Genomic DNA, 57671 nt, shown 5'->3' with positions numbered 1-57671 from the left:
ACGGGCTCCGGCTCGATGCCGTACCGCGTGTGCGTCGACCTGGCCGCGGGCTCGGCCAAGTGCACGTGCCCGTCCCGCAAGTTCCCCTGCAAGCACGCCGTGAGCCTGCAGGAGCTCGACATCCCGGACGCCCTGCCGCCCGACTGGGTGCAGGAGTGGACCGCCCGCCGCGCCACCCGCGAGCTCGACTCCTCGCCCGAGGCCGTCGCCCGCAGGGTGCGCTCCCGCGAGAAGACGGCGGCGAACCGGGCCGCCGCCATGTCCGCGGGCATCGACGGCCTGCGCGACTGGCTCCTGGACGTGGCGTCCGCCGGTATCGCCTCCCTGCCGGGCCGCCCCGCCTCGTGGTGGCAGGCGTTCACCGCCCGCATGATCGACGCGCAGGTCCCCGGCGTGGCCTCCGCGGTGGCCGAGATCCAGGAGATCGTGTCGCGCTCGGGCCCCCGCTGGACCGCCGACGTGGCCGACCGCCTCGGCGGCCTGCACCTGCTCTGCTTCGTGCAGCCGCGCACCCGCCTGGGCGTCACGGTCCCCGAGGAGACGGTGAAGGCCTCGCCGGGCATCTCCGACCGCTGGGTGGCCCTGCTGCGCCTGGAGACCGACGACGGCCGGGTCCGCACCGTCCGCCAGTGGTGCTGGGGCCGCCAGACGTCCCGCTGGGTGGTGGCGATCCGCCACTCCGCCGTAGGAGCCCCCGTTCCGCTGCTGCCACACGGCCTGGAGTCCTCGGCCCTGGTCCACCCCTACCCGGCCTCGGACAGGGTGGCCCTGGGCGAACTGGAGGGCTCCCGCACCCCGGACCCGGTCCCCGCCCCGCCGTCGTGGCGAGCGTCCCTCGCCGCCCTGGAGCCGATGCTGACCGCCGACCCGTGGCAACGCCTCTTCCCGCTCGGCTGCACCTCGGTCCGGCTGCACGGCGCCACGCTGGTCGACACCTCCGGCCACGGCCTGCCCGTCCGCGACGACACGGGCCTCGACATGGCCCTGGCGCTGACCGGCGGCCTGCCGTTCGACGCCTGGGGCCTGTGGGACGGCCACGCACTCCGGCTGGGAGCGGTGTCGTTGAACGGCACCCTGGAGGTGGTCGCATGACCACCCCGCCCGCCACAGCCGCGCGCCGTCCGACAGCCCGCATCTGCTTCGAGGCCGTGCCACCGACCCGCTTCCGCCGCATCGCGGTTGCGCCGCCGGTCGGCGCCCGCGTGAAGCGGGCCGAGCCGGGCCTTTCGCGCCGGCGTTCGGCCGAGTCGGTCCGCCCGCAGCGCCGCACGGCCGCGCTACCGAACCGCTTCCCGGCTCGCATCCTCGTCACCCCGGGCGAGTCGGCTCGCCCCGACCGCATCCCGGCCGCACCGGCGGCCTGCTTCCTCCCCGCGTCCGCCCGCCCCTGCCTCGCCGCCGGTCAGCCCGCCACACCGGTCTGCTCCTGTCGGGAGCCAGCCGGGTCGGTCCGCCTGCGGAACCTCACGGCTGTGCTACCGGCCCGCCCGCACCGCTTCCCGGCTCGCACCCTCGTCACCCCGGGCGAGTCGGCTCGCCGCGGCCGCGCCCCGATCGCACCGCCTGCCCGTTTCCTCCCCGCGTCAGCCCACGCTGGCCGCGCCCCGATCGCACCACCGGCCCGTTTCCTCCCCACGTCAGCCCACGCTGACCGCGCCCCGACCGCACCACCGGCCCGTTTCCTCCCCACGTCAGCCCGCCCCCGCTTCACCGCGGCCGGCCACCCCACCGCCACGCCACCCACCCCCTCCCTCGACACCAGGGAGGCGGCGTGAAGGACGAGTGGTCCAAGACCGTCCAAGACCTCCTCATCGGCACCACGAGAGGCGGCGGCGACCCGACGGCCCTGCTGTCCGACTGCGCCGCCCTCGGCGTGGCCGCGTTCGGCGCCACCCTCCCGCAGGAGGCCACCGCCGAGCCGCTGCCGCTCGCCCCGCCCGAGTCCGCCGCCCTCCCCAGGCCGGCCGCCAGAGCGGTCCTGGAAGCGATCATGAGCCTCGACGACGAGGTCCTGCTCACCGAGTGGTGCGCTCTGGCCAAGGCCAACGGCGTCGTGGCCGAGCACCGCATGCTCCCGGCTCTGCTCGCCCACGGCACGGCCCGTCCGGGGCTGCGGTCCGCGGTGGTCGAGGTCCTCGGCACGAGGGGCCGCTGGCTCGCGAACACCCGTCCCGGCTGGTCCTGGGCGAGTGGTGCCGCCCCGCTGGTGGACGAGGTCCCGCTGGAGGAGGTCCTCGACCTGCCCAGCGCGCAACGAGTTCGTGCGCTGCGGCGCAAGCGCAAGACGGATCCGGCCCAGGTCGGCGCGTTCATCGCGCGGGAGTTCGTGGGGTCCCGCCGCTCGGCCGACCGCCAGGTGCTGATCAGCGCCCTCGAGACGGGTCTGGGCCCGCAGGACGAGCGGTTGCTGGAGGCCGCGCTCGACGACAAGGCGGCGGGCGTCCACGACGAGGCCCTCCGCCTCCTGCGCAACCTGGGGCGCACGCGCCTCGCCGCTCGTGCGGCCCACCGCCTGCGTCACGGCCTGCGCCTCACCGCGGACGGGCTCGACGTGCGGCCCGACGAGCTCTGGACCGGGCAGCCCGACGCGGCCGAGTTGCGCGACCTCATGCGTGACGGTTCCGAGAAGGGTGTGGCCGGCCGCATCCGGGCCGCGGCCGCGAGTGTTCCGCCGTCGTACTGGACCTCGACGCTCAAGGCAGACGACGACAAGGCCGCCGGCATCCTCCGGCGGGGGCCGTGGGCCGGCGCGCTGCTCAGAGGTGTCGCCGACCAGCTCGCCGCAGCGAAGGACCCGCGTCCGTGGGCCGTTGCCGCCGCCGAGACGCTGACCGGCATGGAGCAGCTGGAGATGCTGGCCGCGTTGCCCGCCGAGGTCGCCGAGCAGGCGGTCGTGGCGGTGTCGAAGGGCTGGCACTACGACCTGCTCGACCACGCCTGCGCCCAGCTGCCCGCTCCGTGGTCGCCGGAGACGACCCGAGCGCTCCTGCACCGCTACGCCGCCCTGCCCGACCCGCGCTGGCGGTCCGGGCGTCCGCCGGCCGTGCTGCTCGCGCGGGGTGACGCCGACCTGCTCGGTGCCAGCTGGGAGGCTCTGACCCGTCGCTGGCCGGAGAACTCCCTGGAACTGGAGGTCCTCCGGCTCCGCATCCGCCTGCGCGAATCGTTCGTTCCAGCACCGCCCCAGGAGGCCCAGTGACCGCCGTGCTCAGGCCGACGGCCGAACAGCAGTACGCCGCCGAGCTCGAGGCCGTCGCTGCCCAGGACGACCGGCAGCGGCCGCCCAACTGGCGGCTGTCCCCGCGGGCCGTGGTCACCTACGTCCTGGGCGGCACGCTCGCCGACGGCACCGTGATCTCGCCGAAGTACGTGGGTTCGCGCAGGCTCGTCGAGGTCGCGGTGGGCACGCTCGTCACGGACCGGGCGCTGCTGCTCGTCGGCGTGCCGGGCACGGCCAAGTCGTGGCTGTCCGAGCACCTCGCGGCGGCGGTCAGCGGCGACTCGACGCTGGTGGTCCAGGGGACGGCCGGCACGAGCGAGGACCAGGTCCGCTACGGCTGGAACTACGCCCGCCTCATCGCCGAGGGTCCCAGCGAGAACGCCCTCGTGCCGAGCCCGGTCATGAAGGGCATGCAGCAGGGGTCGGTCGTCCGGGTCGAAGAGCTCACCCGCATGCCGTCCGAGGTGCAGGACTCGTTCATCACCGTCCTCAGCGAGAAGTCACTGCCGGTGCCGGAGCTGAACTCCCAGATCCAGGCCGTTCCCGGCTTCACGGTCATCGCGACGGCCAACGACCGCGACCGCGGCGTCAACCAGATGTCGTCGGCGCTCGCCCGCCGCTTCAACACCGTGGTGCTGCCGCCGCCCGCGACCGAGGACGCCGAGGTCGAGATCGTCATCACCCGCGCCCAGCAACTCGGCAAGGCGCTCCAGCTGCCCGCCGAACCGCCCGCACTGGATGAGGTGCGCCGCGTCGTGCGGATCTTCCGCGAGCTGCGCAACGGCTCCACGGTGGACGGTCGCACGCAGCTGAAGAAGCCCAGCGGCAGCCTGTCCACCGCCGAGGCGATCTCGGTCATCGCGAACGGCATGGCGCTCGCCGGTCACTTCGGCGACGGCACGCTGGGCGCGGACGAGCTCGCGAGCGGCCTCATCGGGTCCGTGATCAAGGACCGGGTGTCGGACGCGACGGTCTGGCAGGAGTACCTCGAGACGGTGCTGAAGGAGCGAGCCGAGTGGCGTGACCTCTACCGGGCCTGCCTGGACGCCAGCGGTGACTGAGCCGGTCCTCCTCGGCATCCGGCACCACGGCCCAGGCTCGGCCCGGATGGTCAAGCGGGCGCTGGAGCAGACGAGCCCGGCGCTCATCCTGATCGAGGGGCCACCGGAGGCGGACGCGCTCCTCGAGCACGTCCACGCCCTCACGCCGCCGGTCGCGATCCTGCTGCACGACGAGACCGAACCCGAGAGCGCGGCGTTCTGGCCGTTCGCGGAGTTCTCGCCTGAGTGGCAGGCGCTGAAGTACGCGAGCGAGAACGGCACCACAGCACGCTTCTTCGACCTGCCGGCCGCGGCGTCCATCGGCGACGACGGCCCGAGCGGCACCGTCGACCCGATCGGCCTGCTCGCCGAGGCCGCGGGCTTCGACGACCCGGAACGCTGGTGGGAGGACGTGGTCGAGCACAGCGCGTCGGACCCGCTCGACCTCGCGGACGCCATCGCCGAGGCCATGGTCGCCGTGCGCGCGGAGTTCGAAGGCGAAGTGGGCGAACGCACGCTGCGCCGAGAAGCGTTCATGCGCCAGACGATCCGCAAGGCGCGCAAGGAGACCGACGGCCCGATAGTCGTGGTCTGCGGCGCCTGGCACGTCCCCGCGCTGCTCGCCACACCGACCGTCGCCGCCGACACCGCGTTGCTCAAAGGCCTGCGCCGCCGCAAGATCTCCGGCACCTGGGTCCCGTGGAGCCACGGTCAGCTGGCCGCCGAATCGGGCTACGGCGCCGGCATCGACTCCCCGGGCTGGTACGCGCACCTCTGGCAGCACCAGGCCGACGTCGTCCCGCGCTGGTTCGCCAAAGCCGCCGCGGTGCTCCGGGAAGAAGACCTGCCGGCGTCGACGGCGAGCGCGGTGGAAGCCGTCCGGCTCGCGGAAACCCTTGCCGCACTGCGGGAACGCCCCAGCGCGGGCCTGAGCGAGGTCAACGAGGCAGCACTCGCCGTGCTCTGCGGCGGCGAGGAGATCCACCTGCGGCTGGTCCACCGCAAACTCGTCGTCGGCGAACGCCTGGGCGAGGTGGGCGAGGCCGTCCCGCGTTCACCGCTGGCCGCGGATCTCCAGCGCCTGCAACGCAAACTCCGCCTTCCCGCGGACGTCCAGCCCAAGCAGCTCAAGCTGGACCTGCGCAAGGACACCGATCGCGAACGCTCGAAACTCCTGCAGCGCCTGGACGTCCTGGGCGTGCCGTGGGGCAAGCCGGACCGCTCCAACTCCCTCGGCACCTTCGCCGAGGTGTGGCAGCTCCGCTGGGACCCGATCTTCGCGGTGTCCGTGGCCGTCGCCGCGCGCCACGGCACCACCGTCCACACGGCAGCCGAGACCGTCCTCGTCCAGGCCGCCAAGGACGCCACGAGGGTGGCCGACGCCGCCGCGGCCCTCACGAAGTCCGTGGGCTGCGAAGTCCCCGCGGCCGTCGCCGAGGCCCGCCACGCCCTGGACCGGTGCGCCGCGATGGCCACCGACGCCCTCGAACTGCTGGCCGCCCTCCCGGACCTGGCCAGGACGGTCCGCTACGGCTCGGTCCGGGGCACCGACCCGGAACTGCTGCGCGTGGCCCTGCACGGCCTGCTCACCCGAGGAGCCGTGGGCCTCCCGATCGCCTGCCGCAACGTCGACGACGAAACGGCGGAACACGCCCTGCAGGTGGTGGACGGCGCCCACGAGGCCACCCGCCTGGCAGCCGACGAGGACCACCAGAAGACCTGGTGGCGCGCTCTGCACGCCCTGGTCAAGGCGGAAGCCCACGGCCTGCCGACGGGCAGGGCCACCCGCCTGCTCTGGGAGGCAGGCGAACTGACCAGCGACGACGTGGCCGCCCGCCTGCACCGCTCGGTCGCCACCGCGTTCGTCGCAGGCTTCCTGCGCGGGTCGGCCACCCTCCTGGCGGCGGACCCGCGCCTCTTCGGCCTCATCGACGAGTGGCTCAGCGGCCTGCGCGGCGAGGCGTTCGACGACGCCCTGCCCCTGCTCCGGCGAGCCGTCACCGACTTCACGCCGGCCGAGCGCCGCCTGCTCGGCGAACGCGTCGTCGCGGGCGAGACCCCGCAGCCGGCGGCCGACGACGAGTGGGACCTGGAGATCGCCGAACGCCTCGCCGCCCACGTCCGCGGCCTGATGGCCGGAGTTTCACGACCGCAGGATCCGCCGATCCCAGAGGCGTGACCGCACAGGAAGAAGACCGCCTCGCAGCCTCGGACGAGGACCGCCTCATCGCACCCGACGAGGAGCGCCTCGCCGCGCCGGACGAAGACCGCCTCGCCGTTCCGGACGGGGACCGTCTCGCCGCGCCGGGTGAAGAGGGCCCCGCCGCCCCCGACGAGGACCGCCTTGCCGCGCCTGACGAGGACCGTCTCGCCGCGCCGGACGAAGACGGCCTGGCCGCGCCTGACGAGGAGCATCTCACCGCGTCGGACGGCGACGGCCTTGCGGCTTCGGACGGGGACCGCCCCGTCGCCTCGGGCGAAGACCGCCCTGCCGCGTCGGGCGAAAGTCTCCTCACCTCCACGCCGGACGAAAGCCGCCTCGACGAGACGCAACACCTCATCGACGAGGCCAAGAAGATCGCCCACGACCTGCGCGAAGCGGTCCCGGACACCACTCCCGAACCTCCGCGCGAAGACGGCTCCCCGGCGAACTAGCGCGAGCTAGACGGACCAGGGCGGCGTGATCGTCCGCCCGTCCGCCAGCGTGCCCTGGATGCCCACCGACGTGGCCACCAGCACCCGCGCCGGCCCGCCGGTCAGCGACAGCTCGGTGTTCGGCGGCACCACGACGGCGTCGCCGACACCGGCGGTCTGGCCCTGGATCGTGACCGACCCGGACAGCACGTAGAACACCTCCTCCTTCGACGCGCGGTGAGGCGTGCCATCACCGCCTTCCGGCACGTCGACGGTCCACAGCGCGATCTCCGCACTGCCGCGCGACGGCACGGCCAGCGGTCTGAACTCGAACCCGCCGAACTCGAACAGCTCCGCGGAATCCCCGGTCACCAGCAAGACAACCTCCAAAGTAGTCAACCAAGTTGTCTAACCTTAGAATAAGGTCAACCAAGTTGTCTACCCAAAATCGGGGAAGCATGGAACCGGTGCCGATGCTGCTGGCGATGACGTACCGCGCCATGGGCGACCAGTTCCACGACCGGCTCCGCCAGATCGGCCTCGAACCGCTCAGGCCCGCGCACGGCTACGTCTTCCGGTTCCTCAAGGAGAAGCGCGCCACCACCGTCGACATCGGACAGCACCTCGGCGTCACGAAGCAGGCCGCCGCGAAGATCGTCAACGAGCTCGACGACTGGGGTTACGTCCTGCGGGAGCCGCACCCGACGGACAAGCGCGCCCAGTACGTCACGCTGACCACGAAGGGCCGCGACTACCTGAAGTTCGCGGACAACCTGTGGTCCGACCTCGAAGGCGAGATGGCCGAGGCGATCGGCGAGGACACGCTCGCCTCCATCCGGCAGGGCCTCGCCGCGTACCTGAGGCACGTCCACGGCGAGGACCAGCCGGGCCTCCGACCGGTCTGGTAACTGCTAGTGGCGCGTCTCGGAACGTGGCGAGGTGATCCACGCTCAGCAGGGCACCTCGCGGCGCCGCCCCCGCGCCCCGTGCAACCAGTACGAGGACGTGGGGGCGACACCACGACGCACCCGTCTGACCGCGAATTCCCCCGGCAACCTTCCGGGCCACACCACTAGAACACCTGCGTCAAAGCGACCACGCCGAACACCGCGAAGACCACTCCGGCCACCCGCTGGATCCAGTGCGTCGGCAACCGCCCGGCGAGCTTGCGCCCCACCAGGACAGCCAGCCCGGCCACGGCGACCAGTGCGAACCAGGCACCGAGACCGACGGCCAGCGGTGCGCCGTACCTGGCGGTGATGCCGGCGGTCGCGAGCTGCGAGGCGTCGCCCCACTCGGCCGCGAACAGCACGCCGAACGACGTCAATGCCGCACGCCAGAACGGCACGACGGTGCTGGTCCCGGCTTCGTCGGCAGAGTCCTCGTCACGCGAGAAGCCCTCCTTGAGCAGCATGAACGCGCCCACGCCGAACAGCAGAGCGACCACTGCGGCGACCACGCGGTCGGGGAGCAGGGTGATGGCGGAACCGAACGCGACGGCCACCACGCTCTGCACGGCGAACGCGGCGACCACGCCGACGAACACCGGCCAGGCGCGGTAGCGCGTGGTCAGCACCAGGGTGGCGACCATCGTCTTGTCGGGGAGCTCGACGAGGAACACCACCGCGAAGGCGGTGATGAACGCGAGCAATGATGTGGCCACGAGGTCCTCCACGTCCGAATACGTTCCCGGACGGAGGCGCGACAGACCCCGACCAGGCATGCTGCAACCTGGCCGGAGGTCTCGTTCGCCCGACGAAATCATCGGGTGTGGGACCGGATCCACTCGAAGGCGGATCAGTATGTCGATCTCCACGCCACCGGCTGCGAACTCCGGTGGGAACTACTCCCCTCTGGCACACACATCGTATCCGACGCATGTCACCCACAAGGCGTGACCTCGCGCACGGGACCTTGGTCCCGAGTGTGGACGGGACCGTCGTACCTGATGGCGGCCATGATCCGCACCTACGCTCGAAGACGTGGAAGTACTCGAACTCGCGCGGTGGCAGTTCGGCATCACCACCGTCTACCACTTTCTGATGGTGCCGCTGACGATCGGCCTTTCCCTGCTGGTGGCAGGGATGCAGACCGCGTGGGTGCGCACGGGCAACGAGCGCTACTACAAGATGACGAAGTTCTGGGGGAAGCTCCTCCTGATCAACTTCGCCATGGGTGTCGTGACGGGCATCGTGCAGGAGTTCCAGTTCGGCATGGCCTGGAGCGCCTACTCGCGGTTCGTCGGTGACGTGTTCGGCGCGCCGCTCGCGATGGAGGCGCTCGTCGCCTTCTTCGTCGAGTCGACGTTCCTCGGACTGTGGATCTTCGGCTGGGACAAGTTGCCGAAGAAGGTCCACCTGGCGTGCGCCTGGGCGTTCAGCCTCGCGACCATGGCCAGCGCGTACTTCATCCTCGCCGCCAACTCGTGGATGCAGCACCCGGTCGGCATCGAGATGCACGAGGGCCGTCCGCGCCTCACCTCGATCTGGGCCGTGCTGACGAACAACACGACGCTCGCCGCCTTCCCGCACACCATCGCGGGCGCGTTCGCGGTGTCGGCCGCCTTCCTCGTGGGCATCGCCGCCTGGCACCTGCACCGCAAGTCGGAGGAGGAACGGGTCTGGCGCAGCTCGCTCAAGCTCGGCACCTGGGTCGGCGTGGTCGCGTTCAGCGTCCTGGCGATCACCGGTGACCTGCAGGGCAAGCTGATGTTCGAACAGCAGCCGATGAAGATGGCCGCCGCGGAAGCGTTGTGCCACACCGAACAGCCCGCGAGCTTCAGCATCTTCGCGATCGGCGACGTCACCAGGCCCGACTGCGAGAACGTCAAGAGCATCACGGTGCCCGCACTGCTGAGCTTCTTGGCGCACAACGACTTCAGCAGCGAGGTCAAGGGAATCCAGGACCTCGTCCCGATGTACCAGGAGAAGTACGGCGAGTTCTACCCCGTCGACGAACGGCTCGGCGAGCTCAGCGGCAAGCCGATCGACTACGTGCCCGCGCTTCCCGTGACGTACTGGGGTTTCCGGTTGATGATCGGGTTCGGTGGCATCTCGGCCGGGCTGGGCGTCCTCATGCTCTGGTTGACCCGGAAGAACCGGACGCCCACCGGCTGGTGGTTCCCGGCACTCGGTCTCGCCGGCATCGCGACTCCCTTCCTGGCCAACAGCGCGGGCTGGATCTTCACCGAGATGGGGCGGCAGCCGTTCGTCGTGGTGCCGAACCCGAGCGGGGTCGACGGGGTGTGGATGTTCACCGCGCAGGCGGTCAGCCAGTCCACGCCCGGCGAGGTCCTGACCTCGCTCATCGCGCTGACCGCGGTCTACACCGTGCTGGCGGTCGTGGAGTTCTACCTGATCCGCAAGTACGTCAGAGGCGGGATTCCCGGTGTGCTGCCGCAGAAGACCGACGACGGCGCCCTGGCGTTCGCGTACTAGGGGAGAGGCGACGTGGAAACGCTCTGGTTCGTGCTGATCGCCGTGCTGTGGCTCGGCTACCTGTTCCTCGAAGGATTCGACTTCGGCGTCGGCATGCTGCTGCCGGTTCTCGGGCGCAGCAACCGCGAACGCCGAGTCATGATCAACACCATCGGGCCGGTCTGGGACGGCAACGAGGTGTGGCTCATCACCGCGATCGGTGCCACGTTCGCGGCCTTCCCCGGCTGGTATGCGGCGCTTCTGAGCGCCGCGTACCTGCCGCTCACGTTGTTCCTCATCGCGTTGATCGGCCGCGGTGTCGCGTTCGACTACCGCGGCAAGGTCGACAACCCGCGCTGGCGAAAGGCCTGGGACGCAACGATCGTGGTGGGCTCGTGGGTCGCCACGCTCAGCGTCGGCCTGCTGATCTCGACGACGGTGCTGGGCCTGCCGATCGACGCGAACGGTGACCGCGTCGGCGGTCCGTTCGCGGCGGTCAGGCTCGACACAGTGGTGGGGGCGCTCGCTTTCGCGGGATACGCGTTGGTGCACGGCGCGGTGTTCACGGCGCTGAAGACCGAGGGCGAGATCCGCGAACGGGCCCGCCGGATCGCGTTGCTCCTCGCGCCCGTCGCACTTCTGCCGCTAGTGGCACTGCTCGTGATCACCGCCGGCCTCTGGGCCACCGTGGTCGTGGCGATCCTCGGCCTCGCGATGTGGAGGCTGGCCGTGGACCGCGACGGACAGTCGTTCGCGTTGATGGGACTGGCGATCGCGGCGAGCGTCGTGGTGCTGTTCGGCACGCTGTACCCGAACGTCCTGCCGTCGACGCTGAACGACGCCTGGTCGCTCACGGTCGCCAACACGGCGTCGAGCCCGTACACGCTGAAGGTCATGACGTGGGTCGCCGCCTTCGGCACACCCGCGGTGCTGGTCTACCAGGGCTGGACGTACTGGGTGTTCCGCAAGCGGATCGGCGTCCAGCACATCCCGGCAGCGCACTGATGAAGCGAGGACCGCTGGGAGCACTGCCCCAGCTCTCCAGGAACGCCCGGCGCGCCCTCGTCGGGGTGGGCGCGCTGGCGTTCCTCAACGCCCTGGCGCTCGTCGCCCAGGCCGTCGCGCTGGCGTCGGTGATCACGACCCGTGAAGGTCTTCCGCTGCTGGCCGTGGCGATCCTGGCGCGGGCCGGCCTGTCGTGGGCGACGGAGTCCGCTGCCGCCCGTGCCGCCGCCGGCGCGAAGGAGGAGCTGCGGACCCAGCTGCTCGCCAAGTCGTTCGAACGCGGTCCCGGCTGGATCGCCGACCGCGGCACGGCCGAGCTGTCGGTGCTCGCGACCAAGGGCCTCGACGCGCTCGACGCCTACTTCACCCGCTACCTCCCCGCGCTGGTCACGGCCGTGATCGTGCCGCCGCTGGCCGGTGCGTGGATCCTCTTCACCGACTGGCCGTCGGCCGTGCTGATCGCCGTCACCGTGCCGCTGATCCCGGTCTTCGCCGCGTTGATCGGCTGGTACACCGAAAAGCGCGTCCGCAAGGCCGCCGACGTCACCGAACTGCTGTCGGCCCAGCTCATGGAGCTCCTGCGCGCCCTGCCGGTGCTCACCGTCTTCGGTCGAGCCAAGCAGCAGGCCGGTGCGGTCGAGCAGATCGGTGAGCAGCACCGCAAGGCCACGATGGGCACGCTGCGGATCGCGTTCCTCAGCGCGTTGGTGCTGGAGATCGCGGCGTCCTTGAGCGTCGCGCTGATCGCGGTCGGCGTCGGCATCCGGCTCGTGCACGGCGACATGACGCTGATGACCGCACTGGTCGTGCTGATCCTGGCGCCCGAGTGCTACCTGCCGCTGCGCGCGGCCGGTGCCGCCCACCACGCCAGCGAGGACGGCCTGGAGGCGGTCCGGCGCGTCGCCGAGGTCGTCGAGCACGAGGACAAGGCGAGGCCGCGGCTGCCCGGCGGTTCGGTGCACGTCGACAACCTGCGCGTGCTGCGGCGAGGCGGGTTCGCGCCCGACGGCATCAGCTTCGACGTCCGGCCGGGGGAGATCCATCGACTCGAGGGCGCGAGCGGTGCCGGCAAGTCGACGACGTTCCAGGTGCTGCTGGGCTTCGTGGAGCCGACGGACGGCACCGCGTTCGTGGCCGGCGACATCGCGTACGTGCCGCAGAAGCCCGCGTTCGCCGCCGCCACGCCCCGCGCCGAACTGGAGCTCACGGTTCCAGGGGCCGACGACGTCGAGCAGATCGCGGACGAGGTCGCGGCCCTGCATCTGCTCGACCGCCAGATCACCGACCTCTCGACCGGTGAACGCCAACGCGTCGCAGTCGCGCGCGCCCTGCTGAGGGTTCGTCACGGCGCGACGGTGCTGCTCCTCGACGAACCGACCGCGCACCTCGACCCGGTGACAAGTCGCAAAGTCGACAAAGCGATCAAGAGAGCCAGCGACACGGCGGCGGTCGTCCTCGCCTCGCACCGCGAGAAGGAGGCGACCGAGGACGAGACGGCCGCCAGGGTCGTCACCGAGGAGACGCAGGCGGAACGCCCGAAGCGCCTGCCGATCCCGTGGAAGGGCGCCGGGCTGGGCATCCTCGCGGCCGTCGCGGGCATCGCGCTGACCGCCCTGGCCGCCCACCTGATCGCCCGCGCCGCCGAGATGCCGCCGATCCTGACGCTGTCGGTGCTGGTCGTGGGCGTGCGGACGTTCGCGCTGAGCAAGGGCGTGCTGCGGTACGTCGAGCGGCTGGTCACCCACGACGAGACGTTCCGCCTCGCCAACGGCCTGCGCGCCGAGCTGTGGTTGCGGCTCGTGCGAACCCAACGGCGTGATGGCCTGCAACGGCTCGTTGAGGACACCGACACCGTGAGAGACCTCGTGCCGCGCGTGCTGGTGCCGCCGATCGTGGCCATCGGCGCGGGTGTCGCGACCACGGTCCTGTTCGCGTTCATCGACCCGGCCGCCGCGCTGACGCTGGGAGGTCTGCTGCTCGCCGCAGGCCTGGCCGCACCGGCCGTCGCCGTGTGGATGGAACGCCGAGCCAGCACGAAGCTCGCCAGGGGCCGCCGCAAGGTCGCCCGCGACACGATCAACGCCCTCGTCGCCGCACCGGACCTCATCGCGCACGACGCCCACCACCGCCTGCTGACCCAGCTGCACGCCGAGGACGTCGAGCTCGCGGGCCAGACCCGCCGGCAGGCGTTCGGCACGGGCGCGGCCACGGCGATCGTCCTGCTCGCGACCGGCGCGGCGGCCCTGATCTGCGCCACGACCGGCAACCCGGTGCTCGGTCTGGTGCCGCTCGCGCTCGCCGAACCGCTGGCCGCGTTGCCACTCGCCGCCCAGCAGCGCAGGGCGTTGCGGGAAGCGAGCGCGCGGCTGCAGTTCGACGCTCCGGAACGGCCCGAGCAGCCGCGCGGCAAGCGGATCCGGCTGGAGAACGTCGACGTCCGCTGGCCCGGCGCGACCGAGCCGACGCTGCGGGACCTCCACCTCGACGTCGAACCCGGCACGCACGTCGCGATCGTGGGCCCGTCGGGCAGCGGCAAGTCGACGCTGTTCGCGCTGCTCCTGGGCTTCCTGCAGCCGGAGCGGGGGATCGTCGAACTGCCGCGCGCCACCTGGTGCCCGCAGGAACCGATGCTGGTCAGCACGACCGTGAGGGAGAACCTGCGGATGTCGGGTCAGCACGACGACGAGGCGCTGCGGGAGGCCCTGCGCAAGGCGTGCCTGCCGGAGTGGACCGACCGGCTCGACACGGTGATCAGGCCGGACCAGGTGTCGGGCGGTGAGGCGCAACGGCTGGCGCTGGCACGGGCGTTGCTGCACGACGCCGACGTGGTGCTGCTCGACGAGCCCACCGCGCACCTGGACGAGCCGACCGCGCGCAGGCTCCTGGATCAGCTCAGGCAGGACGGCAGGACGGTTCTGCACATCACGCACCGCCCGGACGAGGCGGCGAGGGCGGACCTGGTGCTGGACCTCGGCACACCCGCATACCGTTGAGGACCATGGACCCCTCTCTGGCGCGGCGCGTGCTCGTCGCGTCCACCGAGATCACGTCGGCGGCGCTGGAAGACCCGGAGAACGTGCTGCGGCTCGTGGTGGAGGCGGCCGCGGAGATCGCGGACGCCGACCTCGGCCTGGCCATGCTCGCCACCGAGGACGACGACGGCACGCTGACGGTGGAGGCGTCCAGCGGCGAGCCGATCGTCGCGACGCTGAGCCCGCGCAGTGCCGCCGCCAAGGCCGCGCGCACGGGCGTTCCCGTGATGGCCGACGACGTCACGAACGACCCGCGCACAGCCCCGTACGTGCCACAGCCGTTGCGCGTCTACGGGCCGTTCGCGGTGGCGCCGTTCGGCACCTCGGACCGCAAGATCGGCGCTCTGGCGGTCTACCGCCGCAGGGACAAACCGCCGTTCACGCAGGAGACGGTGGACGTGCTGACGGCGTTCGCGGCCCAGGCGGGCCTCGCGGTCGTGCTCTCCGAGGGCTTCACGGCACGGCAGCGCGTCGCGGTCTACGAGGAGCGCGAACGCATCGCCCGCGACCTGCACGACGTGATCATCCAACGGCTCTACGGCGCCGGCGTGCAGATCAGCCTGCTGCAACGCCGTCTCGGCAAGAAGCTCGACGCGGGTCAGCGCGCCCGCATCGAGGAGGCCGTCGACCTGGTCGACGAGACGATCGCCGAGGTCCGCGCGACCGTCCGCAAGCTGCGCAACACCGACCCGGCCGACTCCGCCGACCTGCACGACTCGATCAAGGCCGAGGTCCGCACGGCCGGCGAGCTGCTCGGCTTCGCGCCGCGCCTGCACGTGGCCGGCGACCTGGCGAACGTGCCGCGCAAGCACGCCGACGACGCGCGGGCGGCGTTGCGTGAGGCGTTGTCGAACGTCGTGCGGCACTCAGGCGCGACGAACGTCCAGATCGACGTACGGCGCGATGAGAAGCATCTGCTGCTGCGCGTCGCGGACAACGGGTGCGGCATCCCGTCCGGCGTGACTCAGCGCGGGCTGCGACACCTCGCCGAACGGGCGAAGTCCGCGAGCGGGGACTTCCGCGTGGTGAGTTCGCCGAACGGGACGACGCTCACCTGGTCCGTCCCCGTTTAGCCACCCACGCGGCGGCCTGCGTCCGCCGTTCCATGCCGAGTTTGGAGAGAACGGACGTCACGTAGTTCTTGACGGTCTTCTCCGCGAGGAAGAGCCGTTCACCGATTTGGCGGTTGGTGAGGCCCTCACCGATGAGTTCGAGCACGCGCTGTTCCTGGTCGGTGAGGCCGACCGGGGCCGGATTGCGCATCCGTTCGAGTACTCGGCTTGTGGTCGCGGGATCCAGAAGGGACCGTCCAGCTGCGACCTCGCGCACGGCCGTGACGACGTCCTGACCCCGAACCTGCTTGAGCAGATACCCCGACGCCCCGGCCATGATCGCGCCGACGAGCGCTTCTTCGTCGTCGAATGCGGTCAGCACGAGGCAACGAATGCCAAGGTCCCGCAACGACCGGCACAGGTCGACCCCGCTGCCGTCCGGCAACTGGACGTCGACCACCGCCACGTCGGCCGGGGTCTTCCGAGCCCGCGTCACCGCCTCGTCGACGGAACCGGCCTCGGCGACGACCGAGATGTCCTCCTCGTCGTCGAGCATCTCGCGCAGTCCTCTGCGCACTACTTCGTGATCATCAACCAACAAAACGCGCACTGGCACGAATCCACCGTACGTCGAATGGCTGTTCCTGAGTGTGACTCGAATTGGCACAGTTCTTGTCATGGCAGAAGGCTCGGTACGACCGGTCGAGGAAGCAGATCGCATAGTTGTCGCCCGACTGGTTCTCGAGCTATGGGGAGCGCACACCTCCGTCGCGCACGGCGAGGTGTTCTTCCCGGCGAGTCTGCCGGGCTTCCTCGTGGAGAAGCAGGGCCAGGTGCTGGGTCTGCTGACCTACGCGGTGGCGAACCACCAGCTGGAGATCGTCACGATCGACGCGCTTCGGCGAGGCCGTGGCGTCGGCACCGCGCTGGTCGACGCCACGGTCCGTCAGGCGCGCACGCTCGGATGCAACCGGGTGCGCCTGACGACCACCAACGACAACCTCGACGCGGTCCGCTTCTACCAGCGCCGCGGGTTCAAGCTGGTGGCTCTGAGACCGGACGCGGTCCGTGAAGCGCGCAAGCTCAAGCCCGAGATCCCCGCGGTAGGTGAGTTCGGCATCCCCATCACGGACGAGCTCGACCTGGAACGATGGGTCGCGCCACGGCAGTAGTCCACAAGCATCCACAGCTCTGTCCACAGGGTTGTGCACAAGGGTTGTGGACAGCTGGGGCCTGTTTCGACACAGGCCCTAGACGTGCAGCGGGTTGAACGCCTCGTCCCACGCGGCGGCGACCTGGTGGGCGCACGTGGACGGTGTGACGCCTCCGACCCCGGTGCCGAGTCCCGGCATCGCGATGGTGTGGACGGTGTCGCGCACGAGCGTGCCGTCTTCAAGGCGGCCGGTGAGCCAGAGCATCAGCACTGCCCGTGCGGCGAGGTACGGGTGGACGGTGTCGACCGGCAGCCGTTCGCCGGGCCGGCGCATCGTCGGGGCGCTGATGAGCCACGCCGGCTCGGTCTCGCCGGTCGCGACGATCTGCGCCTCGCCCACCGGGAGCTCACCGCCGTGCAACGCCAGAACGGCGCTGCGGACGTTGCTCTCGACCTGGGGGAACGCTGTGGCGTAGACGGCGTCGATGCCCCCGCGCATCCAGCCCTGCGAGTTCGCCGGGCTGACGATGGCCTGCGCGTGGATGTCCAGAACGGACCCGCGGTGCACCCGCACCCCGGCGCGGCCGTCCGCGACGGCGAGCCAGGCGTTCGCCATGGGTTCGTCGACCGCGCACAACACGAGTTCAGGCGCTAGAGCGGGCACGCCCCAAGCATTCCAGTTCGAACGGTCCCGGCGGAACCCAGGATTGGCCACTGACACAGGCGTGATTCGCGCCTCGTCGGCCGCACTACGCTGACTCGGTGCCTCGCATTGCGTACTTCGGACCACAGGGGACCTTCACCGAGCAGGCCGCCATGCGGTTCGAGGGTGAACTCGTTCCGTACGAGACGATCCCGCTCGCCGTCGCCGCCGTGCGCGACGGTTCGGCCGACTTCGCGTGCGTGCCGATCGAGAACTCCGTCGAAGGCGCTGTGCCCGTGACGCTCGACGTCCTCGTGCGCGACGAGCCGGTCGTCGCCGTGGCCGAGACGGTGCTGGACGTCCGGTTCAGCGTGCTGGTCCGGCCGGGCACCACCGAGATCCGCACCGTCGCCTCGCACCCGCACGCGCTGGCCCAGGTCCGCGAGTGGATCGCCGCCACGCTGCCCGGCGCGACCTCGATCGCGACGTCCTCGACCGCGGCCGCCGCCGCTGCCGTCGAGCGCGGCGAGTTCGACGCGGCCGTCTCCGCCCCGGTCGCCGTCCACCACTACGAGTTGGACGAGTACGCCACCGACGTCCTGGACGTGCCCGACGCGCGCACGAGGTTCCTGCTGCTGCGCCGTCCGGGGCAGCTGCCTGAGCCGACCGGCGCAGACCGCACGAGCGTCGTCGTGACCACCCCGAACCGCGTCGGCGTGCTGTCCGAGCTGCTCACCGAACTGGCGTTGCGTGGCATCAATCTCACCGGCCTCGAATCGCGCCCCCAGAAGGGCAAACTGGGGACGTACCGCTTCTACATCGACGTCGAGGGGCACATCGCAGAGCCGAGGATCGGTGACGCGCTGGCCGCGCTGCACCGACACTCGCGCGAGATCCGGTTCCTCGGGTCCTTCCCGAAGGCCGACCACGAGCCCGCAGAGGCTCACAACGCCGAGTTCGCCGCAGCCGCCTCCTGGGTCGATGCTGTCAGAAAGGGCGAGCGCGGGTGAGGTTGCTGCTGGTCAGGCACGGTGAGACGGCGTCGAACATCGAACGCAGGCTGGACACGGCCATGCCAGGCCCCCCGCTCACCGCACTGGGCCTCAAGCAGGCCCGCGAACTGGCCGACGCCCTCGCGGGCGAGAACATCACCGCCGTCTACGCGAGCATCGGCCTGCGCGCCCAGCAGACCGCCGCCCCGACCGCCGAACGCTTCGGCCTGCCCGTCCAGGTCCTGCAGGGCATCGAGGAGATCCAGGTCGGCTCGCTCGAGGGCCGCAACGACACCGAGGCCTACAAGACCTACCTCGACACCGTGATCGCGTGGGCCGAGGGCGCGCTGGACGTGCCGTTCCCCGGCGGCGGCGAGACCGGGCAGCAGGTGCTGGACCGGTTCCTCGGCGCCATCTCGACCATCCGGGCCGACGGCACCGTCATGGTCGTGACGCACGGCGGCGCCGGGCGGATGGGCGCGCTGGCGCTGGCGTCCAACGTGCCGGTGGAACTGGCCGAGAACCTGCTGCCGAACACCGGCGTCGTGGTGCTGGAGTCCGAGGGCGAAGGCTGGGTGTGCCGGTCCTGGGCCGGCGTGGAGATCTAGTCCGATCTCACGCGGCGAGGTCGAGCCACTCGCCGACCTTCAGCACCTGTGCGCGCGGTCCGGCGTGCTCCCGGAACTCCTTCTCCGGGTCGGCGACCTCGACGTAGCCGGGCAGCTTCACCGGCTGCTCCATCTCGTAGTGGATCGGCACGGCGTGCCAGGCACCGAGGATCTTCGCCGCCGCCGCGGCCTGGAGCGGGTCCATCGCCGCGGCCACGGGGCTCGGCGGCTGCAGGTGCGGCGCGTCGACCACCGCGCCGTTCGCGGGCAGGAACGCCACGTCGAACGGGCTGAAGCGGCGTGCCACCAGCCACCACCAGCCGTGGAACATCGTGTCGCCGCCGTGGAAGACGCGCTGCCCGTCCGCCTCCACCACCCAGTTCAGCTGGGGATCGCCCAGCCCGTCGATCGACGGCACGGCCGTGACCTCGAACGGCCCGACCTGACGCATTTCCCAGGTGTCCACCACCTGCGCGGCCAGGTCGTGCTCGACCAGCTCGCGCTCGCTCAGCAACGTCGCCACGTTGTCGACGTCGTCCCCGTACCCGCGAGCCGGGCGGAGCACCGGTGCTCGCGGTGTCAGCACCTCCGCCAGCGCCGTCGCGTCGGTGTGGTCGCGGTGCAGGTGCGTGACCAGCGCGGCGCTCACCTCCCCGTCCGGTTGCGCGAGCCCGATGCCGGGCCGCCAGCCCGTGAACAGCGGCGACACGTCCTTCACGTAGTCGATCACCAGCCGTTCGCCCCGTGCCTCGATCTCGACCCCTGCCCACCCCAGTCGTCTCACTCGCATGAGCGGAATTTAGCGTACGTGCGTTCTCCAAATCAATAGAGAACGTACGTACGCTAAACTCCGGCCATGTCACCGCGTCGCTCCGCCGCCGAGGCGCTCCTCACCCGAGGCCGGATCCTCGGCCGCGCCGCCGAGATCGCCTCGGAGGAAGGGCTCGACGGCATCACGATCGGCCGCCTGGCCGAGGAACTGGAGATGAGCAAGTCCGGGGTGCACAAGCACTTCGGCACCAAGGAGACCCTGCAGATCTCCACCCTCGACAAGGCGTTCGTCGACTTCTGGCACCGCGTGGTCGAACCGGCGCTGACCTCGCCGCCCGGCCTGCGACGCCTGCGCGTGGTGTGCGACAACTCCGTGGGTTACCTGGCCGAACCGCTGCTGCCCGGCGGCTGCCTGATGACCGCGGCGCTCAGCGAGTACGACGGCCGTCCCGGCGCGGTGCGCGACGCGGTGGCCGAGGTGTGGTCGCGCTGGCAGGGACAGCTGCGGGCGGACCTGGTCGCGGCGGTGGAGGGCGGCGAACTGCCCGAGCGGTTCGACGTCGACCAGGCGCTGTTCGAGATCCTCGCCGCCGGCCTGGCGCTGAACGCGGCCATGCAGCTCCAGCACGACCAGGCGGCGCCCGGCAGGGCTCGCCGGGCGATCGAGCGCGCGCTCGACCAGTCCTGAACGGGGTCCCCCGTGCGGGGGAGGCCGCTCAGCCCCAGCCCAGTTCGTGCAGCCTCGCGTCGTCCACCCCGAAGTGGTGCGCGATCTCGTGCACCACGGTGATGATGACCTCCTCCACCACGTCCTCCTCGGTGTGGCAGATGTCGAGGATCGCCTCGCGGTAGATGAAGATGTGGTCGGGCAGCGTGCCCCCGTAGTCGGAGTTGCGCTCCGTCAGCGCGATGCCCTGGTAGAGCCCGAGCAGCGAGGGTTCCTCGGGGTTGCGGTCCTCGACCAGCACCACGACGTTGTTCATCGCGTGCATGAAGTCGGGCGGGACGAGGTCCAGTGCCTCTTCGACCAGTTCGTCGAAACGAGCCCTGGTCATCTCGACGGTCATCGGTTCTCGGTGCTCGACGGAGGCGGGCTGGAGGAGGGCTTGTCGGGCTTGTCCGAGTCCGACGGCTTGCCGGACTCCGACGGCTGCTTGCCCGACTCGGAGTGCAGCGGGGCGCCCGTGGGCTCGTCCTGCGCCCTGACCGACGTCGTCTGCGGCGGGTTCGCGGTGGTCAGCGGCGCGCCGTTGGGGTTGCGGACGCTGCCCTCCCACGCCACCAGGTTGTTGCCCTGGGGAACCGCGCCGATCTTGCAGTTGGCCTTGCGGGAGCCGACGGCCCAGCTCTCCTCGGCACGCGTGTCCCACGTGACCAGCAGGTTCTTGGCCTTCAGGTCGGCGCCGCCGGTGTACTCGGCGGCGATGGCCGCGCACTTCTCGGACATCGAGGAGTCCTGTGCCTCGAGCGCCACGAACGGGCCCTCGGGGTGCTGCACGACGCCGACGATCTCGAACGCGTGCGGCTTGGCGCACTCGATCGGGTCACCCACCGTGTTGTTCTCGGCCAGCGCCACGCAGACACCGGGGTCGTAGACGGCGGACTGGTCCTGGGTCTTCGCGCTGCCGAACGACGGCAGGGCGGCACCGGACGGGGCGGTGACCTGCAGACCGCACCTGAGCTGGCGATAACCGCTCGACCAGCGGCCTTCGTCCGGGTTCAGGGTGCTGACGCCGTACTTGCCCTTCGGGTCGAGCTTGCCGCCCATGTAGGTGGTCGACGCCTGGGCGCAGTTCTCCTGCGCGATCTTCTCCCAGGTCTCGGCGTTCGGGAACGGCGCTTCCTTCGGGTACGCGGCGGTGATGTCGGCCGTGCCGGTGACCTCGAACTTGTGCGCGGCCGAGCAGTCGACCTTCTGCGCGTCCGACAGGTCGGCCTTCTCCCAGTTGAGGCACTCGCCCACGGCGGCCTGGTACGCGGCGTTGACGAGCTCGCGCTTGGTGCTGAGCGGGCCTCCTGCCAGCACAGACGTGAAAGCGGAGAGCATCAGCAAGCCAAAAGCGCCCACGAAGGCACCGGCCATCACAAGCCGCGTGTCGCGGATGTGACCGGATCGACTCAACCAACCGGCGCTCGGAGACATCTCATCCATGATGCCCGTGCCGTGTGAGACGGCTGTGCGCCGGGTTGGGTCGAGTGTTGCTATTAGGACACTCGTCACTCAATTGGCCGTGTTTCAGCTGTCTCGCTAGGTACCTTGCCCGCGGGAGTGGTGATGACTGACAACAACCTGCCAGGACCTGGCCAGCCGACGCCCCAGCCTGGGTCGCCGTCGGGACAGCCCGGCCAGCCGCAACAGCCCGGCCAGCCACAGCAGCTGCCGCCTTACCGGCCTGCGCCGCAGCAGGCCGGCCAGAACCAGCCGCAAACGAAGGGCAAGGTGCGCCAGCAACAGGCCGGCGTGACCAAGCCGCGCCAGGCCACGGTCGCCGAGCAACGCGCTCGTGCCGCCGCGCTGAAGGCGCAGCAGGAGCGGTTCGCCGCCGAGTCCGCCGCGTTCGAGAAGAAGCGCAAGACGCGCAAACGCCTGCTCATCGGCGGTGGCGTCACCGTCGGCGTGATCGCGCTCGTCGCGATCTGGTACGCGGCAGCGAGTCCGAAGAACGTCACCGCGCAGTGCACCGACTCGAACAACGTGATCGTCGACGACGACTACTGCGACGAGTCGTACTACCGCAGTCACGGTGGGTACAGCAGCGGTGGCTTCATCTACATCGGTGGCACGTCGTACCGCTACAACTACGGCGGCACGGGCTCCGTCGGCCAGAAGGCGGTCGGCGGCAGCTACACGGTCCCCAAGGGCGCGAACGTCACGACGAAGTCGGGCACGTCCGTCCAGCGCGGCGGCTTCGGCGTCAGCAGCGGTTCGAAGAGCACCGGAGGCTGAGCACACTTGCGTCGTGAAACCTCCCAGCCGCGGCCGAACTGGCAGCGGACGGTCTCGGACCAGGGGTTGGTGTTCGGCTCACCCGCGAAGTACGCGAACGGCGCCGACCGTCCGTACTGGGACGAGTCCGTGCACTACGTGTTCGAGATGAGCGACATCCTCTCGCTCGAAGCCGATGTCGAACTGCTCCACTCCATGTGCCTCGACGCCGTCGACAACGTGGTGCTCACCGAGCGGTACCGCGACTTCGGCATCCCCGAGTGGGTGTGGCCGCACATCGCCGAGTCGTGGCGCCGCCGCGACCCGCACGTCTACGGGCGCTTCGACCTGCGCTACGACGGCTCGGGTCCCGCGAAGCTGCTCGAGTACAACGCCGACACCCCCACGTCGCTGCTGGAAGCCGCCTACATCCAGTGGTACTGGAAGGAAGACGTCTTCCCGGACGGCGACCAGTGGAACTCGCTGCACGAACGCCTGGTCGAGCGGTGGACGGAGATCGGCGCCAAGCTGCCCTCCAGCGAACTGCACTTCACCTGGTCGGGCGCCGACCCGTCCGGCGAGGACCACCTCACGATCGCCTGCCTGCAGGAGACCGCCGCCGAAGCGGGCCTGAACACCGTGGGCCTCGCGATCGAGGAGGTCGGCTGGGACACGTTGCTCAACCGGTTCGTCGACCTCGAAGAGTCCCCGATGGGCACGGTCTTCAAGCTCTACCCGTGGGAGTGGGTGGTCGAGGAGCAGTTCGGCCGCCACGCCGTCGAGTCGCTGCCCGGCACGCTGTGGGTCGAGCCGCTGTGGAAGATGCTGCTCTCCAACAAGGCGCTGCTCGCGGTCCTGTGGGAGATGTACCCCGGTCACCCCAACCTGCTCCCCGCGTACCTGAACGACCCCGGCATGCTGACCGAGTACGTGCGCAAGCCGCTGCTGGGCCGCGAAGGCTCGAACATCCAGATCGTCGCCCCGGGCTACGAGACGCAGACCGGCGGCGTGTACGGCAAAGAAGGCTTCGTGTACCAGCTGTTCGATCCGCTTCCGGAGTTCGACGGCTACCGCCCCGCGTTGGGTGCCTGGGTCGTCGGCGACACGTCGGCGGGCCTCGGCATCCGGGAAACGGTCGGTCTGGTGACCGACGATGGCGCGGCGTTCGTGCCGCATCGAATTGTTGAGTAAGACTCCGAAAGGGAACAGGTAATGGACTACACGACGCTCGCGTTGGACCCCGGCTTCGGCTCGGCCATCGGCCGGGGCATCGGCGCGATCGCGCTGTACGCCGTCGTCGGTCTGGTCCTCATGGTGTTCGGCTTCTACGCGATCGACTGGACGACGCCGGGCAAGCTGTCGATCCTGGTCCGCAACGGCGCGCCGAACGCCGTGATCGTCACCGCCTCCGGCCTCGTCTCGATGGCGCTGATCGTCGTCGTCGCCATCTACAGCTCGGCGGGCAAGCTCGACGAGGGCCTGCTCTCCTCGCTGATCTACGGCCTTCTCGGCATCGTCGTGCAGGTGGCGGCCGTCCGGTTGCTGGAGTGGGTGACCCGTCTGGACATCGGCTCGCTGATCGAGTCGGACCGCTTCGCCCCTGCCTCCGTCGTCGTGGCCGCCGCGCACGTGGCACTGGGTCTCGTGGTGGCTGTCGCGATCATCTAGCACCCGCTGTGCAAAGGGACCCGGTGCTCATGGGGCGCCGGGTCCCTTTTGCACGCGCGTGCCTCGCTGACCTCGATATCCGGATGAAGCGCGGATCGGGTGGGGACTACCCTTCGCAGGGTGATTGACCTCAAGGTGTTGCGCGAGAACCCGGAGACAGTGCGCGCGTCGCAGCGTGCCCGTGGCGAGGACGAGGGCGTCGTCGACAGCCTGCTGTCCGCGGACGAGCGCCGGCGGTCCGCCATCTCCCGCGCGGACACCCTGCGCGCCGAGCAGAAGGTGCTCGGCAAGGAGGTCGGCAGGGCCAAGGGCGACGAGCGCGCCGCCCTGCTCGTCAAGGCGAAGGACCTGGCCGCCGAGGTCAAGGCCGCCGAGGCCGAGCAGAACGCCACCGCAGACGAGGTCAACGAGCTCCTCGCGAAGATCCCGAACCTGGTGCACCCGGACGCGCCGGTCGGCGGCGAGGACGACTTCGTGGTCGTCAAGACCGTCGGTGAGCCGCGCGAGTTCGACTTCGAGCCGGTCGACCACCTCGACCTGGGCACGAGGCTCGGCGCGATCGACATGGAGCGCGGTGCCAAGGTCGGCGGCTCGCGGTTCTACTTCCTCAAGGGCGTCGGCGCGCAGCTCGAGATCGCGCTGCTCAACATGGCGGCGGCGCAGGCCACGGCCAACGGCTTCGAGCTCATGATCACGCCCACGCTGGTGCGGCCGGAGATCATGGCGGGCACCGGCTTCCTCGGCGCCCACTCGAGCGAGATCTACCACCTGCCGGCCGACGACCTGTACCTCGTCGGCACGTCGGAGGTGCCGCTCGCCGGCTACCACGCCGACGAGATCCTCGACGGCGAACGCCGCTACGCGGGCTGGTCGTCGTGCTACCGCCGCGAGGCCGGCTCGTACGGCAAGGACACCCGCGGCATCATCCGCGTGCACCAGTTCAACAAGGTCGAGATGTTCTCCTACGTCAAGCCCGAGGACGCCGAGGCGGAGCACGCCAGGCTGCTCGGCTGGGAGGAGGAGATGCTCGCCAAGATCGAGGTGCCCTACCGCGTCATCGACACGGCGACGGGCGACCTCGGCACGTCGGCGCACCGCAAGTTCGACTGCGAGGCCTGGGTGCCGACGCAGCAGAAGTACCGCGAGCTGACGTCGACGTCGAACTGCACGACGTTCCAGGCACGCCGCCTGAACGTCCGCTACCGCGACGAGAACGGCAAGTCGCAGATCGCCGCCACGCTCAACGGCACGCTGGCGACCACCCGGTGGATCGTCGCCATCCTGGAGAACCACCAGCAGGCCGACGGCTCCGTGGTGGTCCCCCAGGCGATGCGTCCGTTCATGGGCGGCCTGGAAGTGCTCAGGCCGAGGTAGTGGCCAGCTCGGGCTGCCGTTCCGGAACGTCGGCGGCGGCCCGGGCGGCCTTCCGCTCGTTCAGCTTCCTGATCAGCTTGCGACCCTGGTCGATCATCGGCTGCTCGACCCAGCGGAACAGCAGGTCCGCCATCAGCAGCGACACGAGCGTCACCGCGATGCCGGCGGCGGTGCGGTGCACGGCGAGCGCCGGGATCGAGAGCGCGACGACGGTTCCGGCGACGCCCTGGATCAGGTAGAGCGAGTACGACCGGTCACCGACGAAGGCCATCGGCCGCAACGAGAGCAACCACTGGATCGGGCCGCCTCGCAGCGTCGAGACGATCAGCAGGCCGACCGACAGGCCGTACAGCGCGACCGGCAGCAGACCGCCGGTTCCTCCGACGAGAGCGTCGATCTCCCCGATGTTCGTTTGCACGACGACCGCCGCGGCCAGCGCGGGCACCGAGACGAGCGGGTGCGTGAAGGGGCGCAGCACTCCGAAGGATCGCGGGCTGTGCAGCAGGAACGCCAGCAGACACCCTGAGATGATCATGAAGTACGCGGCCGGGCTGACGTACGGGATCTCCATGAAGTGGCCGACCGCCGCGAGTGCCATCAGCCCCAGCGTCATCGGGAGCCGGCGCTTGAGCGTGAAGGCGCCGATCGTGAACATCAGCGCGGGCCAGACCAGGTAGAACTTCTGCTCCACGCCCAGCGTCCACGACTGGCCGAAGACCTGTCCCGGCGGTGCGAACTCGTTGGTGAAGGTCAGGTAGAACGGCATGACGGAGGCCAGGCCGCTGCTCGTGTACTCGTGCCGCAGCCACGCGAACGCCACCACGATGCCCAGGACCACGTAGTAGACGGGCAGGATCCGGAACGCCCGGCGCACGTAGAAGTCGCGGATCGAGATGCGGCCGTTGCGGCTCTCCTCGCGCAGCGCGAGTGTGGTGATGAGGTAGCCCGACAGCACGAAGAACAGGTGCACACCGATCCAGCCGTTGAGCCGCGCCCACTGCGGCCCCGCGTAGTGGAAGAACACGACCATGACCGCGGCGATGGCCCGCATTCCGTCGAGTGCGGGGAACCGTTTCATCGCCAGGTACTCGCCGTGGGTGAGTGTGCGCATGCTTTCGGTCCCCCCATGGGATTACGGCATAACTGGATCGGGTGAGTATCGCAGCAGGTCGTGATGATCTGTCTGGCTGGTGTCAGTCCATCGAGCTGGTCAGGCGGTCGGCGACGTGCTTGGCGATCTCCAGTGAACCCGTTGCCGCCGGTGAGGGCGCGTTCAGAACGTGCACCTGACGCGGCGCGGTCTCGATGAGGAAGTCGTCGACCAGCGAGCCGTCCGGCAGCATGGCCTGCGCCCGCACACCCGCCTCGGACCGCACCAGGTCGTCCTCGCGCACGGCGGGTACGAGCCGGGCCAGCGAGGCGGCGAAGCGCCTGCGAGACAACGACCGCAGCACCTCCTCGGCGCCGGTGCGGGCGTACTTGCGGGCCAGGCGCCACGTGCCGGGGAAGCGGGCGACGTCGGCCACGTCGGCCAGGGAGAAGTCGCGCCAGCGGTAACCCTCGCGGCGCAGTGCCAGGACGGCGTTGGGGCCGCAGTGCACGCTGCCGTCGAGCATGCGGGTGAGGTGCACGCCGAGGAACGGCAGCGTCGGGTCCGGCACCGGGTAGATCAGGCCGCGGACCAGGGACGTGCGGCGCAGCTCGAAGTACTCGCCGCGGAACGGCACGATGCGCGCCGACGGGGTGAGACCCGCCAGCCGCGCCACGCGGTCGCTGTGCAGGCCCGCGCAGTTCACCAGCGCGTCCGCCTTGACCACGCCCTGCGGCGTCGCGACCTCCACGCCGCCGGAGGAGGCCGGGCGGATCGCGAGCGCGGGGGAGCTCAGGCGCAGGTCGTGCTCGGACAGCAGGCCCACCAGCGCGGTGCACACGGCGGAGTAGTCGATGATCGCCGTGCTCTCCACGCGCAACGCCGCCACGCACGACACCTCGGGCTCGTACTCGCGTGCCTGCGAGGCCGAGATCAGCTTCGCCGGGACGCCGTTGGCCTCCGCGCGTGCCGCGAGGTCGTGCAGACGGGGGAGCTCGGACTCCGAGGTCGCGACCACGAGCTTGCCGCACACTTCGACCGGGACGCCGTGGTCGCGGGCGAACGCGATCATGGACGCGTTGCCGGCGACGGACATCCGCGCCTTGAGCGAGCCCGGCTTGTAGTAGAGGCCGGCGTGCACGACGTTGCTGTTGTGGCCGGTCTGGTGCGCGCCCCAGACGCGTTCCTTCTCCAGCACCGTCACGCGGGAGCCCCGCCCCGCGAGCTCGTTCGCCACCGCGAGCCCGACGATTCCGCCACCGATCACCACGACATGTCGCACGACGGACACGCTAGTGCCCGAGAACCGGCAGAACGTCCGCCGCGACCTCCTCGACCACCGACTCGCTGCCCGCGTACACGCCGTCGTGCCGCGGCCAGTGCGCCACGACGTCGGTGAAGCCCAGCGCGGCCGCCCTGCCCACGGCGTCCTGGAAGCACTGCGCGCTCGACAGCGAGTACACCGGAGCGGAGTCCAGGTTCAGGTAGCGGTGCACCCGCGTGGTCCTGCCCTCTGTGGCCAACGTCTCGCTGAACTGCTCCGACAGCGTGTGCACGCCGCGCCACCACGCCTCGACGTCCTCGGTCGGCGGGCCGGTGGTGACCCAGGCCTGGCCGAACTTCGCGGCGATCCGCATCGCCTTCGGGCCGTTCGCGGCGACGAGGAACGGCAGCCGTGGGCGCTGCACGCAGCCGGGTGCGCTGCGGGCCTCCTCCGCCGCGTAGAACTGGCCCTGCCACGACGTGCGGTCCTTCACCAGCAGCTGGTCGAGCAGCTCGACGAACTCGGCGAACCGGGCCGTGCGGTCCTGCGGCAACGGCGGCTTGTCGCCGAGAACCGTCGTGTCGTACCCCGCCCCACCTGCGCCGACGCCGAGCGTGAACCGGCCGTCCGACACGTCGTCGAGCGCCAGCAGGTCCCGCGCGAACGGCACGGGGTGGCGGAAGTTGGGGCTCGCGACGAACGTGCCGAGCCGGATGTGCGACGTGACCATGGCCGCGGCTGTGAGTGTCGGCACCGCGCCGAACCACGGGCCGTCGACCAGGGTGCGCCAGCCGAGGTGGTCGTAGGTCCACGCGTGGTGGAAGCCGTACTCCTCGGCGGCGCGCCACTTGGGTTCGGCCATCCACCACCGGTGTTCGGGAAGGATCACGATTCCAGCGCGCACGATCGTTAAGGTAACCAGCTGTTCAGCCGCTGACGAACTTGGACCAGGCACCATGGGGGCGTGGAACAGCCCAGATTGGTCGCATCGGACGTCGACGGAACCCTGCTCACCCCGCCTCCGAGCGACACCGTGAGCCCTCGCACGGCCTCGGTCGTCGCCCGCGTGCTGGAGGCGGGCGTGCCGTTCGTCCTGGCCACCGGCAGGCCGCCGCGGTGGGTGCCGCAGATCGCCGAGGCCGCCGGGCTCGACGGCCTCGCGGTGTGCGCGAACGGCGCGGTGCTCTACGACATCGGCCGCGACGAGATCGTCTGGGCGCGCACGCTCTCCCCGGTGCAGTTGCACGACATCGTCTCGACCATCGACAACGCCCTGCCCGAGTGCACGTTCGCGGTCGAACGCGTCGGCACCGCGCAGGACGACACCACGTTCGTGGCCGAGCTGAGCTACACGCACCCGTGGCCGGAGGGCCCGAACGTGGGCGTGACCCGCGGCGAGACGCTCGGCCACCCGGCGATCAAGCTGCTGGTCAGGCACACGGGCATGACCAGCGGTGAGATGGCCGCCGGGATCGAGCAGGTCCTCGGCGGGCAGGTCGACCTGACCTTCTCGACGAACAACGGCCTGGTCGAGCTCGCCGTGCACGGCGTCACCAAGGCGAGCGGGCTCGCCGACGTGGCCGAGCGGTTCGGCGTGTCCCAGCAGGACGTCATCGCGTTCGGCGACATGCCCAACGACGTCGAGATGCTCCGGTGGGCCGGCCACGGCGTGGCGATGGCGAACGGGCACGAGGCCGCGCTCGCCGCCGCCGACGAGGTCACCGCGCCCAGCTCCGAAGACGGTGTCGCGATGGTCCTCGAACGCTGGTTCTAACCGACCAGGGGCTTCGCGGCCTCGGCCTCGGTCCACCACTTGAAGGCGACCTCCAGCTCGGCCGGGATCTCCGAAGGCAGCTGACCGGCCTCGTACGCGCTGGTCAGCGCCTCGATCGCGGCGTCGGAGACGCCGGAGCGGCTCATGCCGACGGAGTTGACGCCGTGCGCCCGGATCGGGCTGCCGTACGCGCGGGCGAACGGGGGCACGTCCTTCGAGACGGGCGTGCCCATGCCGATCATGGCACCGGCGCCGATGACGCGGCGCTGGTGCACGGCGGCGTTCATGCCGACGTTGACCTTGTCGCCGATCTGCACGTGGCCGCCGAGCGACACCCCGGCCGACAGCGTCACGCCAGAGCCGACCAGGCTGTCGTGCGCCACGTACACGCGGTTGAGCAGCCACGAGTCGGCGCCGATGGTCGTCGCCCGGGACGAGCCCTGGTGGACGGTGCTCAGCTCGCGGATGACGACCCGCGCGCCGATGTGCACGCCCGCGTGCGCCAGCGAGCCGTCCCACGCCCGGTTGTGCTCGGCCGAGGTGATCTCCGGCGGCGTGCCGATGACGCAGCCCGGCCCGATCCACGTCCCGTCCCCGACGACGCACGGTCCCAGCACGACCGCGCCGGGACCGATGGTGATCCCGTCTCCGAGCTCGACGCCGTCACCGACAACAGCACTGGGATGGATGTGGTTGACCACGGGCGTCCGATCAGGAGGGGGAAACAGGCGACGTAGCCCATACGGGTAGCGTGGGGCCCCGCGTGCAGGCCAGAGCACTGTACCGGCCGCGCCGGTGGAGATCCCCGAAGGCGAGAGACTGCTGAATGATCCCGATTACTGTTGTTGACGTCGCCGCTGCCGAGCAGCTGGTGGTCCAGGTGTTGCGCTCGGGAGCCATCGCCCAGGGCCCGATGGTCAAGCGCTTCGAGGATGCCTTCGCGGGCGTCGCGGGTGTTCCGCACGCCGTGGCCGTGAACAACGGGACCACCGCGCTCGTGGCGTCGCTGCAGGTCCTCGACCTGCAGCCGGGTGACGAGGTCATCACCTCGCCGTTCACCTTCGTGGCGACGCTGAACGCGATCCTCGAGGCGGGCGCCACCGCGCGGTTCGCCGACATCCGCGAGGACGACTTCAACATCGACGCGGACAAGGTGAAGGACGCCGTCACCCCGAACACCAAGGTGCTCATGCCCGTGCACCTCTACGGGCAGATGGCCGACATGGGCAAGATCATGCCCGTCGTGCAGGAGCACGGTCTCGCGCTCGTCGAGGACTCGGCGCAGGCCGTCGGCGCCACCTACGAGGGCCGCCCGTCCGGCAGCTTCGGCCTCGGTTGCTTCTCGCTCTACGCGACGAAGAACATCACCACCGCCGAGGGCGGCGTCATCACGACGTCGGACGACACCCTCGCGGACCGGCTGCGCGTGCTGCGCAACCAGGGCATGCGGGCCCGCTACCAGTACGAGGTCGCCGGTCACAACTACCGCATGACCGACATCCACGCGGCGATCGGCATCCCGCAGCTCGAGAACCTCGAGACGATCACCAAGGCGCGCCAGGCCAACGCCGAGACCCTGAACAAGGGCCTCGCCGGCATCAAGGGCCTCCAGCTGCCGCAGGTGCTGCCGGGCCGCACGCACGTCTGGCACCAGTACACCGTGCTGATCACCGACGACGCCCCGATCAGCCGCGACGAGTTCGCCGCGAAGCTGACCGAGAAGGGCATCGGCAACGGGATCTACTACCCGAAGACGGTGTTCGACTACGACTGCTACCGGGACAACCCGAAGGTCGTGATCTCCGACGTGCCGGTCGCCGAGCGCGTCGCCCGCCAGGCCCTGTCGCTGCCGGTGCACCCGAAGCTGACCGACGCCGAGCTCGACACGATCATCACGACGGTTCGCGAGGTGCTGGGCGCATGAGCAACCTGCCCCGCATCGCGGTCGTCGGCGTCGGCAACATGGGCTCGCTGCACGCCCGTGTGACCGCCCAGTCCGAACGCGCAGAGCTCGCGCTGATCGTCGACCCGCGCGAGGAGATCGGCAAGGCCGCCGCGGACAAGTTCGAGACGACGTGGGCGCCCGAGATGGGCGACCTCGACGGCATCGACGCGGTCATCCTCGCGTCCAGCACCGAGAGCCACCACGGCCTCGCGCTCCAGGTGCTGGAGAAGAACAAGCCGCTGCTGGTCGAGAAGCCGGTCTGCGCCTCGCTGGAGCAGACCGAGGAGGTCCTGAAGCTCTCCGAGGCCAAGGGCCTGCCGATCATGTGCGGCCTGCTGGAGCGCTACAACCCGGCCGTCATGACCGCCCTCGGCCTGATGACCGAGCCGGTGTACGTCTCGGCCCAGCGCCATTCCCCGTACGCGCCGCGCATCCTCACCGGCGTGGCCTGGGACCTGCTGGTGCACGACGTCGACCTCGCGATCCAGTGCTTCGGCGGCGCCGACCCCGTGGGCGTCTCGGCCGGCGTGGCGCAGTTCCACCCGTCGTCGGTGCCGGGCGCGGAGGACGTGGTCGACACGCTGCTCACGTTCCCCTCCGGCGGCATCGCGAGCGTCTCGGCGAGCCGCATCGGCCAGCGCAAGATCCGCCTGCTGACGATCCAGGAGCTGGACCGGTCGATCGAGGTCGACCTGCTGCGCCGCGACGTGACGATCTACAAGCACATCTCGCACGACTCCGACCCGGACGGCCGCGGCTACCGCCAGCAGACCGTCATCGAGATCCCCGAGCTGGTCACAGCACGTGAGCCGCTCGCGACCCAGCTCGACCGGTTCCTCGACCTCATCGCGGGCAAGCTGGACGCCGATGACGAGCGCCGCCGCATCCTGCCATCGCACCGCGCCGTCGCCGAGGTCAAGGCGAAGTCCGCCGCGGTCGTCAGCTGACCCCGAGGAACTGAACTCTGATGGGTGCATTCGTCGTTCTGGCGTTCATCCTGCCCGGCCTCGCGGTCGGGCTCGCGCTGCGGCTGAGAGGCTGGACCCTCGCGGCCGCGGCGCCAGTGCTGACCTTCGGCACCGTCGCGCTCGGCACACTGGTGCTCGGCAACCTCGGCATCTCGTGGAACCTGCTGACGCTCGCGCTGTGGTCGGCGGTGCTGGCCCTGGTGGTCGGCGTCGCCACCTGGCTCGTCGCCCGCCGCTCCGGCGATGAGCCGCTGATCGAGGAGCCGAAGCGCTCGCTCGGCGAGAACCTCGTCGTCCTCGGCGGTGTCGTGCTCGGCATGGCCGTGGGCGCGGCGACGTTCCTGCGCGGCATCGGCGGCACGCTCAGCACGGTCAACCAGGACTGGGACGCGCCGTACCACGGCAACGCCATCCGGTGGATGTCCGAGCACGCGACCGCGCTGCCGTCCGCGCTGGCGCAGATCGCGAACCTGCCGGCAGGCACGAAGTACTTCTACCCCAACACCTACCACGCGCTGCTGGCTCCGCTGCTCGACAAGGCGGTGGGCATGCCGGAGCTGCTGAACCTCGCGGCGCTCTCGGTGATCCTCGCGTGGCCGCTGGGCATCGCGGCACTGGCGCTCGCGTGGCGCATGCCGCCGCTCGGCGCCGCGATCGCCGCCGCCGTCTCGACGTGGTTCACGGCGTTCCCGTACGACTCGCTGTGGCGCGGTCCGCTGTGGCCCTACGTCGCCGGCGTCGCGCTGGTGCCCGCCACGATGGCCATCGCGCGCAAGATCATGACGACGCGGGGCCTGACCGGCCCGCTCGGCCTCGCGCTCGCGGTCGCCGGTCTCACCGGCCTGCACACGAGCCTCGTGTTCATCGCGTTCGCCTACATCCTGATGCTGGTGCTCGCGCTGGTCTTCAGGCTGGAGCCGATCGACTGGAAGGCGAGCTGGAAGCCGCTCGCCCTCACCGCGGCGCTCGGACTGCTGGCCGTCATCCCGGTGATGCTGCCCGCCCTGGTCCAGTCCGCCGGCGTGACCGGCGCGCAGTGGGACGAGTTCGCGTCGCCCGCGGAGGGCATCGGTCAGACGCTGCTGTTCTCCCCGGTCGTCGCGTTCCCGCAGTGGTTCCTCGGCGTCGCGGCGATCGTCGGCATCGCGCTGATGATCAAGCACCGCACCATGTTGTGGGTCGTCGGCGCGTGGATCCTGCTGGGTGCGCTGTACGCCGGCACCGCGTCGCTGAACACCCCGCTGATCAACTCGCTCAGCGGCCCGTTCTACAACGACGCGTGGCGGTTCGCGGCGCTGCTGCCGCTCGCCGGCGCCATCGCCGTCGGTGAGCTGGGTCAGACCGTCGCGACCGGCCTGACCGCGAAGCTCGGCTCCCGGGTCAGTCCGCAGCGGGCCGCGTTCGTCGTGCCCGTCGCGTTCGGTCTCGCCGGTGTGCTCGTGCTCGGCCTGCTGGGCAAGGGCGCCTACATCGGCCGCAACGCGGAACGCCTGTCGGAGACCAACAACGAGGGCGCGACCGTCACGAGGGGCGAACGCGAGGCCTACAAGTGGCTCGCCGAGCACTCGAAGGACCGCCCGGTGGTCAACGACCGGCTCGACGGCTCCGTGTGGATGTACGCGCTGGCCGGCGTGAAGCCCGTGGAGTGGACGTTCTACGGCGCGGACGAGAAGACCAACGCCGGGCAGATCACCTGGCACCTGCAGGACATCGACAAGGACCCGAACGTCCGCAAGGCGATCAACGCCCTGGGCGTGAAGTACGCCCTCGTCGGAGCGGGTTACGTGCGGTCGAACTCGCGGCCCGCGCCGGGGTTGATGGCCCTGGAGCGGTTGCCCGAGGTGCGGAAGGTCTACGAGAACCCGCAGGCCACCATCTACGAGTTCGTCGAGCCGGGCACCGGCAAGACTTCCTGACGGCACAAGCAGAAGAGGGGCCCGCCGGCAGGCGGGCCCCTCTTCTCGTCCACTGAGGACTTACACGTAACCGAGCTGCGTCAGCGTGTCCGCGATGATCTCGCTCGGGTGGTACTGCTCCATGATGGACGGACGGCGCAGCGTCTCGTACTCACCGAGGAACTTCTCGAGCTTCGAGGTCTCCATGCCGGTCAGCACGATGTTTTGGCCGAGGCCCTGCTTGGTCTCCGTGCGCTCGCGGTGGATCGCGCACGGCATGCCGATGTAGGAGCACTCCTGCTGCAGGCCACCGGAGTCGGTGACGACGAACTTGGCGCGCGCCAGGATCGGCAGGAACTGCAGGTAGCGCTTCTTGGGACGCATGATGAAGCGCTCGTTGTCGAACAGGTGGCCCCAGCCGTGGCGCTCGATGCGCTCCCGCTCCGGCGCGCCGGCCAGGTAGAGCATCGGCGTCTTCTCGCTGGCCTTCTTCAGCAGCTCCAGCGCCTCGCGGAACTTGTCCGTGCGGGACACCAGTTCGAAGCGGTGCAGCGTCGCGAGACCGAACTCCTCGGGGAGGTCCTCGGTCGTGTTCGCGTTGATCGCGAGGCGCATGGCGTCGATGACGGTGTTCGCGCCGGTGTTCACGACCACGCCGCGGGCGCCGCGGAGGTTGTCGACCTCGTTCTGCGACGGGGCGAAGTGGACGTCCGTGAACTTCGACGCGATGCGGCGGTTGAGCTCTTCCGGCAGCGGCGAGAGCAGGCTGCCGGAGCGCATGCCGGCCTCGACGTGGGCCACGCGCGCGCCGAGCAGGCGGCGGGCGATGAGGCTGCCGTACGGGGTGGTGAAGGTGTCGCCGTGCACGATCACCAGGCCGGGCTTGCCGTCCGTGGTGAGCGATCGGCGCAGTTCCTTGCGCTGGCCCCACGCGGTCTGCGCGACGGAGAGCGCCCAGCCGGGAACCTGCTTGGGGGTCTCCAGGTTGCGCGCCTTGCCCCGTGGCACCAGCCACAGGTCCGGCTCGGGCAGCTGGAGGTCTTCCAGGACGTCGGCGACCTCGTCGAAGTGCTGCGCGGTGAACCACAGCAGCGGCTTCGAACCGCGGGCGACGAGCGCGTGGTAAACGGGCGCCACCTTGATGAGTTCAGCGGTGGTACCTGCGATGAAGGCGATCACGGGATGGACCCCTGAGGCTGGGGATCAACGGACCGCCTGGATACTGTCAGGTGTGACGAGCCGGAGCAAATCCCTCCCCGACGTCCCCAGCCTCAGCATCGTGATCCCGGTCTACAACGAACAGGACTGGATCGGACGCTCCATCGAGGCGCTGACGGTGTCGCTCGAACGCGCCGGTTGGCCGGCCGAGATCGTGGCGGTGGACGACGGCAGCACGGACGGCACGCCGAAGCGCCTCGTCGAGCTCACCGAGCAGTTCGGCATCACCGTCGTGAGCCAGGAGAACGCGGGTCGCTTCGCCGCGCGCCAGGCCGGCATCCGCGCCGCCACCGGTGAGCGCATCCTGCTGCTGGACGCCCGCGTCATCATCGAGCCGGACGCCTTCACGTTCCTGAAGGACCAGTTCCTGCAGCACCCGGACCGAAAGGTGTGGAACGGGCACATCAACGTCAGCACCGACGGCAACCCCTACGGCGGGTTCTGGGCCGGGCTGGTGGCGATCGGCTGGCGGCGCTACATGGCGAACCCGCGCCTGGTGTCGTTCGGCGCGGACGAGTTCGACGTCTACCCCAAGGGCACCGGGTTCTTCTGCGCGCCGCGCGACCTGCTCGAGGCCGCGGCGCAGTCGTTCGAGTCGCTGTTCGACGACGTGAAGCTGGCCAGCGACGACACGCGCATGCTGCGGTGGATCGCCGAGCGCGAGAACATCAACCTGACGCCGGACTTCGCGGCCACCTACAACAGCCGTGACTCGTTCAAGAAGTTCGTGAAGCACGCGTACTTCCGCGGCACCACGTTCGTCGACAGCTACCTCGACTCACCCGGCCCCGCGCGCAACGCGTTGTTCGCCGCCATGGCCGTCGGTGTGGTCGGGCTCGTCATCGCGGCGAAGTTCCCGAAGACGGCTCTCGTGCTCGTGCTGCTGGGCATGGTCGCCGCGGGTGCGGTGGCCCGCAAGGCAGGCGCGTCCAAGGGCCAGGCGCTGGCCGTGTCCAAGCTGCTGCCGGTGTTCGCCGCGAGCTTCGGCTCCGGTGTGGTGCGCGGCCTGTTCCTGGCGCTGAAGAAGGCACTGGGCAGGTGACGGGGAAGACCGCCGGCCGGTCGCTCGGCACCGTCGGAATCGCGGTGCTGCTGGCGGCGGGACTGGGTTACCCGGTCCTGATCCTGACGGCCCGCACCCTGTCCCCGGCGGACAACGCGGTCTTCCTCACCTTCTGGGGCATCGTCTTCGGCGTCGGCAGCGCGCTCTCGCCGGTCGAGCAGGAGCTGTCGCGGCTGGCGGCGGTGGCGGACGTGGCGGGCAAGCGCGCCAACGCGACCGCCACGCGCACGATCGCGGTCGCGGCGGCGGCCGTGGGGTTGTTCGGACTCCTCGTCGCCCTGCCTCCGGTGAGCGACCGGTTGTTCGGCGAGCACACCGCGCTCGCGTTCGTCGCCCTGGTGTCCGGTCTCGCGTTCGCCGTGCAGTTCGGCACCCGCGGCACGCTCATCGGGTTCCACGAGGCGAAGTCGTTCGGTGGCCTGGTGGTCGCCGAGGCCGCCGTGCGGATCGTGCTGCTCGGCCTGTTCCTCGTGCTCGGGCTGAACGGCGTCGTGCCGCTGGCCATCGCGGTGGCGGTGGGCTCGTTCGCGTTCCTGCCGTTCGGCCCGCGTGCCCGCAAGCACCTCGACCTGACCGGTGCCGCCGAACCGTGGGGCGTCGTGACCAGGCGGATCCTGGTGCTGATGCTCAGCGCCGGTCTGACCGCGTCGGTCCTGACGGGTTACCCGGCGATCGTGAAGCTCTTCGCCGGCACCCAGGAGGAACTGGAGGCGCTCGGTGGCCTGTTCCTCGCGGTGAGCGTGGCCCGCATCCCGCTGCTGCTGTTGTCGCCGGTGCAGGCGATGGCGGTGCCGACGGTCGTGCGGCTCTCCCAGGACGAGGAGGGGCACGGAAAACTTCGTGCCCTGTTGGTCAAAGGTTCAGCAGGGGCGTTCGCGCTCGCGGCGATCGGTGCGGCGTTCGGCTGGCTCATCGGGCCGTGGGTCGTCCAGTTCCTGTTCGGCGCCAAGTACGACGTTCCCGGCTGGGCCGTCGCCGGCCTGGTGTGGTCGTCCGTGCTGCTCGGCGCCGTGATGCTCCTTGCTGCCGTGCTGGTCGCACGCACCGAGGGCGCCAAGGTCCTGGTCCTGTGGGCGATCGTCGCGGCGCTCAGCGTGCTCGTGCTGACGTTCGCGCCCGGTGACCTGGTGTTGCGCGCCGTGCTCGGTCTGGTGGTCGCGCCGACCATCGGTGCGTTCGTGGCCATGGCTTTCGTGCTGCGGCCTGGTGTCCGTGCTGAAACCTCTACTGGTTAGGCTCCTCGACGTGTCTGACTCTGTCGACTTGCGACGAGTGCTCATCGTGCTTCCCGCGTTGAACGAGGAGCACAACATCGAGAAGGTCATCGCCGAGGTGAAGGCCGCCCTCCCGGACGTCGGCGTCCTGGTCGTGGACGACGGTTCCACGGACCAGACCTCGCTGCGTGCCCGTGAGAGCGGTGCCCGAGTGGCGCGCCTCGCGGTCAACCTCGGCGTCGGTGGTGCGATGCGCACCGGGTTCCGCTACGCCGTGCGCAACGGCTTCGAGGTCGTGGTCCAGGTGGACTCCGACGGCCAGCACAACCCGGCGCACGTGCCGGACCTGCTGCGCGAGCTCGAGCAGGCGGACATCGCCATCGGCGCCCGGTTCGCCGGCAAGGGCGACTACAAGGCCCGCGGCCCGCGCCGCTGGGCCATGAAGCTCTTCGCCGTGGTGATTTCCGCGATCTCCGGCACGAAGCTCACCGACGTCACGTCGGGGTTCAAGGCGTCCGGTCCGCGCGCGGTGCGCCTGTTCGCCTCCCACTACCCGGCGGAGTACCTCGGCGACACGCTGGAGGCGCTCGTCATGGCCGCGCGGGCCGACCTGAAGATCGTGCAGGTGCCGGTGGAGATGCGCGTGCGCGCCGGTGGCACGCCGAGCACGTCGCCCGTGAAGTCCGCCGTCTACCTGCTGCGGGCCACCCTGGCGCTGACGCTCGCCCTCGTGCGCCGCAAGCCCAAGACCGGCTCCTTCGAAGCCGCTTAGGAGGCTCCCGTGTCTGCGTTCCGTTTGCTGGCGATTGTGGTCGCGGCGCTCGTGCTGATCGTCGTGGTCGAAATGATGAGGCGCCGCAAGCTTCGCGAGAAGTACGCGGGAATGTGGCTGTTCGTCGGTATCGGTGTGGTCCTTTTGGGCGCAATCCCAGGCCTCCCGACATGGCTGTCGAACCTCACCGGCATCCAGCTCGCGGCCAACTTCCTGTTCGCCGCCGCCGCGTTCACGCTGCTCTTCGTCGTACTGCAGCTCTCGAGTGAGGTGGGTCACCTCGAAGAAGAGGTGCGCACCACGGTCGAAGAGATCGCTTTGCTGCGTTGTGAGCTGGAAGGCGTGCGCGCCGAGTTGGACAAGCGCGTCGCGACGACCGAAGAACAACTTCTCCGAGCCCAGCCCTGAATTCGGGGCACTCGGGGCATGCAGGTAACCTCGCTTGCCGTGAGCTTCGCAGGTTATGACCTGATCGTCGTCGGTTCCGGATTCTTCGGCCTCACGGTCGCCGAGCGCACCGCGTCCCAGCTGAACAAGCGGGTGCTGGTGCTGGAGCGGCGTGACCACATCGGAGGCAACGCCTATTCGGAGGCAGAGCCCGAGACGGGCATCGAGGTGCACCGCTACGGCGCGCACCTGTTCCACACGTCCAACAAGCGCGTGTGGGACTACGTGAACCAGTTCACCTCGTTCACGAGCTACCAGCACCGCGTCTTCGCGATGTACGACGGTCAGGCGTACCAGTTCCCGATGGGGCTGGGCCTGATCTCGCAGTTCGTCGGTCGCTACATGTCGCCCGAGGACGCGAAGGCGTGGGTCGCCGAGCAGGCCTCGGAGATCGACACCAAGGACGCGAAGAACCTCGAGGAGAAGGCGATCTCGCTGGTCGGCCGTCCCCTCTACGAGGCGTTCATCAAGGCCTACACGGCCAAGCAGTGGCAGACGGACCCGAAGGAGCTGCCCGCGGCGGTCATCAGCCGTCTGCCGGTGCGCTACAACTTCGACAACCGCTACTTCAACGACACCTACGAGGGTCTGCCGGTCGACGGCTACACCGCGTGGCTCGAGAAGATGGCGGACCACCCGAACATCGACGTGAAGCTGTCCACGGACTACTTCGACGTCAAGGACGAGATCCCCGCCGGCACGCCGGTCGTGTACACCGGTCCGGTGGACCGGTACTTCGACTACTCCGAGGGCTGGCTCGGCTGGCGTACGCTCGACTTCGAGCAGGAAGTGCTGCCCATCGGCGACTTCCAGGGCACGCCGGTCATGAACTACAACGACGCGGATGTGCCGTACACGCGCATCCACGAGTTCCGCCACTTCCACCCGGAGCGCGAGTACCCCGGGGACAAGACGGTCATCGTCCGGGAGTTCTCCCGCGCTGCGGAGAAGGACGACGAGCCGTACTACCCGATCAACACGGCTGAGGACCGCACCAAGCTGGAGCGCTACCGCGAGCTGGCCAAGCAGGAAGCCGCGGAGCGCAACGTGATCTTCGGTGGGCGCCTCGGCACGTACAAGTACCTGGACATGCACATGGCGATCGGTTCGGCGCTGAGTGTGTTCGACAACAAGATCGCTCCGCACCTGGCGTCCGGTCAGGCGCTGGACGGGTCGCTGGAGGACTGAATCGCAATGCCGGGCAAGTCCAAGCTCGTGGAGCACGAGGCGCCGGAGAAGCTGCTGACGCAACGCGGCTTGTTCGCAGGGCCGTCGCAGATCGTCTCGGAAGACCTGTACGCCGAGGTGAAGCGCGGGATCGCGGAACGGGAGCGCCACCGCATGGTGGTGCACCCGAACGCCACGGTCACGATGAACACCTACTTCGGCCGATTCCCCGCGTCGTACTGGCAGCGGTGGTGTGTGAGCCCCGAGGTGGAGCTCGAGCTCGAGGTGACCGGCTCCGGCCAGGTCGCTCTCGTCGCCTCGGACTCCGAGGGTGAGACCCGCATGGTCGCCGCGGAGAAGGTCGCCGGCGCGAAGGCGCAGAAGGTGCGCCTCTCGACGAAGATCGACAAGTTCACCGACGGCGGTGGTCTCTGGTTCGACGTGATCACGGCGGAAGACTCGCTCGTGGTCGAGAAGGTCCGTTGGACGGTCGCGCCGCCGAAGACGGTGCGGCCGACGGCCGTCGTCATCTGCACGTTCAACCGCGTCGACGACTGCCTCAACACGATGGCGGCCCTCGCCTCCGACCCGGAGCCGCTGAAGCTGGTCGACACGATCTACGTCGTCGACCAGGGCACGGACGCGGTCGAGTCGCGCGAGCGGTTCGCCGAGGTCTCGGCCGCGCTCGGGCCCAAGCTGCGCTACATCCGGCAGCCGAACCTCGGTGGTGCCGGCGGCTTCACGCGCGGCCTCTACGAGGTCACCGAGATCGACCACGCGGAGCACGCCAACGTCCTGTTCATGGACGACGACGTGCTGTGCGAGCCCGAGATCGTCATCAGGCTCACCGCGTTCGCGAACCGCACGACGCAGCCGACGATCGTCGGCGGTCAGATGCTCTACCTGCTGCACCCGAACTTCCTGCACGTCGGTGCCGAGTTCGCGAACCTCGACACCCTCGCGCCGGGCCAGGTCGTGGAAGGCGCGCTGTTCAACGCCGACCTCACCGGGTACGACGAGGAGACGGGCAAGCGCAACGTCCAGGACAAGCGCGTCGACGCCGGCTACAACGGCTGGTGGTCGTGCCTCATCCCGTCGGAGATCGTGAAGGCGGTCGGCTACCCGCTGCCGCTGTTCTTCCAGTGGGACGACATCGAGTACGGCTACCGCGCGCGTGCGCACGGTTTCGCGACCGTGTCACTGCCCGGCGCCGGTGTATGGCACGCGGACTTCCACTGGAAGGACTGGGACGACTGGCACAGGTACTTCAACCTGCGCAACGCCCTGATCACCTCCGCGCTGCACAGCCGCTTCGACCCGAAGATGATCGTGCGCGGCATGGCCAAGTCGTTCGCCACGTACATCCTGGGCATGCAGTACGGCCTCGCCGCCACCCAGCTCAAGGCGATCGAGGACTTCCTCAAGGGCCCGGACTTCCTCAAGGACGGCGGTGTGCAGGCGGCGGCGGACATCCGCAAGCTGCGCGCCGAGTTCCCGGAGACCGTGCGGCACCCGGCATCGGAGATCCCCGGCTTCAAGCCGGGCAACCTCCCGATGATCAGCGCCGCGCCGACGCCGAAGCTGATCGCTCCGGTGTTCGCCAAGCGCCTCGTGAACCAGCTGCTCGGCAAGTCCGTGCACGAGGCCGGTGCCGTTCCCGCCGGCGACTCGGCGTGGTGGCACGTTTCGCTGTTCAACACGGCGGTCGTGACCGACGCGTCGCAGGAGGGCGTGCGGGTGCGCAAGCGGGACAAGGAGCTCGCGGTGCGCCTGTCCAAGCAGGGCGCCAAGGTCTTCCGCGAGCTGTACCGCAGGGCTCCGGAGATGCAGCGCTCCTACCGGGACGCGATGGGTCAGCTCACCAGCCGCGACACCTGGTCGCGGTTGTACGACCTCTGATTCACACAACGCTTTGCACGGGCGGTCCGGATCTTCCGGGCCGCCCGCTCCAGTGAGGGGATAAGTTCCGTGGACCAGAACTGCGTGCTGCAACGGGTGATCCTGCCCCGCGACGACGACCCGCTCGACGTCCGGCCGCTCTACCTGGACGAGCCGGACTCGGTGCACTGCCACGTCGCGTCCCGCCGCAGCACCACGGTCCCCCCGTCGGCGAAGGTCTCCTTCTCCACGTACTTCAACGCTTTCCCCGCCTCCTACTGGAAGCGCTGGACGACCGTCGACGAAGTCGTGCTGCGCATGGCGGTGCGCGGCACGGGTCGAGTCGACGTGTACCGCTCACGGCCGTCCGGCGACATCATCCACATCGAGGGCCAGTACGTCCGTGACGCGGCCGAGTGGACCGACGTCGAGTTCACCGTGTCGCTCAAGCCGTTCGAGGACGGCGGCTGGATCTGGTTCGACGTCTTCACCGACGACGCGCCGCTCGAGATCCGCGAGGCGGCATGGACCGTGCGCGAGCCGTTGCCCGTGCAGACCGTCGCCATCGGCATGACGACCATGCGCCCGGTCGACGCCGTGATCGCGTTGCGCGCGCTCGGCCAGGACAAGGCCGTGCTCGACGTGCTCTGCAAGGTGTTCGTCGCCGACCAGGGTGCCGTGAAGGTCCGTGACACCGAGGGGTTCGCGGAGGCCGCGGCACTGCTCGGTGACAAGCTCCAGGTCATCGAGCAGGACAACCTGGGTGGCTCCGGTGGCTTCACCCGCGGCATGTTCGAGGCGATCGAGAACACCGACGCCGACCAGATCATGTTGATGGACGACGACATCCGGCTCGAACCGGACGCCGTCCTGCGCTCCAACGCGTTCGCCCGCGCCGCCGCCCAGCCGGTGATCGTCGGCAGCCACATGCTGAACCTGTACTCGCGGGCCCGCCTGCACAGCTTCGCGGAGATCGTCGACCTCAACACCTGCTTCTGGCGTGCGGCGCCGGGCGCGGTCACCGACCACAACTTCGCCACCGACTCGTTGCGGGACACCAAGGAACTGCACCCGCGCGTCAACGCCACCTACAACGGCTGGTGGATGTGCCTGTTCCCGCGCGAGGTCGTGCGCCGCAGCGGCTACCCGCTGCCGCTCTTCATCAAGTGGGACGACGCCGAGTACTCGTTGCGGGCACTGGAGCACGGCTTCCCGACGGTGTCGCTGCCCGGCTCCGCGGTCTGGCACATGCCGTGGACCGACAAGAACGACTCGACGGACTGGCAGGCGTACTTCCACACGCGCAACCGCCTGATCCTCGCCGCGCTGCACAGCCCGTACGACGTGAAGAACGGCATCGTGAAGCACGGCCTGAAGCTGACGCTTCGCCACCTGCTGTCGATGGAGTACTCGACGGTCATGTTGCAGCAGAAGGCGATCGAGGACTTCCTCGCCGGCCCGTCGCTGCTCTTCGACTCGCTGCGCACCGCGCTGCCCGAGGTGCGCAAGCTGCGCGCCGAGTACTCCGACGCGCAGACCCTGCCGTCGGCGAGGGAGTTCCCGCCGCCGACCTTCGACCAGGTGCGCGCCGAGGCCCTGCTGCAGCCGTCGCAGTCGAAGATCACCACCGCCAAGCGCGCCGCGAAGTCGTTGCTGCACAACCTCCGCAGCCCGGAACCCGACGCGGCAGGCCGCCCGCAGATGAACGTGCCGGCGCTCAGCGCCCGGTGGTTCCTGCTCGGCAACCTCGACAGCGCGACCGTCTCCACCGCCGACGGCACCGCCGTGGCGTTCTACAAGCGCGACCCGCAGGAGTTCCGCGCGCTGGCCAAGCGGGCGGCCCGCAACTACCGCCGGCTCGGCCAGGAGTGGGACCAGCTCAAGCGCGTCTACCGCGCCGCACTGCCGGAGCTGACCTCGACGGAGTCGTGGCGAAAGGTATTCGAGGGCTGATTCGTCCCTCCTTCTCAGGGCAGGGTCCGTCGTCCACGGGATGAGCGACGGACCTGGCACGGCCTTGGGAGGGAACCGTGACCACGCTCAGCTTCGTCGCCCACCAGGACGACGACCTGCTCTTCATGAACCCGGACATCGCGTCGGACGTGTGGGACGGCCAGGACGTCTGGATCGTGTACCTGACCGCGGGGGACATCCCGCACCGCCCCGGCAGCTCCTACGGGGGCATCCAGTACGCGGAGATGCGCAACGAGGGTGTGCGCGCCGCCTACGCCAGGACTGCCGGAGTGGCGAACGACTGGTCCTACGAGGAAATGACGTTCGGCGGGCACCCGGTGCCCACGAACAGGCTCGCGGGCACGGACCTGCGGATCGTGTACACGTACGTCCACGCCGCAGCCGGCCCGGAAGACAACTTCGGCGACCTGTGGCGCCTGCTCAACGTGCCGGGCTTCACCGCCCAGCCGATCGACGGACGCCCCGCCTACACGTACTCCGGCTTCGTGGGGATGCTCCGCGGCATCATCGACCACGTAGGCCCTGACTTCATCCGCACGGGAAGCTCGATCGGCCACCGCGAGGGCGACCACATCGACCACACGGCCGGCGCGATCCTCGCCGCCGACGCGAACACCGACGCCCAGGGGTGCACCGCCGTGCGCCGCTACGAGTACACCGGGTACCGGATGCTCAACCTGCCGGAGAACGTCGGCGGGTTCCTGCGCGACAAGAAGGCCGAGATCTGGGACGAGTACTGGCCGCACGACCCGGAGCTGAACCAGTGGAGCTGGCGAGCCGCGCTGGGCAGGCGGTACGCGCCGGACGGGCGGGTCTTCCACCCCGGCGTCCTCTGGGTCCCGCCGGGCGACTTCGCCAGCTCCGTGGCTTGAACATCACCCCTTGATCCCTGACTCCGTCACCCCGCGCACCAGCCACCGCTGCATCGCCACGAACACGATGACCAGCGGGGTGACGGAGACCGCCGCCGCCAGGAACAGCTCGTGCACGTTGATCGACTGAGCCGTGAGGAACGTCGAGAGCGCCACCTGAACGGTCCACGAGTCCTGGTCCTGTGCGATCACCAACGGCCACAGGAACTGGTTCCACGACGTCACGAACGCGATCACCCCGAGTGCCGCGAAGAATCCGCGTGAGTTCGGCACGACCACGCGCCAGAACGTGCCCCAGTGCCCGAGTCCGTCGATTCTCGCGGCCTCCTCCAGCTCTCGCGGGAAGTTCAGGAAGTACTGCCGGAACAAGAACGCGGTGAAGCCGCTGAACAGCCCGGGAATCACCAGTCCGCGCAGGTCTGAGACCCATCCGAGCGTCGACACGACGACGAACGTGGGCACGAACGTCACCGCGGCGGGAATCATCAGGGTGGCGACGACGAGGTAGAAGACGACGTTCGAGTACCGGTGAGGAATTCGCGCCAGCCCGTAGCCCGCCATCGAGCACAACAACAGCTGGCCGGCGGTCTGCAACACCGCCACCACCAACGAGTTCAGCATGCTGCGCACCAGCGGCACGGCGGGATCGCTGAAGAGTTCGGCGAAGTTCTCCCAGCGCACCGACGACGGCAGGAACGTCCACGACGTCGCACTGATCTCGGACTCCGACACCAGTCCGTTGCGGATCACCAGGTAGAACGGCACGAGGAACAGCGCCGCCGCGACGGACAAAGCCAGGTACCGCAGGGCTTTCACCGCCGCACCATCCTTCCCTGCAGCAGCGTCACGCCGACGATCAGCAAAGTCAGGATCACCGCGCCCGCGCTGCCGTGGCCGAAGTCCTGCCCGCCGCTGCCCAAAGCCGTGTAGTACAGGTAGATCAGCGGTGGCCGCGCGAACGGCGGGTAGCCGCGGTCGGTGCCGAGCACGTTGTAGAACTCGTCGAACGCCTGATAGGCGCCGATCAGGAGCAACAACAACACGGCGACCGAGGTGGTCCGCAACTGCGGCAACGTCACAAACCGAAATGCCTGCCACGAGCGTGCGCCGTCGAGCGCTGCCGCTTCGTACAGCACCGCGGGAATCCGTTGCAGGCCCGCGATGAACAGGATCATGTAGAACCCCAGCTGCAACCACAGCCGCAGCGTCACGAGCACGAGCCAGTACCAGGGCGGCGACGTGGAGACCGTCCACGCCACCGGATCAGCGCCGAACCAGCCCAGCACCGTGTTCGCCACACCGGACCGCAGACCGTTGAAGATCGACAGCTTCCACACCAGCGACGCCACGACGTACGAGCACGCCGTCGGCAGGAAGAACACCGACCGGAAGAACGCCTGCATGAAGCTGATCTGGCTGACCAGCAACGCGAGCGCGAGGGCCAGCACGAACGTCAGCGGCACGATGAACGCCGCGAACACGCTGAACGTGCCGAGGCTGCTCAGGAACGGCCCGTCGGTCAGCATGTCCACGTAGTTGCGCAGCCCGACGAACTCGGCCGGTGTCACCGTGTTGCGCGCGTCGAAGAACGACAGCAGCAGGCTCCAGCCGATCGGCACGTACACGAACACCAGCAGTCCGGCGGCGAACGGCCCCACGAACAGCCAGAACGCGCGTCCGTGCCTCATCCGTACAGGCGCTTCAGCTCGTCACGGGCCACACCCGCCGCGGCCTTCAGTTCGGCGTCGGCCGGAGCACCGTCACGGACCACGCGCGACACGGCGTCGTTGAACGCCGTCCGCATCACCGAGGTCCAGTCCGGCGGGTTGGACGCCTTCGCGTTGTCCCGCACGAACTTCACCGCGTCGGCCGCCGCACCGGACGTCAGCTTCGAGGCCTTCTCCGAGATGCTCTTGCGGGGCGGGATGTGGAAGCCGTAGCCGAGGTTGAAGTCCTCCTGGTAGTCGGTCTTCTCGATCCACAGCCACCGCACGAAGTCCTTGGCCTCGTCGATCCGCTTCGACTTCGCGTTGACCATCGCGCCGAACGCCCCGACGGGCACGCTCGCCGAACCACCGGCACCCAGCGAGGGGAACGGCAGCACGCCGAAGTCGTCCCCCAGCGCCTTGGCGACCGCCGGCACCGCCCACAACCCGGTCCACTGCATGGCGACCAGACCCTGCGTGAACGCGTCCGGCTCCGCCCAGTCCTTCACCGCGCCCAGCAACAGGCTGCCGCTCGTGTAGAGCTCGCGGAGCTTGCCGATCGCCGTCGCCGCAACGGGATCGTCGAACCCGACCTGGTGGTCCCGCACGTAGTCGAGCCCGGCCGACCACAGCGCGGGCCCGCCCAGCACGCCGCCACCGCCGTCGTTGCCGGCGAAGAGCCCCTTGACCGAACCGGTGGTGAGGCGCCTGGACGCGTCGACCAGCTCATCCACAGTGGACGGTGGCCGCACGCCCGCCTGGGCGAACAGGCTCTTGCGGTAGAACAGCATCTGCATGTCCACGGCCTGCGGAACGCCGTAGACCTTCCCGTCGACGGTGTGCGTCGCGAGAATCGACTCGGAGAAGTCGTTCCTGGCGTCGCCGAAGACGTCGTCGAGCGGCACGAGCTGACCCGCCCGGACCGAGCTGATCTGCGGGGTGGACTCGAAGACGTCCGGTCCGCCGTCGGACAGCAGGCTCGTCGCGAGCTTGGAGTCGTAGTCGCCGGGGTTCCACTGCACGGAAACCTGGGTCTTCGTGTACGCCTGGGCGTAGCGCTCCACGGCCTGCTGCACGCCAGGCTCGCCGTACGCGTGGTACCACTGCTTCAGGGCCTGGCCGTTGCCGCCCCTACCGGTGTTCGAACCGCACGCCGCGAGCAACGCGCTCGCGCCGGCCAGGGACAGAAGTCTGCGTCGGGAAATCACTCACCCCGTCTTACTCCGATCACCTCGCGTGCGCGAGCGGTTACCCGAAGTGGCCAAAGGGCGGGATCGCCGCAGCGATCCCGCCCTTTGTCAGCTCACTTGCGGAAGAAACGCTCCCGCTGACCGAGGCGCACGAGCTTCAGCCACTCGACGAACGCCTTCGGATCCCGCTTCACGCCGAGGAAGTACAGCCCGAACCGGAACACCTCGAGCGCACCGAGCTTGCGCATGCCCGGCTGCGACAGCAGGTACCCGCGGTTGCGGTACGTGTAGTAGCGCTTGATCGGGTTCTCCGGGTCCTGGGCGTGGAACTTGCCGCCCAGCATCGGCTTGAACTCGTCCGAGCCGTCCGGGTGCACGTACGCGACCCGCAGCGTCGTGCCGAACGGCAGCCCCGACCGCACCATGCGCCGGTGGACCTCCACCTCGTCGCCGCGGAAGAACAGCCGGTAGTCCGGCACGCCGACGACGTCCAGCGTGGAGGCGCGGAACAGCGCCCCGTTGAACAGCGAGGCGATGCCCGGCAGGAAGTCGGTGCCGAGCTCGGCGGCCGAGCGCTTCCACGTCAGGCCGCGGCGCATCGGGAACGCGAGCTTGTCCGGGCTGTCGATGTTGGTGACGACGGGGGAGATCTCCGCGAGACCCCTGCGCTCCGCCTCCTCCAGCAGCACTGCCAGCACGTTCTCGTCGGCCGGGCGGCCGTCGTCGTCGGCCAGCCACACCCAGTCCGCGCCCAGCGAGAGCGCGTGCAGGATGCCCAGCGCGAAGCCGCCGGCGCCACCGAGGTTGCGGTGCGACGGCAGATAGGTCGTGGGGAGCGGACACTGCTCGACGAGGTCACCGACGGGCTGGTCGGGACCGTTGTCGACGACGACCAGGTGGTCGGGCACGCGTGTCTGGGTCGCCAGGGCCTTCAACGACTCGGCCAGCAGCTCCCTGCGGTGGCGGGTGACCACCACCGCGACGACGGAGCCCTTGGGCAGTGCCTCGAGGTTCATGCTCTACTCGCCACCGTTTCCGCTGAGGACGGGGGTCTCCTCGTGCGGGTGCATCCGCTCGAAGGGGTCGTAACCCTTGTACGCGGTCAGCACCTCGCGAAGGCTTCCGAACATCTTGACGTGGCCTTCGTCCATCCAGATCGCCTTGTCGCAGAAATCCGCGAGGAACTCGTCGGAGTGGTTCGCGAACACCAGCAGACCGGAGCGGGCGACCAGGCTCTTGAGGCGGTCGCGGGCCTTCGCCATGAACGCGGCGTCGACCGCGCCGATGCCCTCGTCGAGCAGCAGGATCTCCGGGTTGATCGACGTGACCACGCCGAGGGCCAACCGGACGCGCATGCCCGTCGAGTACGTGCGCAGCGGCATCTGCAGGTAGTCACCGAGCTCGGTGAACTGCGCGATGTCGTCGACGCGGGACTCCATCTGCTTGCGGCTCATGCCGAGGAACAGGCCGCGGATCATGATGTTCTCGTACCCGGAGATCTCCGGGTCCATGCCGACGCCGAGGTCGAAGACCGGCGCCACCTTGCCGATGATGCGCGACTGGCCGCGGGTGGGCTCGTAGATGCCCGCCAGCAGGCGCAGCAGCGTCGACTTGCCGGCGCCGTTGTGGCCGACCAGGCCGACGCGGTCGCCGTCCTTGATCGACAGCGTGATGTCGTGCAGGGCTTCGATGATCGGGACGCGGCCCTCGGACTCGATCTTGCCGCCGACCTTGCCGAGCGCGAGCTTCTTCAGCGACCTCGACTTGGCGTCGAAGATCGGGAAGTCGACCGATGCGTTCCAGACGTCGATGCTGACCATGGGTGTCGACCTCCTTCTAGACCCAGTAGGAAACGCGGGCGCGGTAGTTGCGCAGGATCACCAGAGCGGCGAACCAGCCGATGACGGTGAAGCCGCCGACGATCGCCCAGTGGTGCCAGTCGACCGCGTGGCCGAGCAGCGGGGCCCTGACCACCTCGACGAAGTGGTACACGGGGTTGAGCTCGGCGATCAGGATGCGCCAGTTGTTGTCGCCTCCGCCGGTGACCCGCTGCAGCACGCCGGCGTCCCAGACGATCGGCGTCATGAAGAAGACCAGGTTGATGAAGCTGGTCACGACCGGCGGGATGTCGCGGAAGCGGGTGCTGATGACGCCGAACAGCAGAGCGACCCACACCGCGTTCACGGCGAGCAGCGCGAAGCCGGGGACCGCGAGGAGGATGGTCCAGCTGAGACCGGGGTGCTCGATGCCGCCCTTGGTGATCGTGTACGGGTGGTCGAGCGCCGTGAAGAAGATGGCGAGCACCACCACGTAGACAACGAGGTTGTGCGCCAGGAACAGCACCTGGCGCCACACCATGCGCATCACGTGGACCGTGATCGGCGCGGGGAGGTGCTTGATGAGCCCCTCGTTCGCGATGAACACGTCCGTGCCCTCGGTGATGCAGCCGAGGATGAAGTTCCAGATGATGAAGCCGGCCGTCACGTACGGCAGGAACGTGGGGACGTTCGTGTCGAACAGCACGGAGTACAGCAAGCCCAGCGCCAGCGCCGTGGTGCCCATCGAGATGGTGATCCACAACGGGCCGATGACCGAACGGCGGTAGCGCTGCTTGATGTCCTGCCAGCCGAGGTGGCCCCACAGCTCACGGTGGTCCCACGCCTCCCGCACGTCCGCGAACGCGCGTTTGAAGCTGCGCGACTTGACGGGAGGAGGCGCCTCTGCTTGGTCGAGCGTACTGGTGGCTTGCACGAGGACTGAGCGTACCGGCGACCACCCGCGGCCATGCTTACCGGTCGGTCACGGTGGGATCAGACCTTGATCACCTTTACGATGACCTGTTCGTGGTCGTAGGTGTACCCGAGGTAGTCGAACTCCACGCCGTGCGCCGCCACGTGCTCCAGCCAGGCCTTGTGCTCGTGTTCCTGCCACTGCGGGTAGTTGAAGTACTCGTCGAAGACGATGATGCTGCCCTCGACCAGACGGGGCCCGACCAGGTCGAGAACGGTCTTGGTGGACGAGTACAGGTCGCAGTCGACGTGCAGGAACGTGACGGGGCCCTCGTGGTCGGCGAGGAACTTCGGCAGCGTCTCGTCGAACCACCCGGCGATGAGCTCGGCACCGGGCACGTCCGGCAGGCCGTCCATCGTGAACGTGCCGGCGGGGAACCCGTTGCGCCAGTTCTCCGGCAGACCCTCGAAGGAGTCGAAGCCGTAGACGCCATCACCCTCCCGGGCGTTCGCGATGATCTTGAGCGTGCCGCCGGTGTAGACGCCGAACTCCAGCGCCATGCCGCCCTCGGGCGTCTGGGACAGCGCGAACTCGAGCGTCTCGTGCGGCGAGCCGAAGTGCGGGACCCGCGGCATGTTCTTGTGCACGAACTGAGCGCTCTGCTGCGCCGCTTCCCTGTCCGCGGCGAACACGATGTCGCGGCGGGCCCGCACCTCGTGCCCCACGGTGTGGTCGACGATGCGGTTCGCCTGCTGCGCGACCTCGTCGCGCAGCCCGTCCAGCTGGGCCTGGATGCGTTCGATCTGCTGTTGCTGCGGCTTCAGCGCGTCCTGGATGAGCTCCATGGCTTTGACACGAAGCTTGTGACGAAGCTGCTTGGCCTGCAGGCCATTGCGGACTCGGTCGAGCACGGTGGCTCCTCTCCAGAACGGTCAGCGCGCATCGTAGAGCCAAGCCCTCGTCGGTCAGCTAGAGGTACTGACCCGTTCCTTTGCCGGTTGTTCCGCCTTCGTTACCTTCGGCGCCGCTGCCGGCGGGCAGCGCACGGCCGCGCATCTGCTCCAGCTGGGCCCGTGCCGCCATCTGCTGGGCGAACAACGCGGTCTGGATGCCGTGGAAGAGGCCCTCCAGCCAGCCCACGAGCTGAGCCTGCGCGATCCGCAGCTCGGCGTCGGAGGGCGTGCCCTCCTCGGTGAACGGCAGCGACAGGCGCTCCAGCTCCTCGCGCAGCTCCGGCGCCAGGCCGTCCTCGAGCTCCTCGATGGACCGCTTGTGGATCTCCTTGAGGCGGTTGCGGCTGGCCTCGTCCAGAGGTGCCGCCCGCACCTCCTCCAGCAGCTGCTTGATCATCGTGCCGATCCGCATGACCTTCGCCGGCTGTTCGACGAGGTCGGCGATGTCGCCGTCCTGGCCACCGACGATTACGACGGGCTGCTCCTGGTTCATGGTCTCCATCCTCGCGTGATTCACGTTTTCGAAACTAATCGGGGTGGGGCTGGTCGTTGCTGTGTTTGCTCGCATACGTACGGTGTGTGTCATGGCGTTCGACGTCGCACGGGTACGAGGGCTCTTCCCCGCGCTCGGCGACGGCTGGGTCCACCTCGACGCACCCGCCGGCATGCAGGTGCCCGAACAGGTCGCCACCGCCGTCTCCACCGCGCTGCGCGCCCCGGTCTCCGGACCAGGTGGCATCTTCCCCGCGTCCCAACGGGCCCAGGGCATCGTGGACGCCGCCCGCAGGTCCGTCGCGGACCTCGTCGGCGGCGATCCCGCCGGTGTCGTGCTCGGGCCCTCCTCCGCTGTGCTGCTGCAACGTCTCGCCGACGCGATGACCGACGACTGGTTCATGGGCGACGAGGTCCTGGTTTCCCGGCTGGACCACCCGGCGAACATCGCGCCGTGGCTGCGCGCCACCCAGCGCACCGGCAGCGCGGTCAAGTGGGCGGAGATCGACATCGAGACCTGCGAGCTGCCGAGCTGGCAGTTCGACGAGCTGGTCACCGACCGCACCAAGCTGATCGCCATCACGGCGGCGTCCGGTGTGGTCGGCACCCGGCCGGACCTGGGCAAGATCTCCGCGGTGGCTCGCGCGCACGGCTCGCTGATGGTGGTGGACGCCTCCGCGGCGGCACCTTTCGTGCCGTTGGACATCGTTGGCATGGGCGCCGACGTGGTGGCTCTCTCCGCCGGCCAGTGGGGCGGCCCGCCGGTCGGTGCGCTGGTGTTCCGCGACCCGTCGGTGCTGGAGCGGCTGCCGTCGGTCTCGGTCGACCCGATGGCGCGCGGCCCCGAACGACTCGAGCTCGGCCCGCACGCGTATCCGATGCTCGCCGGGCTCGTTGCGTCGGTGGAGTACCTGGCGGACCTCGACGACGCGGCTTCCGGCACGCGCCGCGAGCGGCTGCTGACGTCGTTGGGATCGGTGAAGGCCTACCAGGCTGGGCTGCTCGCTAATCTCATCAACGAACTGCGTTCGCTGCGACACGTGATGGTGATCGGCGACGCCATGCGGCGGGTGCCCGCGCTGGCGTTCTCGATCGCCGGGGTCAAGGCGGAGGACGGCGTCGAACACCTCGCGTCACGGGGAGTCTGCGCGTTCGCCGACCCCGGTCAGTACGGCGTGTTCTCGGTGCTGGGCGTCGGCGAGATCGGCGGCGCCATCCGCATCGGGCTCGCGCACTACACGAACGCGGTCGAGATGGACGACCTGGTGCGGGCGGTGGCCGAACTCGGCTGAGGGATTTGGGAGACCATCTTTGGACGACTCGCTGGTTCGCGAGCTCGCCGATCTCTCGGCCCTGCAGCGCCTCGGCTCGTTGAACACCGAGTACCTGCCGCAGCTCGCAGGCGACCTCCGGCCGGCGGCGCTCGTCGCCGTGATGGACGAGGTCGTGCTGGGCGCCCGGACCGTGCTGGTGGAACTCGGCTGCGGATCGTCCTCGGTCCTGCTGGCGCGTTTGTTGCAGCAGCGGGGATTCGGGCACCTGTTGTCGATCGAGCACGACGAACGCACGGCTGCTTTCGTCGCCTCGCAACTACGACGTGAAGGTCTCGGCTCCGCGGCTCGCGTGGTGCACGCGCCGTTGTCGCGGCACCCGGCGGCGTTGTCGCGGCACGGCCAGTGGTACGCGCCGCAGCAGGTGCACGACGAAGTGCTCGGATACGTCGAGCGGTTCGGCCTGGTGGACCTGCTCCTGGTGGACGGACCGGGGTTCGGCGACTCGCGCTATCCGGCGTTGCCCGTGCTCAGCGCCGTGCTGGCGCCGGGGGCGACGGTGCTGGCCGACGACGCCGACCGGCCGGACGAGCAGGCGGTGCTGACGCGGTGGTCCGAGGAGTTCGGGCTGGAGTTCCGCACGGCTCCCCGGACCTCGCTCGCCGTGGCTACCGGTCTCGCCTGAGCAGGACCTTGCCGAAGACGTCGCTCGCTTCGAGCAGCCGGTGCGCCTCGGCGGCGTCCGACATCGGCACGACCTGGCCGACGATCGGCTCGACCGCACCGCTCTCGATCAACGGCCACAGGTGTTCGCGGACCTGGGCCACGATCGCGCCCTTGCCGTCGACGCTGCGGCCGCGCAGGCCCGTCGCCATCACGGACGCCCGCTTGGCGAGGAGCTTGCCGATCGGCAGTTCGCCCTTCACGCCGCCCTGCATGCCGATGATCATCAATCGGCCGTCCGGGGCGAGGACGTCGATGTTGCGGGGCAGGTAGGAGGCGCCCATGTTGTCGAGCACGACGTCCGCCTGCTTCACCTCGGCGACGAAGTCCTGCGTCTTGTAGTTGACCGTGATGTCCGCGCCGAGCTCGGCGCACTTCCGCAGCCGCTCGTCCGATCCCGCGGTGACCGCGACGGTCGCGCCGAGCGCCTTGGCCACCTGGATCGCGTGCGTGCCGATGCCACCCGCACCGCCGTGCACGAGGAACGTCTCGCCGAGCTTGAGCCGGCCGTCCATCACGACGTTCGACCACACCGTGCACGCGACCTCGGGCAGCGCGGCCGCCGTGACGACGTCGACGTTCGCCGGGACGGGCAGGACCTGCACCGCGGGCACGACGACCTTCTCCGCGTAACCACCACCGGCCAGCAGAGCGCACACCTCGTCGCCGACCTGCCAGCCCGTGACGCCCTCGCCGAGCGCCGCGATCGTGCCGGAGCACTCCAGCCCGATGACGTCCGACGCGCCCTTGGGAGGCGGGTACAAACCCTGGCGCTGCAACAGGTCCGCGCGGTTGACCGCACTCGCGGCGACGTCGATCAGCACCTCGCCCGTGCCGGGCACCGGGTCTGCGACCTCGGTCCACTCGAGCACGTCCGGGCCGCCGGGTTCGCGAACAGTGATGGCACGCATGCGGTCGACCGTAATACCGTTCGACAGGTCCGGCACCATCGGATCATGGACGCCTGGCCTCTGCGACACCTGGTTCTCCGCACCCCGCGCCTGGAGCTGCGCCCGGACGACGACGCCGGTCTGTTCGAGCTCGTCGAGGTCGCCAAGGCGGGTGTGCACGACCCGGCCGAGATGCCGTTCAACGTGCCGTGGACCGACAGCCTGGCGGACGACCACGGGTTCGGCATGGTCCAGTTCTTCTGGGGCATGCGCGCCAAGCTGGCCGCGAAGGACTGGGCGATCTGCTTCCTCGTGCGGCACGAGGGCAAGGTGATCGGCGTGCAGGAGGTGGGTGCGCGCGATTTCGGCGTGCTGCGCGAGGTGAACACCGGCTCGTGGCTCGGCAAGGAGTTCCAGGGCAGCGGCTTCGGCACGGAGATGCGTGTGGGCGTGCTGCAGTTCGCGTTCGACCACCTGGGCGCGCACATCGCTCGTTCGGCGGCTTGGCAGGGCAACCAGGCGTCCAACCGCGTCAGCGCCAAGCTCGGCTACGTGCACGACGGCACGATCGGTGCCGCACCGCGCGGAGAACGCCTTGAGCACGTGCGATTGCGTCTGGACGAGGCCGATTTCGTGCGCCCGGGGTGGAACGTCGCGGTCGACGGACTAGCGGAGTGTGTTCAGCTGCTCACCAGCTGAACTCCCGCCGACCGACGGATTGTGTCCTGGGTCTCCTTCTTGTGAGGGTTCAGCCATCTCGAACGAAGGGGAACGTTCATGTCCGGCAGAACCAAGCTGGCGGCTGTGCTTGCCATATCGGCACTAGTCGCTGCCCCTACCGCCACGGCGTCCGCCGCCGTTGAACCCGCAGGCCCCGCGTTAGCCAAGAAGCTCGCGAAGAAGGTGACCGTCGAGGGTGTCAACCGGCACCTCATCGCGTTCCAGCGCATCGCCGACCGCAACGGCGGCAACCGCGCGGCCCTGACGCCCGGCTACGACGCGAGCGTCGAGTACGTCGCGGGCAAGCTCCGCGGCGAGGGCTTCATCGTCACGACGCCGAACTTCAGCTTCGAAGTCCCGGTCACCGACGCGGAGACCGCCCGCGTCGACGGCGTGAACTACCAGGCGATCGTCCTGACCGCCTCACCCCAGACCCCGGTCGGCGGCGTCACCGGCCCGCTGCGCGTCGTCCCCGAGGACGCCACCACGGGCTGCGAGGCCACCGACTTCGCCGGCCAGGACTTCACCGGCTCCGTCGCCCTCATCCGCCGAGGCGGCTGCACGTTCGAGCAGAAGCACCTCAACGCGTTCGCCGCGGGCGCCATCGCCGTGCTGGTCTCGAACAACACCGCGGGCCCGCTGTCCAACGTGACGCTGACCAACCCCGGCAAGATCCCGACCGGCGGCATCTCCCAGGCCGACGGCACCACGCTCGCCGGCAAGGCAGGCGCCTCGGTGACCGTGGACATGCGCTACCACAACGAGACCCGCACCCAGCGCAACGTCATCGCCGAGACCCGCACCGGCCGCAAGAACAACGTCGTCATGGCCGGCGCACACCTCGACAGCGTCGAACTGGGCGCAGGCATCAACGACAACGGCACCGGCTCCGCGTCACTCCTGGAGACGGCCCTCCAACTCGGCTCCCGCCCGAAGGTCGACAACGCCATCCGCTTCGCCTGGTGGGGCGCGGAAGAGCGCGGCCTCATCGGCTCCGAGGAATGGGTCCGCTCGCTGACGTTCGAACAGCAGCTGGACATCGCCCTGTACCTGAACTTCGACATGGTCGGCTCCCCGAACGCCGCGTACTTCATCTACGACGGCGACGACTCCGACGCGGTAGGCGCGGGCGCGGGCCCGTACGGCTCGGCCCAGATCGAAAAGGCCTTCGCCGACTACTTCGCCGCCAAGGGCGTCCCGACCGAAGGCACCGACTTCTCGGGCCGCTCGGACTACGGCGAGTTCATCGCACAGGGCATCCCGGCCGGCGGCCTGTTCACCGGCGCCGAAGGCGTCAAGACCGCCGCACAGGCAGCCAAGTGGGGCGGCACGGCAGGCGTCGCCTACGACCCGTGCTACCACTCGGCGTGCGACAACCTCGGCAACATCGACCGCGTGGCCCTCGGCCGCAACGCAGGCGCCATCGCCTTCGTGACCGCGGCCTACGGCGTGTCCACTGAGGACGTCAACGGCGTGCCGCCGCGTTCGAAGCGGGCAGAGGCCCGTTCTTCGGCGGCTCTGATGAAGGCCGCCGCGCACGACGACCACCACCACCTGGCCGTCTCGTAGTTCTCTCGCTCGGATCGGCGGCGGTGCCCTCCGGGGCGCCGCCGCTGCTTTGTTCGCGTGCGGGCCAGCTTGCGCCTTACCGAGCAGGGCACGTCATCACCGCTGATCACAGCGGCAGAGGTTCATGCGCCTCGGCTGCTCGTTGCGTTGAGGGCAAGGCCGACTTGGCCCGATGAGAAGCAATGGGGCACCAGCCCCCAAAAACACCTGGAGCGAGGTCAGGTCGGCGCTTTCCGTCGACACACCTCACCCACCGAGCGGAAGCGGAGGGATTTGAACCCCCGGACGGTTGCCCGTCTCCCGCTTTCAAGGCTGCATCTGGCTGTCCAGGCTTGTTCGGGCTAGTCCGCGG

The 57671-nt window shown here is 69.6% G+C and carries 56 protein-coding genes (1 of these 56 running past the window's edge); 35 read left to right on the top strand and 21 right to left on the bottom strand.

The features are described 5' to 3' along the window. The 6 genes in view from DFR72_RS39210 to DFR72_RS39190 are tightly spaced (each overlapping or abutting the next) and all read left to right on the top strand, a layout consistent with a single transcriptional unit that may run on beyond the window. Window positions 1–1092, top strand: partial view of an SWIM zinc finger family protein gene (locus DFR72_RS39210; protein ID WP_143086976.1) — the 3' portion only. Its footprint begins 72 nt before the window's first position; only the last 1092 of its 1164 coding nucleotides appear in the window; the start codon falls outside the window, past its left edge; its stop codon occupies window positions 1090–1092. Beyond that, on the top strand, window positions 1089–1775 hold the full coding sequence (locus DFR72_RS45195) for a hypothetical protein (protein ID WP_143086977.1): 687 nt from the start codon (window positions 1089–1091) through the stop codon (window positions 1773–1775). Before DFR72_RS39210 ends, DFR72_RS45195 begins: the two co-directional genes overlap by 4 nt. Further along, window positions 1772–3199 carry a DUF5691 domain-containing protein gene (locus tag DFR72_RS39205; RefSeq protein ID WP_090072132.1) on the top strand — a complete coding sequence of 476 codons (1428 nt, stop codon included), beginning with the start codon at window positions 1772–1774 and terminating at the stop codon, window positions 3197–3199. Before DFR72_RS45195 ends, DFR72_RS39205 begins: the two co-directional genes overlap by 4 nt. Further along, complete coding sequence (locus DFR72_RS39200; RefSeq protein ID WP_211335694.1) at window positions 3196–4281, top strand: ATP-binding protein; 1086 nt, start codon at window positions 3196–3198, stop codon at window positions 4279–4281. The genes DFR72_RS39205 and DFR72_RS39200 overlap by 4 nt, the downstream gene beginning before the upstream one ends. Continuing rightward, window positions 4274–6439: a DUF5682 family protein gene (locus tag DFR72_RS39195; protein ID WP_245983834.1), complete on the top strand. Its 2166-nt coding sequence runs from the start codon at window positions 4274–4276 to the stop codon at window positions 6437–6439. Before DFR72_RS39200 ends, DFR72_RS39195 begins: the two co-directional genes overlap by 8 nt. Beyond that, entirely contained in the window at window positions 6436–6915 is a 480-nt protein-coding gene (locus tag DFR72_RS39190; RefSeq protein WP_090072136.1) for a hypothetical protein, read from the top strand. Before DFR72_RS39195 ends, DFR72_RS39190 begins: the two co-directional genes overlap by 4 nt. Before the next feature lie 6 nt (window positions 6916–6921). Here DFR72_RS39190 and DFR72_RS39185 read toward each other — a convergent pair whose 3' ends face one another. Next, window positions 6922–7266: a cupin domain-containing protein gene (locus tag DFR72_RS39185; protein WP_245983833.1), complete on the bottom strand. Its 345-nt coding sequence runs from the start codon at window positions 7264–7266 to the stop codon at window positions 6922–6924. An 86-nt stretch (window positions 7267–7352) separates the two neighbouring features. Between DFR72_RS39185 and DFR72_RS39180 the strand changes: the two genes are divergently transcribed. Continuing rightward, a complete protein-coding gene (locus DFR72_RS39180; RefSeq protein ID WP_211335692.1) occupies window positions 7353–7802 on the top strand; it encodes a MarR family winged helix-turn-helix transcriptional regulator in 450 nt (149 codons plus the stop codon). Window positions 7803–7966: 164 nt separating this feature from the next. On the opposite strand, the gene DFR72_RS39175 is transcribed toward DFR72_RS39180, so the two are convergent. Continuing rightward, window positions 7967–8545: a TMEM165/GDT1 family protein gene (locus DFR72_RS39175; protein ID WP_090072277.1), complete on the bottom strand. Its 579-nt coding sequence runs from the start codon at window positions 8543–8545 to the stop codon at window positions 7967–7969. A 331-nt stretch (window positions 8546–8876) separates the two neighbouring features. On the opposite strand from DFR72_RS39175, the gene DFR72_RS39170 reads away from it, so the two are divergent. The 4 genes from DFR72_RS39170 to DFR72_RS39155 are packed head-to-tail and all read left to right on the top strand — an operon-like array spanning window position 8877 to window position 15420. Further along, window positions 8877–10331 carry a cytochrome ubiquinol oxidase subunit I gene (locus DFR72_RS39170; RefSeq protein ID WP_090072138.1) on the top strand — a complete coding sequence of 485 codons (1455 nt, stop codon included), beginning with the start codon at window positions 8877–8879 and terminating at the stop codon, window positions 10329–10331. Between the two features lie 12 nt (window positions 10332–10343). Beyond that, window positions 10344–11315: a cytochrome d ubiquinol oxidase subunit II gene (cydB, locus tag DFR72_RS39165; RefSeq protein WP_090072140.1), complete on the top strand. Its 972-nt coding sequence runs from the start codon at window positions 10344–10346 to the stop codon at window positions 11313–11315. Further along, entirely contained in the window at window positions 11315–14308 is a 2994-nt protein-coding gene (gene cydD, locus DFR72_RS47620) for a thiol reductant ABC exporter subunit CydD (protein WP_090072142.1), read from the top strand. The genes cydB and cydD overlap by 1 nt, the downstream gene beginning before the upstream one ends. 5 nt (window positions 14309–14313) lie before the next feature. Further along, window positions 14314–15420, top strand: a complete 1107-nt coding sequence (locus DFR72_RS39155) for a GAF domain-containing sensor histidine kinase (protein ID WP_090072144.1) — start codon at window positions 14314–14316, stop codon at window positions 15418–15420. Here DFR72_RS39155 and DFR72_RS39150 read toward each other — a convergent pair. After that, window positions 15398–16015 (bottom strand): response regulator, encoded by a 618-nt coding sequence (locus DFR72_RS39150; RefSeq protein ID WP_256240256.1) that lies wholly within the window; start codon window positions 16013–16015, stop codon window positions 15398–15400. The two genes, DFR72_RS39155 and DFR72_RS39150, sit on opposite strands and share 23 nt — an antisense overlap. A 61-nt stretch (window positions 16016–16076) precedes the next feature. On the opposite strand from DFR72_RS39150, the gene DFR72_RS39145 reads away from it, so the two are divergent. After that, the gene (locus DFR72_RS39145) at window positions 16077–16571 is read left to right on the top strand and encodes a GNAT family N-acetyltransferase (protein ID WP_090072148.1); all 495 of its coding nucleotides are present in this window, start codon (window positions 16077–16079) and stop codon (window positions 16569–16571) included. A 78-nt stretch (window positions 16572–16649) separates the two neighbouring features. On the opposite strand, the gene DFR72_RS39140 is transcribed toward DFR72_RS39145, so the two are convergent. Then, window positions 16650–17168 (bottom strand): macro domain-containing protein, encoded by a 519-nt coding sequence (locus tag DFR72_RS39140; protein WP_090072280.1) that lies wholly within the window; start codon window positions 17166–17168, stop codon window positions 16650–16652. A 146-nt stretch (window positions 17169–17314) separates the two neighbouring features. Between DFR72_RS39140 and pheA the strand changes: the two genes are divergently transcribed. After that, on the top strand, window positions 17315–18205 hold the full coding sequence (pheA, locus tag DFR72_RS39135; RefSeq protein WP_090072150.1) for a prephenate dehydratase: 891 nt from the start codon (window positions 17315–17317) through the stop codon (window positions 18203–18205). Then, entirely contained in the window at window positions 18202–18795 is a 594-nt protein-coding gene (locus DFR72_RS39130) for a histidine phosphatase family protein (RefSeq protein ID WP_090072152.1), read from the top strand. Before pheA ends, DFR72_RS39130 begins: the two co-directional genes overlap by 4 nt. Window positions 18796–18802: 7 nt before the next feature. On the opposite strand, the gene DFR72_RS39125 is transcribed toward DFR72_RS39130, so the two are convergent. Further along, the gene (locus tag DFR72_RS39125) at window positions 18803–19585 is read right to left on the bottom strand and encodes an MBL fold metallo-hydrolase (protein WP_090072154.1); all 783 of its coding nucleotides are present in this window, start codon (window positions 19583–19585) and stop codon (window positions 18803–18805) included. Between the two features lie 66 nt (window positions 19586–19651). On the opposite strand from DFR72_RS39125, the gene DFR72_RS39120 reads away from it, so the two are divergent. After that, on the top strand, window positions 19652–20254 hold the full coding sequence (locus DFR72_RS39120; protein ID WP_090072156.1) for a TetR/AcrR family transcriptional regulator: 603 nt from the start codon (window positions 19652–19654) through the stop codon (window positions 20252–20254). Between the two features lie 28 nt (window positions 20255–20282). Here the strand turns inward: DFR72_RS39120 and DFR72_RS39115 are convergent, their stop codons facing one another. Then, a complete protein-coding gene (locus DFR72_RS39115) occupies window positions 20283–20633 on the bottom strand; it encodes a metallopeptidase family protein (RefSeq protein ID WP_090072158.1) in 351 nt (116 codons plus the stop codon). After that, window positions 20630–21634: a septum formation family protein gene (locus DFR72_RS39110; protein ID WP_245983832.1), complete on the bottom strand. Its 1005-nt coding sequence runs from the start codon at window positions 21632–21634 to the stop codon at window positions 20630–20632. Before DFR72_RS39110 ends, DFR72_RS39115 begins: the two co-directional genes overlap by 4 nt. 207 nt (window positions 21635–21841) lie before the next feature. Here DFR72_RS39110 and DFR72_RS39105 point away from each other — a divergent pair, with 207 nt between their 5' ends. From DFR72_RS39105 to serS, 4 genes are all read left to right on the top strand, one after another. After that, window positions 21842–22513: a hypothetical protein gene (locus DFR72_RS39105; RefSeq protein WP_245983831.1), complete on the top strand. Its 672-nt coding sequence runs from the start codon at window positions 21842–21844 to the stop codon at window positions 22511–22513. 6 nt (window positions 22514–22519) lie between these two features. Beyond that, window positions 22520–23683 carry a glutathionylspermidine synthase family protein gene (locus DFR72_RS39100; RefSeq protein WP_090072164.1) on the top strand — a complete coding sequence of 388 codons (1164 nt, stop codon included), beginning with the start codon at window positions 22520–22522 and terminating at the stop codon, window positions 23681–23683. 21 nt (window positions 23684–23704) lie between these two features. Beyond that, entirely contained in the window at window positions 23705–24160 is a 456-nt protein-coding gene (locus DFR72_RS39095) for a DUF350 domain-containing protein (protein ID WP_090072166.1), read from the top strand. A gap of 120 nt (window positions 24161–24280) precedes the next feature. Next, complete coding sequence (gene serS / locus DFR72_RS39090) at window positions 24281–25534, top strand: serine--tRNA ligase (RefSeq protein ID WP_090072168.1); 1254 nt, start codon at window positions 24281–24283, stop codon at window positions 25532–25534. On the opposite strand, the gene DFR72_RS39085 is transcribed toward serS, so the two are convergent. The 3 genes from DFR72_RS39085 to DFR72_RS39075 all read right to left on the bottom strand — a co-directional run bounded on the left by DFR72_RS39085 (window position 25521) and on the right by DFR72_RS39075 (window position 28792). Beyond that, window positions 25521–26645, bottom strand: a complete 1125-nt coding sequence (locus DFR72_RS39085; RefSeq protein ID WP_090072170.1) for an acyltransferase family protein — start codon at window positions 26643–26645, stop codon at window positions 25521–25523. The genes serS and DFR72_RS39085 overlap by 14 nt on opposite strands. An 82-nt stretch (window positions 26646–26727) precedes the next feature. Then, window positions 26728–27906, bottom strand: coding sequence for an L-2-hydroxyglutarate oxidase (gene lhgO, locus DFR72_RS39080; protein ID WP_090072282.1), 1179 nt, complete (start codon window positions 27904–27906; stop codon window positions 26728–26730). Between the two features lie 10 nt (window positions 27907–27916). Continuing rightward, window positions 27917–28792 carry an LLM class flavin-dependent oxidoreductase gene (locus tag DFR72_RS39075; protein WP_090072172.1) on the bottom strand — a complete coding sequence of 292 codons (876 nt, stop codon included), beginning with the start codon at window positions 28790–28792 and terminating at the stop codon, window positions 27917–27919. A gap of 60 nt (window positions 28793–28852) precedes the next feature. On the opposite strand from DFR72_RS39075, the gene DFR72_RS39070 reads away from it, so the two are divergent. After that, window positions 28853–29662 carry an HAD family hydrolase gene (locus tag DFR72_RS39070; RefSeq protein ID WP_090072174.1) on the top strand — a complete coding sequence of 270 codons (810 nt, stop codon included), beginning with the start codon at window positions 28853–28855 and terminating at the stop codon, window positions 29660–29662. Here the strand turns inward: DFR72_RS39070 and DFR72_RS39065 are convergent. Beyond that, window positions 29659–30363, bottom strand: a complete 705-nt coding sequence (locus tag DFR72_RS39065) for an acyl-ACP--UDP-N-acetylglucosamine O-acyltransferase family protein (protein ID WP_090072176.1) — start codon at window positions 30361–30363, stop codon at window positions 29659–29661. The two genes, DFR72_RS39070 and DFR72_RS39065, sit on opposite strands and share 4 nt — an antisense overlap. A gap of 125 nt (window positions 30364–30488) precedes the next feature. On the opposite strand from DFR72_RS39065, the gene DFR72_RS39060 reads away from it, so the two are divergent. The 3 genes from DFR72_RS39060 to DFR72_RS39050 are packed head-to-tail and all read left to right on the top strand — an operon-like array spanning window position 30489 to window position 34491. Continuing rightward, on the top strand, window positions 30489–31586 hold the full coding sequence (locus tag DFR72_RS39060; RefSeq protein WP_090072178.1) for a DegT/DnrJ/EryC1/StrS family aminotransferase: 1098 nt from the start codon (window positions 30489–30491) through the stop codon (window positions 31584–31586). After that, window positions 31583–32554 carry a Gfo/Idh/MocA family protein gene (locus tag DFR72_RS39055; protein ID WP_090072180.1) on the top strand — a complete coding sequence of 324 codons (972 nt, stop codon included), beginning with the start codon at window positions 31583–31585 and terminating at the stop codon, window positions 32552–32554. Before DFR72_RS39060 ends, DFR72_RS39055 begins: the two co-directional genes overlap by 4 nt. A gap of 20 nt (window positions 32555–32574) precedes the next feature. Beyond that, window positions 32575–34491, top strand: coding sequence for a DUF6541 family protein (locus DFR72_RS39050; protein ID WP_090072182.1), 1917 nt, complete (start codon window positions 32575–32577; stop codon window positions 34489–34491). Window positions 34492–34551: 60 nt separating this feature from the next. On the opposite strand, the gene DFR72_RS39045 is transcribed toward DFR72_RS39050, so the two are convergent. Then, window positions 34552–35649 (bottom strand): UDP-N-acetylglucosamine 2-epimerase, encoded by a 1098-nt coding sequence (locus DFR72_RS39045; protein ID WP_090072184.1) that lies wholly within the window; start codon window positions 35647–35649, stop codon window positions 34552–34554. 52 nt (window positions 35650–35701) lie between these two features. Between DFR72_RS39045 and DFR72_RS39040 the strand changes: the two genes are divergently transcribed. From DFR72_RS39040 to DFR72_RS39005, 8 genes are all read left to right on the top strand, one after another. Further along, window positions 35702–36730, top strand: a complete 1029-nt coding sequence (locus tag DFR72_RS39040) for a glycosyltransferase family 2 protein (protein ID WP_245983830.1) — start codon at window positions 35702–35704, stop codon at window positions 36728–36730. Beyond that, on the top strand, window positions 36727–37986 hold the full coding sequence (locus tag DFR72_RS39035; protein WP_090072187.1) for a lipopolysaccharide biosynthesis protein: 1260 nt from the start codon (window positions 36727–36729) through the stop codon (window positions 37984–37986). The genes DFR72_RS39040 and DFR72_RS39035 overlap by 4 nt, the downstream gene beginning before the upstream one ends. A gap of 10 nt (window positions 37987–37996) precedes the next feature. Then, complete coding sequence (locus DFR72_RS39030; RefSeq protein WP_090072189.1) at window positions 37997–38737, top strand: glycosyltransferase family 2 protein; 741 nt, start codon at window positions 37997–37999, stop codon at window positions 38735–38737. A 9-nt stretch (window positions 38738–38746) separates the two neighbouring features. Further along, window positions 38747–39145, top strand: a complete 399-nt coding sequence (locus DFR72_RS39025) for a DUF2304 domain-containing protein (protein WP_090072191.1) — start codon at window positions 38747–38749, stop codon at window positions 39143–39145. 18 nt (window positions 39146–39163) lie between these two features. Beyond that, window positions 39164–40372, top strand: coding sequence for a UDP-galactopyranose mutase (gene glf / locus DFR72_RS39020; protein ID WP_090072193.1), 1209 nt, complete (start codon window positions 39164–39166; stop codon window positions 40370–40372). 6 nt (window positions 40373–40378) lie between these two features. Next, window positions 40379–42250, top strand: a complete 1872-nt coding sequence (locus tag DFR72_RS39015) for a glycosyltransferase (protein ID WP_090072195.1) — start codon at window positions 40379–40381, stop codon at window positions 42248–42250. 69 nt (window positions 42251–42319) lie between these two features. Next, entirely contained in the window at window positions 42320–44182 is a 1863-nt protein-coding gene (locus DFR72_RS39010; RefSeq protein WP_245983828.1) for a glycosyltransferase, read from the top strand. Window positions 44183–44259: 77 nt separating this feature from the next. Continuing rightward, window positions 44260–45075: a PIG-L family deacetylase gene (locus DFR72_RS39005; RefSeq protein ID WP_090072200.1), complete on the top strand. Its 816-nt coding sequence runs from the start codon at window positions 44260–44262 to the stop codon at window positions 45073–45075. Window positions 45076–45078: 3 nt separating this feature from the next. Here the strand turns inward: DFR72_RS39005 and DFR72_RS39000 are convergent, their stop codons facing one another. From DFR72_RS39000 to DFR72_RS38965, 8 genes are all read right to left on the bottom strand, one after another. Further along, window positions 45079–45891: a carbohydrate ABC transporter permease gene (locus DFR72_RS39000; RefSeq protein WP_090072203.1), complete on the bottom strand. Its 813-nt coding sequence runs from the start codon at window positions 45889–45891 to the stop codon at window positions 45079–45081. Next, window positions 45888–46763, bottom strand: coding sequence for a carbohydrate ABC transporter permease (locus tag DFR72_RS38995; RefSeq protein ID WP_090072206.1), 876 nt, complete (start codon window positions 46761–46763; stop codon window positions 45888–45890). The genes DFR72_RS39000 and DFR72_RS38995 overlap by 4 nt, the downstream gene beginning before the upstream one ends. Continuing rightward, window positions 46760–47989 (bottom strand): ABC transporter substrate-binding protein, encoded by a 1230-nt coding sequence (locus DFR72_RS38990; RefSeq protein WP_090072208.1) that lies wholly within the window; start codon window positions 47987–47989, stop codon window positions 46760–46762. The genes DFR72_RS38995 and DFR72_RS38990 overlap by 4 nt, the downstream gene beginning before the upstream one ends. A gap of 95 nt (window positions 47990–48084) precedes the next feature. Beyond that, window positions 48085–48987 (bottom strand): galactofuranosyltransferase GlfT1, encoded by a 903-nt coding sequence (glfT1, locus tag DFR72_RS38985; protein ID WP_090072210.1) that lies wholly within the window; start codon window positions 48985–48987, stop codon window positions 48085–48087. 3 nt (window positions 48988–48990) lie between these two features. Further along, window positions 48991–49791: a galactan export ABC transporter ATP-binding subunit Wzt/RfbE gene (gene wzt / locus DFR72_RS38980; RefSeq protein ID WP_090072212.1), complete on the bottom strand. Its 801-nt coding sequence runs from the start codon at window positions 49789–49791 to the stop codon at window positions 48991–48993. 16 nt (window positions 49792–49807) lie between these two features. Beyond that, entirely contained in the window at window positions 49808–50722 is a 915-nt protein-coding gene (gene wzm / locus DFR72_RS38975) for a galactan export ABC transporter permease subunit Wzm/RfbD (RefSeq protein WP_090072214.1), read from the bottom strand. Window positions 50723–50781: 59 nt separating this feature from the next. Continuing rightward, window positions 50782–51612 (bottom strand): class I SAM-dependent methyltransferase, encoded by an 831-nt coding sequence (locus tag DFR72_RS38970; RefSeq protein ID WP_090072216.1) that lies wholly within the window; start codon window positions 51610–51612, stop codon window positions 50782–50784. 58 nt (window positions 51613–51670) lie between these two features. Further along, the gene (locus tag DFR72_RS38965; RefSeq protein WP_090072219.1) at window positions 51671–52156 is read right to left on the bottom strand and encodes a bacterial proteasome activator family protein; all 486 of its coding nucleotides are present in this window, start codon (window positions 52154–52156) and stop codon (window positions 51671–51673) included. An 82-nt stretch (window positions 52157–52238) separates the two neighbouring features. Between DFR72_RS38965 and DFR72_RS38960 the strand changes: the two genes are divergently transcribed. Both DFR72_RS38960 and DFR72_RS38955 read left to right on the top strand, forming a co-directional pair. Next, window positions 52239–53438: a cysteine desulfurase-like protein gene (locus DFR72_RS38960; protein WP_090072221.1), complete on the top strand. Its 1200-nt coding sequence runs from the start codon at window positions 52239–52241 to the stop codon at window positions 53436–53438. A 19-nt stretch (window positions 53439–53457) separates the two neighbouring features. Next, window positions 53458–54102 (top strand): class I SAM-dependent methyltransferase, encoded by a 645-nt coding sequence (locus DFR72_RS38955; protein ID WP_090072223.1) that lies wholly within the window; start codon window positions 53458–53460, stop codon window positions 54100–54102. Here DFR72_RS38955 and DFR72_RS38950 read toward each other — a convergent pair. After that, window positions 54086–55051, bottom strand: a complete 966-nt coding sequence (locus tag DFR72_RS38950; RefSeq protein WP_090072287.1) for an NAD(P)H-quinone oxidoreductase — start codon at window positions 55049–55051, stop codon at window positions 54086–54088. The genes DFR72_RS38955 and DFR72_RS38950 overlap by 17 nt on opposite strands. A 45-nt stretch (window positions 55052–55096) precedes the next feature. Between DFR72_RS38950 and DFR72_RS38945 the strand changes: the two genes are divergently transcribed. Further along, entirely contained in the window at window positions 55097–55729 is a 633-nt protein-coding gene (locus DFR72_RS38945) for a GNAT family N-acetyltransferase (RefSeq protein WP_090072225.1), read from the top strand. A gap of 78 nt (window positions 55730–55807) precedes the next feature. Further along, window positions 55808–57319 (top strand): M28 family metallopeptidase, encoded by a 1512-nt coding sequence (locus DFR72_RS38940; protein ID WP_090072227.1) that lies wholly within the window; start codon window positions 55808–55810, stop codon window positions 57317–57319. The last annotated feature ends 352 nt before the right edge of the window (window positions 57320–57671 follow it).

This window comes from Lentzea flaviverrucosa (assembly GCF_003350445.1).
Taxonomy (GTDB): domain Bacteria; phylum Actinomycetota; class Actinomycetes; order Mycobacteriales; family Pseudonocardiaceae; genus Lentzea; species Lentzea californiensis.
This window is presented reverse-complemented; position numbering and strand designations above follow the sequence as displayed.

Bases quoted from the DNA above. Each gene is read 5' to 3' on its own strand.
- DFR72_RS45195 (WP_143086977.1), top strand. From the start codon at position 1,089: ATGACCACCCCGCCCGCCACAGCCGCGCGCCGTCCGACAGCCCGCATC.
- DFR72_RS39180 (WP_211335692.1), top strand. From the start codon at position 7,353: ATGGAACCGGTGCCGATGCTGCTGGCGATGACGTACCGCGCCATGGGC.
- cydD (WP_090072142.1), top strand. From the start codon at position 11,315: ATGAAGCGAGGACCGCTGGGAGCACTGCCCCAGCTCTCCAGGAACGCC.
- DFR72_RS39155 (WP_090072144.1), top strand. From the start codon at position 14,314: ATGGACCCCTCTCTGGCGCGGCGCGTGCTCGTCGCGTCCACCGAGATC.
- DFR72_RS39145 (WP_090072148.1), top strand. From the start codon at position 16,077: ATGGCAGAAGGCTCGGTACGACCGGTCGAGGAAGCAGATCGCATAGTT.
- DFR72_RS39140 (WP_090072280.1), bottom strand. From the start codon at position 17,168: ATGGCGAACGCCTGGCTCGCCGTCGCGGACGGCCGCGCCGGGGTGCGG.
- DFR72_RS39125 (WP_090072154.1), bottom strand. From the start codon at position 19,585: ATGCGAGTGAGACGACTGGGGTGGGCAGGGGTCGAGATCGAGGCACGG.
- DFR72_RS39120 (WP_090072156.1), top strand. From the start codon at position 19,652: ATGTCACCGCGTCGCTCCGCCGCCGAGGCGCTCCTCACCCGAGGCCGG.
- DFR72_RS39115 (WP_090072158.1), bottom strand. From the start codon at position 20,633: ATGACCGTCGAGATGACCAGGGCTCGTTTCGACGAACTGGTCGAAGAG.
- DFR72_RS39105 (WP_245983831.1), top strand. From the start codon at position 21,842: ATGACTGACAACAACCTGCCAGGACCTGGCCAGCCGACGCCCCAGCCT.
- DFR72_RS39095 (WP_090072166.1), top strand. From the start codon at position 23,705: ATGGACTACACGACGCTCGCGTTGGACCCCGGCTTCGGCTCGGCCATC.
- DFR72_RS39085 (WP_090072170.1), bottom strand. From the start codon at position 26,645: ATGCGCACACTCACCCACGGCGAGTACCTGGCGATGAAACGGTTCCCC.
- DFR72_RS39060 (WP_090072178.1), top strand. From the start codon at position 30,489: ATGATCCCGATTACTGTTGTTGACGTCGCCGCTGCCGAGCAGCTGGTG.
- DFR72_RS39055 (WP_090072180.1), top strand. From the start codon at position 31,583: ATGAGCAACCTGCCCCGCATCGCGGTCGTCGGCGTCGGCAACATGGGC.
- DFR72_RS39050 (WP_090072182.1), top strand. From the start codon at position 32,575: ATGGGTGCATTCGTCGTTCTGGCGTTCATCCTGCCCGGCCTCGCGGTC.
- glf (WP_090072193.1), top strand. From the start codon at position 39,164: ATGCAGGTAACCTCGCTTGCCGTGAGCTTCGCAGGTTATGACCTGATC.
- DFR72_RS39015 (WP_090072195.1), top strand. From the start codon at position 40,379: ATGCCGGGCAAGTCCAAGCTCGTGGAGCACGAGGCGCCGGAGAAGCTG.
- DFR72_RS38995 (WP_090072206.1), bottom strand. From the start codon at position 46,763: ATGAGGCACGGACGCGCGTTCTGGCTGTTCGTGGGGCCGTTCGCCGCC.
- glfT1 (WP_090072210.1), bottom strand. From the start codon at position 48,987: ATGAACCTCGAGGCACTGCCCAAGGGCTCCGTCGTCGCGGTGGTGGTC.
- wzt (WP_090072212.1), bottom strand. From the start codon at position 49,791: ATGGTCAGCATCGACGTCTGGAACGCATCGGTCGACTTCCCGATCTTC.
- DFR72_RS38965 (WP_090072219.1), bottom strand. From the start codon at position 52,156: ATGGAGACCATGAACCAGGAGCAGCCCGTCGTAATCGTCGGTGGCCAG.
- DFR72_RS38960 (WP_090072221.1), top strand. From the start codon at position 52,239: ATGGCGTTCGACGTCGCACGGGTACGAGGGCTCTTCCCCGCGCTCGGC.
- DFR72_RS38950 (WP_090072287.1), bottom strand. From the start codon at position 55,051: ATGCGTGCCATCACTGTTCGCGAACCCGGCGGCCCGGACGTGCTCGAG.
- DFR72_RS38945 (WP_090072225.1), top strand. From the start codon at position 55,097: ATGGACGCCTGGCCTCTGCGACACCTGGTTCTCCGCACCCCGCGCCTG.
- DFR72_RS38940 (WP_090072227.1), top strand. From the start codon at position 55,808: ATGTCCGGCAGAACCAAGCTGGCGGCTGTGCTTGCCATATCGGCACTA.